At 73.7% G+C, this 57,293-nt stretch carries 41 protein-coding genes and 1 pseudogene; 17 read left to right on the top strand and 25 right to left on the bottom strand.

All coding sequences use genetic code 11. The annotated features are described in order from the left end of the window. The 3 genes from AB0C76_RS32085 to AB0C76_RS32075 all read left to right on the top strand — a co-directional run. The coding region (locus tag AB0C76_RS32085) for a hypothetical protein (protein ID WP_359972327.1) at nucleotides 1-226 on the top strand (226 nt) is incomplete at its 5' end. An 11-nt stretch (nucleotides 227-237) separates the two neighbouring features. Next, a complete protein-coding gene (locus tag AB0C76_RS32080) occupies nucleotides 238-843 on the top strand; it encodes a hypothetical protein (RefSeq protein WP_359972325.1) in 606 nt (201 codons plus the stop codon). A 50-nt stretch (nucleotides 844-893) separates the two neighbouring features. After that, complete coding sequence (locus AB0C76_RS32075; protein ID WP_359972323.1) at nucleotides 894-1,382, top strand: hypothetical protein; 489 nt, start codon at nucleotides 894-896, stop codon at nucleotides 1,380-1,382. Nucleotides 1,383-1,582: 200 nt separating this feature from the next. Here AB0C76_RS32075 and AB0C76_RS32070 read toward each other — a convergent pair whose 3' ends face one another. The 8 genes and pseudogenes from AB0C76_RS32070 to AB0C76_RS32035 all read right to left on the bottom strand — a co-directional run bounded on the left by AB0C76_RS32070 (nucleotide 1,583) and on the right by AB0C76_RS32035 (nucleotide 13,160). Beyond that, nucleotides 1,583-3,085, bottom strand: a complete 1,503-nt coding sequence (locus AB0C76_RS32070; protein ID WP_359972321.1) for a recombinase family protein — start codon at nucleotides 3,083-3,085, stop codon at nucleotides 1,583-1,585. Between the two features lie 21 nt (nucleotides 3,086-3,106). Beyond that, a pseudogene (locus AB0C76_RS32065) lies at nucleotides 3,107-3,751 on the bottom strand (ABC transporter permease); the annotation flags it as partial. After that, complete coding sequence (locus AB0C76_RS32060) at nucleotides 3,711-4,571, bottom strand: ATP-binding cassette domain-containing protein (protein ID WP_359972319.1); 861 nt, start codon at nucleotides 4,569-4,571, stop codon at nucleotides 3,711-3,713. The gene AB0C76_RS32060 and the pseudogene AB0C76_RS32065, both read right to left, overlap by 41 nt. Beyond that, the gene (locus AB0C76_RS32055; RefSeq protein ID WP_359972337.1) at nucleotides 4,568-4,972 is read right to left on the bottom strand and encodes a MarR family transcriptional regulator; all 405 of its coding nucleotides are present in this window, start codon (nucleotides 4,970-4,972) and stop codon (nucleotides 4,568-4,570) included. Before AB0C76_RS32055 ends, AB0C76_RS32060 begins: the two co-directional genes overlap by 4 nt. Nucleotides 4,973-5,325: 353 nt before the next feature. Then, a complete protein-coding gene (locus AB0C76_RS32050) occupies nucleotides 5,326-6,378 on the bottom strand; it encodes an NAD-dependent epimerase/dehydratase family protein (RefSeq protein WP_359972317.1) in 1,053 nt (350 codons plus the stop codon). Between the two features lie 10 nt (nucleotides 6,379-6,388). After that, nucleotides 6,389-6,841, bottom strand: coding sequence for a flavin reductase family protein (locus AB0C76_RS32045; protein ID WP_359972335.1), 453 nt, complete (start codon nucleotides 6,839-6,841; stop codon nucleotides 6,389-6,391). A gap of 29 nt (nucleotides 6,842-6,870) precedes the next feature. After that, the gene (locus AB0C76_RS32040) at nucleotides 6,871-7,356 is read right to left on the bottom strand and encodes an acyl-CoA thioesterase (protein WP_359972315.1); all 486 of its coding nucleotides are present in this window, start codon (nucleotides 7,354-7,356) and stop codon (nucleotides 6,871-6,873) included. Beyond that, complete coding sequence (locus AB0C76_RS32035) at nucleotides 7,356-13,160, bottom strand: type I polyketide synthase (RefSeq protein ID WP_359972313.1); 5,805 nt, start codon at nucleotides 13,158-13,160, stop codon at nucleotides 7,356-7,358. Before AB0C76_RS32035 ends, AB0C76_RS32040 begins: the two co-directional genes overlap by 1 nt. Before the next feature lie 369 nt (nucleotides 13,161-13,529). Here AB0C76_RS32035 and cyaB point away from each other — a divergent pair, with 369 nt between their 5' ends. Then, nucleotides 13,530-14,084, top strand: a complete 555-nt coding sequence (gene cyaB, locus AB0C76_RS32030) for a class IV adenylate cyclase (protein WP_359972311.1) — start codon at nucleotides 13,530-13,532, stop codon at nucleotides 14,082-14,084. Nucleotides 14,085-14,174: 90 nt separating this feature from the next. Here the strand turns inward: cyaB and AB0C76_RS32025 are convergent, their stop codons facing one another. From AB0C76_RS32025 to AB0C76_RS32015, 3 genes are read right to left on the bottom strand one after another with little or no spacing between them, the layout of a single operon-like run. Further along, nucleotides 14,175-15,131 carry a carboxymuconolactone decarboxylase family protein gene (locus AB0C76_RS32025; protein ID WP_359972309.1) on the bottom strand — a complete coding sequence of 319 codons (957 nt, stop codon included), beginning with the start codon at nucleotides 15,129-15,131 and terminating at the stop codon, nucleotides 14,175-14,177. Between the two features lie 17 nt (nucleotides 15,132-15,148). Then, nucleotides 15,149-16,807, bottom strand: coding sequence for a GMC family oxidoreductase (locus AB0C76_RS32020; protein WP_359972307.1), 1,659 nt, complete (start codon nucleotides 16,805-16,807; stop codon nucleotides 15,149-15,151). Further along, nucleotides 16,804-17,334, bottom strand: a complete 531-nt coding sequence (locus AB0C76_RS32015; protein WP_359972305.1) for a DUF5987 family protein — start codon at nucleotides 17,332-17,334, stop codon at nucleotides 16,804-16,806. Before AB0C76_RS32015 ends, AB0C76_RS32020 begins: the two co-directional genes overlap by 4 nt. Nucleotides 17,335-17,979: 645 nt before the next feature. Here AB0C76_RS32015 and AB0C76_RS32010 point away from each other — a divergent pair. Beyond that, nucleotides 17,980-18,702, top strand: coding sequence for a helix-turn-helix transcriptional regulator (locus tag AB0C76_RS32010; RefSeq protein WP_359972303.1), 723 nt, complete (start codon nucleotides 17,980-17,982; stop codon nucleotides 18,700-18,702). A gap of 150 nt (nucleotides 18,703-18,852) precedes the next feature. Here AB0C76_RS32010 and AB0C76_RS32005 read toward each other — a convergent pair whose 3' ends face one another. The 5 genes from AB0C76_RS32005 to AB0C76_RS31985 all read right to left on the bottom strand — a co-directional run bounded on the left by AB0C76_RS32005 (nucleotide 18,853) and on the right by AB0C76_RS31985 (nucleotide 25,310). Continuing rightward, complete coding sequence (locus tag AB0C76_RS32005; RefSeq protein ID WP_359972333.1) at nucleotides 18,853-20,139, bottom strand: cytochrome P450; 1,287 nt, start codon at nucleotides 20,137-20,139, stop codon at nucleotides 18,853-18,855. Nucleotides 20,140-20,231: 92 nt separating this feature from the next. Next, nucleotides 20,232-21,248: an enediyne biosynthesis protein gene (locus tag AB0C76_RS32000; RefSeq protein WP_359972301.1), complete on the bottom strand. Its 1,017-nt coding sequence runs from the start codon at nucleotides 21,246-21,248 to the stop codon at nucleotides 20,232-20,234. A gap of 5 nt (nucleotides 21,249-21,253) precedes the next feature. Beyond that, nucleotides 21,254-23,104: a CRTAC1 family protein gene (locus AB0C76_RS31995; RefSeq protein ID WP_359972331.1), complete on the bottom strand. Its 1,851-nt coding sequence runs from the start codon at nucleotides 23,102-23,104 to the stop codon at nucleotides 21,254-21,256. Between the two features lie 123 nt (nucleotides 23,105-23,227). After that, nucleotides 23,228-24,202 (bottom strand): DUF1702 family protein, encoded by a 975-nt coding sequence (locus AB0C76_RS31990; protein WP_359972299.1) that lies wholly within the window; start codon nucleotides 24,200-24,202, stop codon nucleotides 23,228-23,230. Nucleotides 24,203-24,311: 109 nt separating this feature from the next. After that, nucleotides 24,312-25,310: a DUF1702 family protein gene (locus AB0C76_RS31985; protein ID WP_359972297.1), complete on the bottom strand. Its 999-nt coding sequence runs from the start codon at nucleotides 25,308-25,310 to the stop codon at nucleotides 24,312-24,314. A 237-nt stretch (nucleotides 25,311-25,547) separates the two neighbouring features. On the opposite strand from AB0C76_RS31985, the gene AB0C76_RS31980 reads away from it, so the two are divergent. From AB0C76_RS31980 to AB0C76_RS31945, 8 genes are all read left to right on the top strand, one after another. After that, nucleotides 25,548-27,332: a hypothetical protein gene (locus AB0C76_RS31980; protein ID WP_359972295.1), complete on the top strand. Its 1,785-nt coding sequence runs from the start codon at nucleotides 25,548-25,550 to the stop codon at nucleotides 27,330-27,332. 23 nt (nucleotides 27,333-27,355) lie between these two features. After that, nucleotides 27,356-28,534: a hypothetical protein gene (locus AB0C76_RS31975; RefSeq protein ID WP_359972293.1), complete on the top strand. Its 1,179-nt coding sequence runs from the start codon at nucleotides 27,356-27,358 to the stop codon at nucleotides 28,532-28,534. Then, on the top strand, nucleotides 28,531-31,236 hold the full coding sequence (locus tag AB0C76_RS31970; RefSeq protein ID WP_359972292.1) for a hypothetical protein: 2,706 nt from the start codon (nucleotides 28,531-28,533) through the stop codon (nucleotides 31,234-31,236). The genes AB0C76_RS31975 and AB0C76_RS31970 overlap by 4 nt, the downstream gene beginning before the upstream one ends. A 43-nt stretch (nucleotides 31,237-31,279) precedes the next feature. Further along, complete coding sequence (locus AB0C76_RS31965; RefSeq protein ID WP_359972290.1) at nucleotides 31,280-32,572, top strand: hypothetical protein; 1,293 nt, start codon at nucleotides 31,280-31,282, stop codon at nucleotides 32,570-32,572. After that, nucleotides 32,569-34,125 carry a vWA domain-containing protein gene (locus AB0C76_RS31960; RefSeq protein WP_359972289.1) on the top strand — a complete coding sequence of 519 codons (1,557 nt, stop codon included), beginning with the start codon at nucleotides 32,569-32,571 and terminating at the stop codon, nucleotides 34,123-34,125. The genes AB0C76_RS31965 and AB0C76_RS31960 overlap by 4 nt, the downstream gene beginning before the upstream one ends. A gap of 73 nt (nucleotides 34,126-34,198) precedes the next feature. After that, nucleotides 34,199-34,843 carry a 4Fe-4S single cluster domain-containing protein gene (locus tag AB0C76_RS31955; RefSeq protein ID WP_359972287.1) on the top strand — a complete coding sequence of 215 codons (645 nt, stop codon included), beginning with the start codon at nucleotides 34,199-34,201 and terminating at the stop codon, nucleotides 34,841-34,843. Beyond that, on the top strand, nucleotides 34,840-36,219 hold the full coding sequence (locus tag AB0C76_RS31950) for a hypothetical protein (protein WP_359972285.1): 1,380 nt from the start codon (nucleotides 34,840-34,842) through the stop codon (nucleotides 36,217-36,219). Before AB0C76_RS31955 ends, AB0C76_RS31950 begins: the two co-directional genes overlap by 4 nt. Further along, nucleotides 36,216-38,726, top strand: coding sequence for an AAA family ATPase (locus AB0C76_RS31945; RefSeq protein ID WP_359972283.1), 2,511 nt, complete (start codon nucleotides 36,216-36,218; stop codon nucleotides 38,724-38,726). Before AB0C76_RS31950 ends, AB0C76_RS31945 begins: the two co-directional genes overlap by 4 nt. A gap of 1 nt (nucleotide 38,727) precedes the next feature. Here the strand turns inward: AB0C76_RS31945 and AB0C76_RS31940 are convergent, their stop codons facing one another. Further along, nucleotides 38,728-39,684, bottom strand: coding sequence for a hypothetical protein (locus tag AB0C76_RS31940; RefSeq protein ID WP_359972281.1), 957 nt, complete (start codon nucleotides 39,682-39,684; stop codon nucleotides 38,728-38,730). Between the two features lie 222 nt (nucleotides 39,685-39,906). Here AB0C76_RS31940 and AB0C76_RS31935 point away from each other — a divergent pair, with 222 nt between their 5' ends. After that, nucleotides 39,907-40,233 (top strand): CU044_2847 family protein, encoded by a 327-nt coding sequence (locus AB0C76_RS31935; protein ID WP_329927776.1) that lies wholly within the window; start codon nucleotides 39,907-39,909, stop codon nucleotides 40,231-40,233. A gap of 3 nt (nucleotides 40,234-40,236) precedes the next feature. Then, the gene (locus AB0C76_RS31930; protein WP_359972279.1) at nucleotides 40,237-44,565 is read left to right on the top strand and encodes a tetratricopeptide repeat protein; all 4,329 of its coding nucleotides are present in this window, start codon (nucleotides 40,237-40,239) and stop codon (nucleotides 44,563-44,565) included. 355 nt (nucleotides 44,566-44,920) lie between these two features. On the opposite strand, the gene AB0C76_RS31925 is transcribed toward AB0C76_RS31930, so the two are convergent. The 3 genes from AB0C76_RS31925 to AB0C76_RS31915 all read right to left on the bottom strand — a co-directional run bounded on the left by AB0C76_RS31925 (nucleotide 44,921) and on the right by AB0C76_RS31915 (nucleotide 48,169). Then, the gene (locus AB0C76_RS31925; RefSeq protein WP_359972277.1) at nucleotides 44,921-45,952 is read right to left on the bottom strand and encodes an SDR family NAD(P)-dependent oxidoreductase; all 1,032 of its coding nucleotides are present in this window, start codon (nucleotides 45,950-45,952) and stop codon (nucleotides 44,921-44,923) included. 211 nt (nucleotides 45,953-46,163) lie between these two features. Then, nucleotides 46,164-46,853: a response regulator transcription factor gene (locus tag AB0C76_RS31920; protein ID WP_359972329.1), complete on the bottom strand. Its 690-nt coding sequence runs from the start codon at nucleotides 46,851-46,853 to the stop codon at nucleotides 46,164-46,166. 62 nt (nucleotides 46,854-46,915) lie between these two features. Next, nucleotides 46,916-48,169 carry a sensor histidine kinase gene (locus AB0C76_RS31915; protein ID WP_359972275.1) on the bottom strand — a complete coding sequence of 418 codons (1,254 nt, stop codon included), beginning with the start codon at nucleotides 48,167-48,169 and terminating at the stop codon, nucleotides 46,916-46,918. Between the two features lie 257 nt (nucleotides 48,170-48,426). Here AB0C76_RS31915 and AB0C76_RS31910 point away from each other — a divergent pair, with 257 nt between their 5' ends. Beyond that, nucleotides 48,427-50,637 carry an MMPL family transporter gene (locus AB0C76_RS31910; protein WP_359972273.1) on the top strand — a complete coding sequence of 737 codons (2,211 nt, stop codon included), beginning with the start codon at nucleotides 48,427-48,429 and terminating at the stop codon, nucleotides 50,635-50,637. A 47-nt stretch (nucleotides 50,638-50,684) separates the two neighbouring features. Here AB0C76_RS31910 and AB0C76_RS31905 read toward each other — a convergent pair whose 3' ends face one another. From AB0C76_RS31905 to AB0C76_RS31885, 5 genes are all read right to left on the bottom strand, one after another. Continuing rightward, the gene (locus AB0C76_RS31905; protein WP_359972272.1) at nucleotides 50,685-51,458 is read right to left on the bottom strand and encodes a glycosyltransferase family 2 protein; all 774 of its coding nucleotides are present in this window, start codon (nucleotides 51,456-51,458) and stop codon (nucleotides 50,685-50,687) included. Between the two features lie 264 nt (nucleotides 51,459-51,722). After that, nucleotides 51,723-52,397 carry a hypothetical protein gene (locus AB0C76_RS31900; protein WP_359972270.1) on the bottom strand — a complete coding sequence of 225 codons (675 nt, stop codon included), beginning with the start codon at nucleotides 52,395-52,397 and terminating at the stop codon, nucleotides 51,723-51,725. A 206-nt stretch (nucleotides 52,398-52,603) separates the two neighbouring features. After that, a complete protein-coding gene (locus tag AB0C76_RS31895; RefSeq protein ID WP_359972268.1) occupies nucleotides 52,604-54,616 on the bottom strand; it encodes a fructose-specific PTS transporter subunit EIIC in 2,013 nt (670 codons plus the stop codon). A gap of 106 nt (nucleotides 54,617-54,722) precedes the next feature. Then, nucleotides 54,723-55,667: a 1-phosphofructokinase gene (pfkB, locus tag AB0C76_RS31890; RefSeq protein WP_359972267.1), complete on the bottom strand. Its 945-nt coding sequence runs from the start codon at nucleotides 55,665-55,667 to the stop codon at nucleotides 54,723-54,725. After that, entirely contained in the window at nucleotides 55,664-56,425 is a 762-nt protein-coding gene (locus AB0C76_RS31885) for a DeoR/GlpR family DNA-binding transcription regulator (RefSeq protein ID WP_359972265.1), read from the bottom strand. The genes pfkB and AB0C76_RS31885 overlap by 4 nt, the downstream gene beginning before the upstream one ends. 349 nt (nucleotides 56,426-56,774) lie before the next feature. Here AB0C76_RS31885 and AB0C76_RS31880 point away from each other — a divergent pair, with 349 nt between their 5' ends. After that, nucleotides 56,775-57,047, top strand: a complete 273-nt coding sequence (locus AB0C76_RS31880; RefSeq protein WP_359972263.1) for an HPr family phosphocarrier protein — start codon at nucleotides 56,775-56,777, stop codon at nucleotides 57,045-57,047. The last annotated feature ends 246 nt before the right edge of the window (nucleotides 57,048-57,293 follow it).

The following is a 57,293-nucleotide window of genomic DNA, read 5'->3' as shown; positions in this document are numbered from 1 at the left end:
CCTCGAAGCGGACGACTGCCTCCAGCCGGATCCGCTCGCGCGCGGCCCTCTCGGCGTCGGTCAAGCCGCCGCCCTGCGCGTATCTCACAAATCAGGCCTACCGAAGCCGTCCGGCGCCTGTCAGGCGAACGGCCCCGACATCACCCGATCAAGTTCAGTAGAAGTACAAGAAATCGAAAATTCCAGCACATCTAACATCAGGACTGTCAATCTACAGCTTCGCTAGGAGAGGTTTCGGTGGACTGGAGTGTTTTGCTTGGTGGGATATTCGGTCTCATGGCAGCCAGTCTTGGGGCATGGCTCGCCTATGCCTTTGGTGAACGCCGAACTGCAAGAGACCGCGCCGAAGCAGCCGAGAATCAGCGGAAGCAGGAGTGGGATCTTGGCCGACGCGAGGCTGCGATAGTTCTCGCCCAGGCCTCCGCACTTTTGGAAGAGAGTCAGCCAGCATTCTTTTACCTCTGGAGCCAAAAGAACGAGCGCGTGCGGGAACTTCGAGGAAGATGGGAGACCTTACGGGCCAACCTCTACCACCTGGCCTCACTTCCACTGTTTGGCGAACTTTCAATTGCCATCGATGGACTTGCGCAGGGAATAGCCGAATCGGTCAATTATGCCACCAGGGATTTTACGGGCTACGGACTTCAAGGCGAGGATTACCTGAAGGAACGATTCGACGAAGCACTGAAGCCATGGAAATCCATTCGATCCGAGTTGGACCTGGAGGATGTATTGCGCGATCCAGTATGGGGCCACGACGTGGAAACCGAGAAATACAGGCGTCGAAATCTGGAAAAAATCACGGCAGAATTTGGCGAGAACCTGTCAGTGGAGCGGAAATGAATCTGACTCACCATTCGGAGATTTCTACCGAACAGCGTCGGCTAGTACACTTGTATGACCTCGCCATTGAGCGAACCAGGGATTTACATGCAGATGTCTGGAATGGGGTCAGATTTTTCACTGGCCTACAGGTAGTAATTTTGACAGCCGTTGGCGCTCTTGCAGGAAGTAGATCCGGCGGGTCGACGCATACTGCGACCCAGCTGGCATTGCTGAGTATCGCAACAGGATTCAGCCTCCTCGGGCTATATGCACTCAGGGGGCACAGAAGGTACTATCTGGAGGCGCTTAGGGTAAAGACTGTACTGGAGGAAGAGCTGCAGCTATATAGCCACCAACACAAAAGGGTGCACCACAGCTTGGCACTGCCATGGTCCGTTACAGACAATCGCAATCAGCTACTGGAAGACCCTGAGGCCTGGAAATCCAGGATGGTTTTTCGATTCGGCACTATCACTGCCGCACTTTTTATAGCATATGTCGGATTCATTATCCTCGATATGGCCGTCCTGGCCATCACGGCGACAGGAACCGTTTAGGCTCTATCCAGCCTATATACGACCTCTCAACCGGAAGAATCCGGCTCACGCAAGGCTCAACGTTCGGAGCGCGTAGCTTAAGCACTGACTATGGCCGAAATAGTCGCCTCGATCGTCAACCGGCCATCTGGAGGCGGGAAATCCCTGCTCAACCATAGGTCGAACAGGGATACGGAAATCCGTCGGGCGACTGAGTATATTCAGAGAATGGGGTTCGGCTCGATCTCCACCCGCCCGTAGTCAAAAGTCCGACCACGAAGGCTCGAAGCATCGATGATCACTGCCGAGAACAGGAAGCGCATGACCGCGTTCATGCGCTGGTGATCCTTGGCAGCTTCAAGCGCCTTCCAACTCTGTTCGGCGTGAGGGCCGACCAGCCCTTCGAGCACTTCGACCGCCGGCCGAATGATCAATTTCTTCTGCACGGCTGCGATGCGGTCCTCAACGGTCTTGCGCATGGCTCGGTACTCGCGCGTTGACAGTTCCCGGGACTCCCACATCTCCTTGAGTTCGCTCAGCTCCTGGCGATCGGCCTCGATAGCCGCCGCGTCGGTCGCGGACAGGACCGCCGGCGCGGAGCTGCCCGTCACTTCCAACCGTTCGAGGATCTTGATGGCAGCATCCCTCACGAAGCTCTCCAAGGTGGGAGCAGACACAGTCCGGCCGCAAGAGGCGGAATCCGTGCGCTGGCTGCGCCCACAGAGATACCTCCCGTCGGAGCCTGCCATCCGGACCGCGCACCGCTTGCAGATCACCACGCCGCGCAGGAGATAGAACCGGTCCTCCGCATCCTCCTTCCCAGGCTCGACAGGAGCCCGGTAGGACCGCCGGTCCCGTACCTCCTCCCAGAGTCCTCGCGCGATGATCGCAGGCCACTCTCCGTCTCCGATCTCCTCGCCCCGGAACATTCGGATCCCCGCTACGTGCGGGTTGTCCAGCAACGCCCGAACGGTCTGCGGGTTCCACTCCTTGCCGAGTGCGGTTCGCTTCTCTCGCCTGTTCAGGTCGTTGGCGATCTTCTGGGGCGTGTCGCCTTCCAAGTACCTGGAGAACACCTCTCGAACGATGATCGCCTCATCGCGAACGATCTCCATGCCGTTGGGGGTGTAGCCGTACCGGCGCTTGCCGCCATGCGGCAGACCGTCGCGGGCGCGGTCAACCGTGGCGTCCAGCAGTCGACGTGAGGTGTCGTCACTGGACCGGCACGAGTGGGCTACTTCGATGCGCAGGAAGAACCGGTCGTCAGGGTCGGCGAGATTCCGCCGGTTCGCCTGCCCGTGCAACGTGATGTCGTGCTCGTCGGAGATGTGCAAGAGCTCTTCGAGATCATGCGGCTGCCGCATGAGTCGGTCGGGGTGGTACGTGATGATGTGTCGAACGCGCCCCGATCGGACGGCTTCGAGAAGACCGTCCCATCCGGGCCGCTTGCGGTTGCGCTTCCACGCCGACCGGTTGTTGTCCACGAACACGAGATCGCTGGAGACCAGGACGCCCAGGCGTTCCGCGATGTCCCGGCAGATGCGCTCCTGGCGGTCTACGCCGGTCTGGTCGTCGTCGCTCGCATGCGAGATCCGGCAGTACAGCGCGGCTGGCTCTCCAGTCCAGTCGACGCGGGAATGCCCTCGCTGGCGAGGCACGACGAACTTCGCCAGTCGGCGCGCTCGTTCGGGCTGACGGCCTGTCTGCTGCTCCCCTTCATCCATGTAAATAGGTTACGGGCACGGCATGGCCTGGCCGATGCCCATCAGACGGTCGCGGGTCAGGACGATGCCCGCGATGGCCATCGACAGGCACGAGAAGAACGCGGAACCGAGCAGCACCGCGACCACGACCCCGAGCAGGCGCAGCGGGTTCCACGTCATCGCGACGCCGAGCGCGGCCGCGATCAGGACGACCACGACGGCCTGGAGCACCGCCTTCACCCCGGCGGCGAAGGCCTTTCCGGTGACCAGGGCGGCCCGCGGGGTCGGGGTGACCAGGAGCTTGGTGAGGACTCCGGAGTCCCGCTCCCAGATGATCATGATGCCGTAGAAGATCGCGATGAACATCGCGGACTGGGCGATGATGCCCGGCGCGAGGTAGTCCAGGTAAGGGATCCCGCCGGTCGGGATGGCCTTCAGGCGGGTGAAGGTCTCGCCGAAGATCAGGAGCCAGAGCGCGGGCTGGATCGCCCGGGTGTAGAGCTCGGTGCGGTCGTGGCGCAGCTTCTGCAGCTCGACCGTGCACATCGCGACCACCCGGGCCGGCACCAGCCGCCAGCCGGTGCGGGCGCGCGGGGGAACGAGCAGCAGGCCGAGGTCGGCGCCGGCGGGGGCCGGCCCTGCGGGTTCAGCCGACGCGGCCGGCTGTGCGGCGGGTACGACGGACATCGCTGAAGTCTCCTTCCGCGTTGTCGGAGCGGGTGAGGTCGCGGCCCGCGAAGTGGCGGAACACGTCGTCGAGGGTGGGGGCGGGCTGCGCCGGGTCCTGCTCGCGGACCTGGGCCTTGAGCTCCTCAGGGGTGCCGAGGGCGCGGATGCGGCCGCGGTCCATGAGGGCGATGCGGTCGCAGTGGCGCTCCGCCTCGTCCATGTAGTGGGTGGTGACCAGGACGGTCATGCCGGTGGCGCGGCGGACGGCGTCCACCCGCTCCCAGACGCCGGTGCGGGCGATCGGGTCCAGGCCGATCGTCGGCTCGTCCAGGACCAGCAGGCGCGGGGCGCTGACCAGGGCCTGGGCGAGTTCCAGGCGGCGCACCATGCCGCCGGAGTAGGTGCCGGCCATGCGGTCGGCGGCGTCGGTGAGGTCGACGGCGGCCAGCGCCTGGGCGACCCGCGCGGCGCGCTCGGAGCGCGGCACGTCGAAGACGCGGGCGAACAGGGCGACGTTCTCCCGCCCGGTCAGCCCCGACTCGGCGGACAGCTGCTGCGGCACGTAGCCGAGCGTGCGGCGCACCTCCATGCGCCGCTTGGCCGCGTCGTTGCCGAAGACCCGCACCATGCCGGAGCTCACCGGGAGCAGTGTGGTGATCGCGCGGATCGTCGTGGTCTTGCCCGCGCCGTTGGGGCCGAGCAGGCCGAACACCTCGCCGGTGTGCACGGTGAGGTCGATGCCGTCGACGGCCTTGGTCGCGTGGGCCTTTCGTCGACCGTGGTGGAACGTGTACTCCAGGCCACGGCACACGACCGCGTCGTCCTGTGCAGTGGTCATCGCCCGTCCTCCCCCGGCAGGGTGCGCAGGCCCTCGGCGACGCCGCGCAGGGCAGGCAGCGCGGCGGCCAGCGCCGCCCGGTCCGTGGCGGGCAGGCCCGTCACGAGGTGCTCCATGAGCTCCGTGCGACGGGCCCGCCAGGCGGCAAGGCGTTCGACGGCTTCGTCGGTCACGTACAGCAGGGCGGCGCGGCGGTCGGCCGGGTCCACCTCGCGGCGCAGGAGGCCCAGGCCGACGAGCTGGTTGACCAGCGTCGAGACCGAGTTGCCGGCCAGGCTGAGCTCCTTGGCCGCGTCGGACACCCGCATCCCGGGGGCGTGGGTGACCAGGCGGAGGAGTTCGACCTGGGCGCCGCGCAGGCGCGGTTCGGTGAGGCCGTCGCGCAGGCGGCGGCGGACCATGCGCTGGATGCCGACGAGGAGGGTGGAGAACTCGTCGGCCAGCGCGGCGTCGAGGGGGTCGAGGGGCCCGGCCTCCAGTGGTTCCACGGCTTCCGCACTCACGCCCCCATTTTAGCTCTCAGTGAGAGCTATCTGTCGAGTGCGCGTCTCGGCTTCAGCTCCCGCAGGTGCTGGCCGTGGCAGGCAGGGCACCGGTCAGGAGGTGGGCCCGAGCACGCGCTTCGGCAGCGGCGGTCTGGTGTCCACGGTCATCCGATCGTCCCCCTCGGCTTCGATGCCGAAGGTCCTCGGCACGCTTCCTCGCCCTCCGCCCGGGCGGGCGGATGCTTTCGGTGGATCCTGCCACGGAGGACCTAACCGGGCTCGGTCCGGTGGACGTCGAGTGCCCGGCCCGCCTGGTGCGCCGTCAGCAGGCCGCGGTCGTGGAGCCAGCGGATGGTGTCCGTCATCGTCTCGGTCATCGGGCGTGGGGCCAGGCCCCCGGTGCTCGCGGTGGCGGCCACCGGGCGGGCGTGGGCGCAGGTGTAGATGGCGCCGTACTCGGCCGGGATGTGCCAGGGCCACAGGCGCTGGGCGGCCGTCGCGAGGGCGCCGACGGGGAGCATCGGGGCGGCAGGGAGGTGGAGGGCGGGGAGGGAACGACCGGTGACCTCGCGGAGGGTGCGCAGGTAGGTGCGGGTCGGGAGGTGGCGGCCGGGGGCGAAGTGGCGGTTGTCGACGGGGGTTTCGGCGATCGGGTGGGTGGTGAGCAGGTCGGCGTGCAGGCGGGCGGTGTCCCGGACGTCGCCGACCGGGAAGCCGCCGAGCGGCCACAGGGGCATCAGGCCGCGCAGGGTGTTGCGCAGCCGGGTGTTCTGGTCGCCGGGCCCGGGGTCGTGCGGGCCGAGGAGCGCGGGCGGGTAGGCGATGAGGACCGGGGCGCCGTCGGTCTGGTGGCGGCGGGCGATGCGCTCGGCGGCGGCCTTGCTCGCCATGTAGGCCTCACGCGGCCGCCCGACGGGTGTGTCCGCGTGCAGCGGGCCGGCCCCGGCGGGCAGGAGGGCGACGACGCTGGAGACGTGGACGATGCGGGCGGCGCCGGCCCTGCGCGCGGCACCGAGGACGAGCTCGGTGCCGCGCGCGTTGGTGGCGCGCATCGCCGCGTGGTGGCGGCTGTCGAAGGAGTAGACGGATGCGGCGTGCAGGACCGCGTCCGCGCCCGCCACCGCCCGGCGGACGTCGCGCTCGACGGTGACGTCGCCCGCCACCACGCCGACGGCGGACGGGTCGACGGCGAGCGAGGCCAGGCCGCGCTCGGCCGCGCCCGGGTCGCGGGCGAGGATCCGCACCCGGTGGCCGCGGCGGACGAGCTCCGCGACGGAGTGGACGCCGACGAACCCGGTGCCGCCGGTCACGCACACCAACATCCCTGTCTCCTCAGCTCGTCCGGTGGAAGCCGCCGCCGTAGAACAGCAGCGCCCGCTCGTCGGGGGTCCGGTCGGTCGCGAGCACCTCGCCGAGGAAGATGGAGTGGTCGCCGCCCTCGTAGACCTCGGCGAGCTTGCACTCCAGCCAGGCGAGCGAACCGGCCAGCAGCGGCGCGCCCGTGAACGGGCCCGGCCGCCAGTCGACCTCGCGGAACTGGGCGGCCCCCAGCGGGCGGCCCCGGTCGGCGAAGTAGCGGGCCAGGCCCTCCTGTTCGGCGCTCAGCACGGAGACCGCGAAGGAGCGGACGGCGGTGATGGCCTCGTGCATGACCGCCGTGCGGGACACGCAGCACAGGACCATCGGCGGCTCCAGCGACACCGAGGTGAAGGAGTTCGCGGTCATCCCGTGCACGCTGCCGCCGCCCGTGGTGAGGACGGTGACGCCGGTCGCGAAGCCGGCCATGGTGGCGCGCAGGTCCGCGCCGGCCCCGATCACCGCGGCCGTCCCGCACCGGCCGAGCCGACCGGGCCCACCGGTGCGGCCGGCCGCAGCGGGTCGGCGTACGGGGCGAGAGCGAGGCGCAGCTCCGGCGGCACCAGGGCGGGGACGGTGTGCGTGTTGGGGCCGCGCATGCAGGCGATCCGCTGGCGGCCGCGGGCGACGAGGATCTCCTCGACGCCGGCCAGGCGCACGTAGTCGAAGCTGAACTGGAGCTGGGTCTGGGTGACCTCCTCCAGCCGCATGCGGACGGAGAGTTCGTCGAAGGCGGTGATCTCGGCGAAGAACTCGCAGTCGACCCTGAGCGTGAACAGCTTGAGGTCGTCCTGGAGTTCGGCGAGCACCCCGGGGGCCTTCTCCTTGAGGAACATCTCCCGGCAACGCCCTTGCCAGCGCAGATAGTTGACGTAGTAGACGTTGCCGACGAGGTTGGTCTCCTCGAAGCCGACGGTGTGCCTGATCTCGTAGTAGGCGGACATCACTCCCCCTTCCCGGTGAGGACGGCGAGGACGACGGGTTCGTCGCGGTCGGTGACGGTGGTCGCCCAGGTGGCGACGGACGCGTCGCCGGCCGACAGCACCACCCAGCCGGAGCCCTCGATCCGGTCGAGCGTGAGGGCCTGGCCGGTGGCGGCGGACTTGCGCAGGCACTCCAGGGCGCACCACACCCGGGTGGCGGCGAGGTCCGGCGGGCAGCCGGCCTCGGCCACCAGGAGGTCGCGCAGCGGGAGTTGAGCCTCGCCGAGCAGTCCGGACCAGTCCTCCTCGGTGCGCGGCAGGACCGTCTCGACGTCGCACGCCAGCCGCGCGCCGTCGGCGCCGACCACCGCGAGGGTCAGCCCGCCACTGTGCGAGGCGGACACCGCGTGACCGTCCAACTCCGGTTTGCCGTCGGGCCGGTGGCGCAGCTCGGCGATCGCGCCGAGCGCCCGGGAGACGGCGGCGGCGGTGCGGGTGCGCCGGTCGGGTTCGTCCCCGGCGGCCTCGACGACGACGGCGCGGCTGCCGCCGAGCACGGCCTCCAGCCTGCGTTCGAGGTAGGAGCCGAGCATCGCGGGCACCCAGGGTCCGGCGCCGTCGCGCTTGCGGACGGCGACGAGGGTCAGGCCCTCCCAGCGTTCGACCACCCGGCCGTCCGGGGCGCGGACGTCGAGGTCGTAGACGTAGGTGTCGCCGTCCTGGCTGCGTTCGCGGGCGTCGAGCACGACGAACTCGGTGTCCTGGTCGGCGGGTTCGGCGAGCCAGAGGCGTTCGATGCCGCGCGGCAGGAGGGTGGCGTCGGGGACGCAGCACTGGAGGGCGTGCATCATCGTGTCGCGGGTGCCGGGGTCGGCGAGGACGTGGTCCTGCGGGAGGTAGGCCGCGAACCAGGGGGCCGGCGTGGTGGTGGAGACCTCGGCGACGGCGTGCCGGGCGCTCGCGCGGCGGTAGTCCAGGAGGCGCTGGAAGCGCTTGCCCTGGAACAGGACGCTGCCGTAGAGCTCGGTGACCGGGTCGACGGGGACGGTGGGCAGGTCGAAGGCGGCGGAGCGGGGGCCGCCCGGCACGGCGGGCCGGGGGTAGCGCAGGCGGGCGCGGAAGTGGTCGGCGGCGAAGCCGGTGTCCGCGGTGCGCAGGACGACGTCGACGGTGCCGGCGTCCTGGACGAGGGCGGCGACGCGCAGCGTGGTGGAGCCGCCGGGGCGCACGGCGATGGGCCGCAGGAACTCGACGTCCTCCAGCACCGGCGGCCCTGTGTGTCCGCCGACGGCACCCGCGACCTGGGCCATCGCCTCCATGCCGAGGACGGCGGGGAAGAGGAGGTCTCCGTCGAGCTGGTGGTCGAGGAGGTACGGGTCGCTGCCCTCGGTGAGTTCGGCCTCGGTGACGAGCTCGACGCCCGGGTAGTGCGCGAGGACGCGCTCGACGAAGCGGCCGAGCGGCAGTTCTGGCCGGTCGAGGGCGAGGGTGGGCAGGCCGGCGGCACGTCCGCTGACGACGACGGCGGGCCCGGCGGCCGGGTCCGCGAGCAGTTCGCGCAGGACGCGGATGCCCTCGTCGGTGGAGATCGGGGTGATGCCCTCGCGCATCAGCGACTCGACGACGCCGAGGCGTTCGCCCATGCCGGCGCCGGACCACACGGACCACTCGACGGCGAGGGCGCGGGCCCGGGGGTGCCGTTCGCCGAAGCGCAGGGTGAGTTCGGTCATCCAGTCGTTGGCGGTGGCGTAGTGCGCCTCTCCGCGCAGGCCGGCGCGGCCGATGATGGAACCGAAGGTGATCAGGAGCTTGAGGCGCTCGGGCGTGACGGCGGCGAGGACGGCGGCCAGGCCGCCGGTCTTCGGGGCGAGGGTGCGGCGGAAGTCGTCGGCGGTCAGGGCGGTGAGGGCGGCGGGCTCGTTGCGGCCGGCGCCGTGCAGGACGGCGGTGACCGGGCCGAGGGCGCGTTCCAGGCGTTCGACGGCGGCGGCGACCTGCGCGGCGTCGGTGACGTCGGCGCGCTCGTAGTGCGGGCGCAGGCCGGCGGCGGTCATCCGGGCGAGGTTGGCGGCGAGTTCGGGGTCGGTCGCCGGGTCCGCGCGGCCGACGAGGGCGAGGGCGGCGCCGGAGTCCCGGGCCATGGCCAGGGCGCACTCGGCGGTGATGCCCTTGCCGCCGCCGGTGACGAGCAGGACGTCGCCGCCGTCGAGCGGGGACGTCAGGGGCCCGTCCGGTGGTGTCAGCGGGCGCAGCACGGGCACCGTCCGGGTGCCGTCGGGCCGGTAGCGGACCTCGGTGAAGCCGGTGGTGGCGGCGGCCTCCGCGACGACCAGGGCGACGGCACCGGGCGCGAGGGGGTCGGGGAGTTCCACGACGGTGGTGGGGACGGACGGGTGCTCCAGGTGGAGCGTCTTGGCGAGGCCGGTCGCGCCGAGGCGGCGCTGGACGACGACCAGGCGGGTACCGGGCGGGGCGGTGGCGGCGGCGCGGCCCGCGGCGAGGAACAGGTCGGCGTCGTCGGGGCCGGCGTCCTCGGGCAGGCACAGGAGCACGCCGTCGCCGATGCCGGCCCCGGCGAGGGCGGCGCGCAGCGGCTCGGCCGCTTCCTGCACCCCGACCCCGCCGAAGACCGTCCAGCGGCCGGTCGCCCCCGTGGCGGCGGTCGCGGGCAGCGGCGCCTCGACGTGTTCGACTGCGAACGGGCGGACCCACGGCGCCACGCCCGGGACCTCGGCCGTCGGCGCGGCGCCGTCCTCGGCGGTGCGCGCCAGTCCGTCGATGAGGTCGGCGAGTTCGCCGAGGCGCACGGTCGCGTAGCCGGTGGTGGCCTCCAGGGCGGGCAGGCCGAGCGCGCGGGTGACGTCGTTGACGATCTGGCCGACGGTGATCGAGCTGAGGTGCAGGTCGTCCATCGGGTGGGTCGAGGAGGTGACGGACTCCAGCGGCAGCTCGACCCGGTCGGCGGCGAGGCGGCGCAGGAGGTCCAGCGTGGACTCCCCGGCGGCCTCGACCGGGTTGGCCTCGGCGGGCGTCCTCGCCGGGGCGAGCAGGGCGGCGTCGATAGCAGGGGCGGATTCGCAGGGGCTGGCGAGGAACGTCATGGCGCCGTCCGCGGGCAGCGGGCGGATGAGCCGCCCGGCGAACAGCGCCTCGGCCCGGACGGGCGCGCCGAGCACGTGGGCGGCGGCGACGACGCGCAGCAGCGGCCCGAGGGACGGACTGTCGGTGTCGACGGCGAGGACCGGGCGGTCCGGCGCGATCTCGGCGAGCAGGCCGGACAGCACCCGGCCGGGGCCGACCTCGACGACCAGGTCGGCGCCGGCCGCGGCGACGGCGGCGGCCTCGTGGAAGCGCACGGGCAGGGACACCTGGTCGCACAGCAGCGCCCGCAGGTCGGCGTCCGGGTCGAGCAGGGCGCCGGTGACGGTCGAGACGTGCGGGCGGACCGGCCGGGCGAAGTCGACCTCGCGCAGCCGCTCGGCCATCGCGCGGGCGGCGGGGGCGACCAGCGGGGAGTGGAAGGCGTGCGACACGTTGAGCCGGGTCGCGGTGACGCCGTCGGCCGCGGCCCGCCGGCAGGCCTCCTCGACAGCGGCAGCGGGGCCGGAGACGACCGTCTGCCGGGGGCCGTTGTAGCCGGCGACGACGACGTCGAGGCCCGCGCACAAGCGCGCCACGTCCTCCGGCGTCGCGGCCAGGCCGGCCATCGCACCGCCGCCCCGGCTCGCCTCGGCCATCACCTGTCCGCGCACGGTGGCCAGGCGCAGCACCTGCTCCTCGGTGAGCGCGCCGGCCCAGTGCAGCGCGGTCAGTTCGCCGAGGCTGTGACCGACGGCGGTGGCGGCGCAGATGCCGAGCCCGTCGAGGACGCGCAGCGCGCCGAGCGAGCCGGCGACGATGCGGGGCTGGGCGACGCGGGTGTCGACGTGGTCGGCGCCCCGCGGCAGGCCGGCCAGGCGGTGGACCTCCTCGGCGGCGGCGAAGCGGCGGCGCACCGCGCCGACGGCGCCGCGGCCCGAGCCCTGGCCGGGGAAGAGGAAGGCGATCCGCGGCGGGGTGCCGGTGGAGGCGCCGAGGAAGACGCCTTCACCGGGCAGGAACCCTGCTTCAGCGCCCGCGTCCGCGGCGTTCGCATCCGCGGCTGCCGCGTCGAGCAGGGACACCAGCCGCTCCAGCGCGCGGACGGCGTCGTCCGGCGAGGTCACGACGAGCGCCGCCCGGACCCGCGCCCCGGTCAGCCGCCCCGCCGATCCGGCGGCCAGGTCCGCGAGTTCGGCCTGGGCCAGCTTGGGGACGATGCCGAGCAGGCGCTGCGCCTCCTCGCGCAGGCCGTCGCGGTCGCGGGCGTCCAGGAGCAGCAGCTCGGCGTCCTGACGGCCGGCCACCAGCCGCCCGGTGTCGGCGTCGACGGCGGTGCGGCGGCGGACGCCGGGGACGGCGGCCACCGCGATGTGGGTGTTGATGCCGCCGAAGCCCATCGCGGAGACGCCCGCCCGGACCGGCTGGTCCTCGGGCCACAGCTCGGCGGCGCCCGGCACGTAGAGCGCGGCGCCGTCGCCGAGCAGGCCCGGGTGCGGGTCGTGGTGGCCGGTGCCCGGCGGGATCACCTGGTGGTGCACCGCGAGCGCGGCCTTGATCAGGCCCGCGACGCCGGCGGCGGCCTTGGTGTGCCCGAAGTTGCCCTTGACGGTGCCGAGCGCGGCCGGGCGGGCCCCGGGGGCGGCGGCGCGGCGGGCGGAGGACAGCGCCTCGATCTCGGTGGCGTCGCCGAGGGCCGTGCCGGTGCCGTGCCCCTCGAAGTAGGAGACGGTCTCGACGCCGTACCCCGCCTGCTCGTAGGCGCGGGCGATCGCGAGCCGGTGGCCGCCCGCCTCGGGGCGGGTGATGCCGCCCTTGCCGTCCGAGGAGACGCCCCAGCCGGCGATCGTCGCGTAGATCCGGCGGCCGGCCGCGAGGGCGTCGTCCTCGCGCATGAGCACGAGCATGCCGGAGCCCTCGCCGGGCCAGAAGCCGTTGGAGTCCCGGTCGTAGACCTTCATCTCGCCGGTGGCGAGTGCGCCCGTCTTGGCGAAGCCGATCACCTCGAACGGGTCGATGGACAGGTCGACGCCCCCCGCGAGCGCCACGTCGAGATCGCCGTCGGCGAGCGACCGGGCGGCGGTGATGACGGACAGCAGCGACGAGGAGCAGGCGCCGTCGACGGTGTACCCGCCGCCGCGCAGGTCGAAGTGGTTGCAGATCCGGCCCGCGATGGTGTTCGCCAGGCCGCCTGCGAGGGAATCCTCGTCGATCGGTGGGAAAGGCGCCTTGTACGCCGGTTCCAATTCCGCCAGGAACTCGGCGGCGGCCTCCTCGGACCAGCCTTTTCCGGTGAGCGCCGCGGCGACCGTCCGGCGCACGTAGGGCCAGCGCAGGCGCATGATGTTGGCCCGCGAGAATTCCCCGGTGAGGCTGTTCCCGACGACGACCCCGGTGGACTCGGCGGGAAGTCCCTCCCCTCCTGGGAATCCCGCGTCGGCCAGTGCCCGGGCGGCCGTGTCGAGGGCCAGCCAGTGCGTCAGGTCCGTCGAGCGGTACGTGCTCCCGGCGACGCTGTAGGCCACCCGGTCGAACGTGAAATCGCGGAGCACCGCGGCCTTGCTCGCGTAGAACCGGTCCGGCGCGGTCCGGTCGGCCGACCAGTAGTCGGCGTGGTTCATCCGCTCGTCCGGCAGTCGCCGAAATGCCCGGCGCCCGCCCAGGACGTTCTCCCAGAGTTCGTTCGGGGAATTCGCGTCCGGGTACCTGAGCCCGATTCCCACGATGGCGACCCGCTGGCTGCTCACGTATTCACCGCCCCTTGGATCCGAATTGACGACCCGCCACCCCCACCGGGAACGGCACGCCGTATCCGAATCAAGGCTGCCCGGCCGGGGCCCGGGTGTCTACTTCGAGCGTGCTTTGCGGCTGCTCCGGGAGGGGTTTATTGCATAACAGCGTCATCCATGCTTTGCATAACGGCGTCATCCATTGTTTCCATAACGGCGTCATCAGATTCGGTGGTCGACGGGGCTTTTCGGCCAACTTCGCGACGCCCCCTGAAGTAGTCCGTTCGGGTGAACTGCGCGCTCCCGCTGACATGCCCGCGGCCCGGCCGTGATGATCTCGGTCCGGCACACCGCCGGCACCCGCACCCACGGACAGGGGACGCGCACGTGAAGTACATCGAGGTCGAGCAGAAGTACCGGCTCCTCAGCCCGCCCGACGACCTGCGGGCCACCCTCGCCGGGCGCGGCGGCAAGCCCGGCGAGCCGTCCCGGCAGGTCGACACCTACTACAACTCCCCCCACCGGGACTTCCTGGCCGGCGAGGTGGTGTCCGAGTGGCTGCGGATCCGCGAGGGGCAGGACGGGGCCTCGGTCAACTTCAAGCTGTTCCACCCGGTCGAGGCGCCGGTGAAGACCCACTGCGACGAGTACGAGAGCGCCGTCGAGGACGCCGAGGCCGTCCGCCGGATCCTGGCCGCGCTCGGCTTCACCCGGCTCACCGTGGTCGACAAGGTCCGCGAGGAGTGGACCGCCGAGGAGATCGCCGTCGCCTTCGACACCGTGGCCGGGCTCGGCGACTTCGTCGAGTTCGAGTTCAAGGGAGAGACGGGCGGCGTGGCGGAGGCCACCGCGCGCATCGAGGAGTTCATCGCGGACCTCGGCGTCCGCCTCGGCGACCGCATCCACCTCGGGTACCCGCACATGACCCTCGGCCTGGGCTGAGCAGCGGCGGCGCGGCCCCGGACACGGCGAAGCCCCCGTCCGTCCGGGCGGGGGAGCGCCGGACGGGCGGGGGCTTCGGTCGGCAGCGGATCAGCGGGACGGGGCGACCATCCGGGCCGCCAGCCGGCGGGCGGCGGCCAGGGACGTCCAGGCGCTCAGTTCGATCAACCGGGCGTCGTTCGGGGCGGTTCGGCGGGCAGCGGCCACGACGGCGTCGTCCACCTGATAGGCGGCCTTCGCCGTCAGGAGGGCCAGCCGACCGGCCGACCGGTGCTCCGGGGGCAGGGACGAGAGCGCCGGTTCGAGCCAGGCCCGGCTCAGGCCGGGCGGGGTGCCGTCCCAGGCGGCCAGTTCGGCGGTGACGAGTGCGCGGACGGGGGCCGGGACCGCCCGCTCCCCGCCCTCGTCGATGGCCGCCGCCGCCCGCGCGAGGGCACCCGCGATGCTCGGGGTGCCGGCCGCCCACAGCAGGTCCTCGGGCAGCCGGGCCGCGGGGAGCAGGTCGAGCGAACCCCCCGGCGAGGGCGCCGCGTTCGCGCTCCGGCGGGCCAGCCGGCCGAGCAGCGTCCGCGCCGCCCGGCGGGCGGCCGGCGGGGCCTTGGGCGGCATCGGACTGTCCCCCAGGAACAGGCTCACCATCCGGTTGAGGTAGTGGAAGGTGACGGCCACCCCGACCAACTCCGGTACCAGCGCCGGGGGAAACGGCTCCGGTGCGCCTTCCCCCACGGACCCGCCGAGCGCCTCGATCGCCGTCGTGTGCACCTCGACGCAGTACGGGCACGCGTTGGCAAGGGAGACGGCCGCGGCCACCGCCTCCTTCCGCGCCCGATCCGCCCGGCCCGCGGCGACGAGCGTCTCGCGCAGCATCATCCACGCCGCCGCCAGTACCGGCGGGGCCGGTGCGTGCAGGGCGACGGGCGGTGCGAGCATCCCGAACTCCCGCTCCACCTCGGCGTAGACGCGCGCCACCGGGGCCCCCGCCCGCGCGGGGCGGACGGGGGCGACGTGGCGGATCTGCGCGAGGGAGCTCCTCAGTGCGACACGCACGAGTGACCCTGCCATGGCTACGTACCCAGCAGGCCGGGCAGCTGGGGTTTCACCCCGCGCCGTCCGGCGGTCTCGCCGCCGGGGCCGGGCGCGCCGTACTCGACGTCCACGCCGCGTTCCCGGGCGGCCCGCACGATGCCCGGGATCGCGCGCTCGGCGAGGGCCGAGATCGTGAGCGCCGGGTTCACCGTCAGGGCGGCCGGGACGGCGGAGCCGTCGGTGACGAAGATGCCCGGGTGGCCGCGGAGTTCGTGCCCGTCGTCGAGGGCGGAGGTCTCCGGGTCGTCGCCGATGCGGCAGGAGGCGAGCGGGTGCACGGTGTAGGCGCCGACGACGTCGTTGGTCCAGGGCATCACGCGGGCCAGGCCGTCGCGTTCGAGGATGTCCTTCACGGCGGCGTCCGACTCGGCCCAGCCGCGCAGGGTGCTCTCGGTGGGCACGTAGCCGATCGGCCCGCGTCCGAGCATCTGCTGGGAGATGCGCACGGCGTTGCCGGTGGGCGGAGGCGGGCCGAAGACGCCCTCGTTGTCGTCCTCGACCATCGTGAAGATGGTCAGCCAGGACTGCCACTGCCGGACGAGCTCCTTCTTCTCGCGGCCGAACCAGCTGGGACCGGTGGCGTCCGGCACCTGGGCGAGGATGGTGCCGAAGCCGGGCGGGAAGTAGAGCTGTTCGAGCGAGTAGCGGGAGCCGACCGGCCGGGACCCGTCGAGGGTGTCCCAGCTGGCGACGACCGGGCCCTTGCCGATCTGGTTGGCGCCGTAGGGGGCGAGTCCCTCGCCGCGGCCGAGGCCGAGCAGGTCGCGGGCCTTGTCCTCGTCGACGACGGCGGTGTTGAGGCGTTCGCCGTTGCCGGAGAAGTAGCGGCCCACGGCGTGCGGCATCCGGCCGAGGTCCGCCTCGGAGCGCTGGAGGATGACGGGGGTGGCGCCGGCGCCCGCCGCGAGGACGACGATCTTCGCGTCGATGACGCCGCTCTCGTGGTGGACGCGGTAGTCGACGTCGTCGACGACGTTGTAGTGGACGCGGTAGCCGCCGCCCTCGGTGCGGGTGAGCTTCTGGACCTCGTGCAGCGGCCGGATCTCGGCGCCGTGGGCGAGCGCGGCGGGCAGGTAGTTGAGCAGCAGGGAACGCTTCGCGTCGAAGCGGCAGCCGGCCATCATCCAGTTGCAGTTGGTGCACTTCGCGCGGTCGACGGCGGCGGGCACCGGGTTGGCGGTGCGGCCGGCGTGCGCGCAGGCGGCGGCGAACAGGCCGCCCGCGTAGGTGACGTCGTTCCAGTCCTGCTGGGTGATCGGCAGCGCCTCGGCGACGCGGTCGTACCACGGGTCGAGGACCTCGCGGCTGACGGCCTTCGGCCACAGCCGCGCACCGGTGGCGTTGACGCGGTCGAAGACGAAGCGCGGCGCGCGCGGCATCGCGGCGAAGTAGACGACGCTGCCGCCGCCGACGCAGTTGCCGCCGAGCAGGCTCATCCCGTCGCCGACGACGAAGTCGAAGATCCGGGTGTAGGACGAGCCGAGCAGGAAGTCGTGCTCGAAGTCGCCGGCCGTCAGCCAGGGGCCGCGTTCCAGGACGGTGACCTTCGCGCCGCCCGCGGCCAGGTGGTACGCCGCGATCGCGCCGCCGAAACCACTGCCGACCACGAGGACGTCGGTCTTCTCCGTGGAGGTCATGCGGGGCTCCCTGTCGCCGTCGTGTCCGGGTGGATCTCGGCCAGCGGGCGGCCGTAGGAGAAGTCGGGGAACCGCCACAGGGCGTCCTCGCCCGGGTCGAAGAAGCCCATCGCGAGGAGGCCGGGGTGGCCGGCCGCCATGGCGTCGGTGGTGTGCAGGTGGGCCGCGGTGTCGAAGGCCATGTTGCTGAAGAGGGTCAGCAGCACCCACAGCTCCTTCTCCGGGTGCCGGGGCGACGTCAGCTCCTGGGCCAGCGCCGTGCGTTCGTCGAAGGGGAGCGCGACGAACGGCGGGACGTCGTCGTCGAGCGCGAGCCCCCGCCCGGCCGCGAAGGCGCGGGCGTGGCGGTTGAGCGCCTCGGCGTAGTCGTCCAGGGCGGTGGAGATCCCGGTGGCGGGCGTCTCCAGGAGCTCGATCGCCCCGGCCGCCACGGCGCCGCCGCCGGCCGATGCCCCGGCCACCGCCCGGTCGTCGGGTGACCGCTTCTCGCCGGGGACGATGGTGTCCGCGAATGCCTCCAGGGTCATCGTTCGAGCCCGGTACTCATCCGATATGTCGGAGCGCACTGGCGTCTCCTCGGGTTCGTGGGTGGGAAAGCCGGGGGGCCGACACCGGTGCGCCCCGTTCGGAAACCGGGAGCGCGGGCACCGCCACCCCCGTTTCGCAGGCGCGACGGCAGTATCGTGCATGCGAACCACGCGCCCGCGCATCTTCGGCGTTGCTGCTCCCGACGCCCCGTCAGTTGCGCCGACTTGCCGCGTACTTGCCATGTCCGCTTCTTCCGTGTTGCTGCCTCGGATGGCAATACGCAGGAGTAGGTATTCCGCCACTGGCTGAGGGCATGCCATGAATATGACGGGCTCTTGTTGCGCCTGACATGCACTGCTACGGTCTTCATTCATCACGGACGCGCAACTTCCGATCATGGCGGTCCCTGGGCGACCGAGACCGCCCGCCAACCCGCGGTGAAGAACCGCTGAACGTTCCCTGGCGGAGGGGGGTGGGTTGAACATGGGCACTGACGCTGCCGAGGGGGGGACCAGACGACCGCGGTTATTGCTGGTCAGGTCGGCGCCAGGGCATCACAACTGTCGAACCGAAAGCGGCTCCTAGAATCTGGGGTAGCAATGAAGCCGGCTATCGAACAGGCCGTGACTCGCGCCATCGAGACGATGCAGGAAAACATTGGTGAGATACTCACCATAGACGACATGGCGCGCGCAGCGATGTACAGCAAATTCCACTTCTCGCGAGAATTCCAGCGCGTCACGGGGGTGTCGCCCCGGCGGTTCCTCTCCGCGATCCGGATACAGGAGGCCAAACGTCTCCTGTTGGAAACGACGTTCACCGTCACCGAGATCAGCCACCACGTCGGGTACAACAGCGTCGGGACGTTCAGCTCCCGCTTCGCGGCCAGTGTCGGCATCTCCCCCACCATGTTCCGCCAACTCGGCGGCTACACCCCGGGGATCGGCGTCGAGGGCCACGCGGCCGACGAGACGTCCTCCGTGCGGGGCGAAGTGCGCAGCGCCGTCGCCGGGTTGCTCGGACAGGTGTTCCTCGGCCTCTTCCCCACCCGCATTCCCCAGGGCCGGCCGGCCGGCTGCGTCGTCCTGCCCGGCCCCGGGCGGTACCTGATCGACGGTGTACCCCCCGGGACGTGGTACCTGCTGGCGCACTCGGTGCCCGCGGCCTTCGACGAGGTCCTGCTGGGTGAGCAGGAGGTGTTCGTCGGCTCGGTCGGGCCGATCGAGGTGCGCGCGGACGTCCCGGTGATCCCGGCCGACCTGGTGATGCGGCCCAAGCACACGGTCGACCCGCCGGTGCTGCTGGCCCTGATGGACGTCCGGACGGCCGCCGTGCGCGCCGGCCTGGCGCGAGCGGGCACCGGCTGACGGGCCTGCACGCGCCGTCGCCGGGCAGCGGACGGCGGGTGGAGCCGGCGGCCGACGGGACAGCCGCGCACGACAGAGGGGCCCACCGAGCACGATGGGCCCCTCGTCCGTTCCCCGGGACTCCCCGGGGGCGCCTACCCGGCGGGCCGTTCAGCCCCCGGCACGGTGCACCGTCATCGGCAGGCCGCCGCGCACGCGCAGCGACAGCATCGGCTCGGGCACCACGCGGTGCCCCGGCACCTTCGCGAGCCGCAGCTCGCGCACCAGGACGGCGATCGTGAACGTCGCCTCCAGCAGCCCGAGGTGGCTGCCCACGCAGAACCGCGGGCCCGCACCGAACGGCAGGTAGGCGTAGCGCGGGCGCTCCGGGCCCGCGCCCTCCGGGCGGGGCCGGTCGGGGTCGAAGCGGTCCGGGTCGAACTGCTCGGGGGCGTCCCAGAACGCCGGGTGGCGGTGCAGGGTGTACGGGCAGATCAGGACGTCCGATCCGGCGGGCACGTGGTACCCGCCGATCTCGTCGTCGGCCTGGGCCTGCCGGGGCAGGATCCAGACCGGCGGGTAGAGGCGCATGACCTCCTCCACCACGCGGGAGGTGTACCGCAGCCGGTGCAGGTCCTCGTACTCCGGCGGGCGGTCGCCGAGGACCTCGACGGCCTCGGCGTGGAGCCGGTCGAACACCTCGGGGTGGCGGTCCACCAGGTAGAACGTCCAGCCGAGGGTGCTCGCGGTGGTCTCGTGCCCGGCGAGGAGCAGGGTGACGATCTCGTCGCGCAGCCGCTGCCGCCCGACCGCGGGGTCCGGCTCGCCGCGGGCCGAGTCGATGATCAGCGACAGCGCGTCGTCGCCGGCGCCGCCCCCGTCCCGGGCGTTCCGCTCGGCGACCAGCGCGTCGACGACGCGCTGGAGTTCGGCGCGCGCCCGGCGGAAGCGCCGCTGCGTGGGCAGCGGGATCCAGCCGGGCACGGCGCCGAGCGTCACCATGTCGAACATGGCCTGGTCCTGCACGGCCTCGAACTCGTGGCCGATCGACTCGAAGGCGCCGAGGTCGGTGTCGAGCAGGGTGCGGCCGAGCACGCCGAGGGTGAGCCCGGTGAGCTCCTGGACGAGGTCGACCGGCCGGCCGTCCTCGAACGCCCGCAGGCGGGCGACGAGTTTGGCGGCCTCCTCGGCGACGGCGGCGGCCTGCCGGCTGATCCGCTTGTGCTGGAAGACCGGCTGGATCGCGCGGCGCTGCTTGCGCCACAGCTCGCCCTCACTGGTGAGCAGTCCGTCGCCGAGGGCCCGGCGGGCCTGGATCAGCCCGATGCCCTTGTGGTAGTTGGCCGCGTTGTCGGCCAGGACGTGCTTGGCGTGGTCGGGGTGGTTGAAGAAGTAGAGGGTCTTCGGGCCGATGGAGATCCGGACCGCGTCCCCGTACTCGGTGGCGGCCGCCCGCATCAGGGCGAGGCGGTCGCCGGCGAGGCGGCGCAGCAGGGTGGGGGCCGCCCGGCGCGGAGGGCCGGGCGGCACCCGCCGGGAGGCCGTCGCGGTCACGCCGCGACCTTTCCGGCCATCGTCGTCTTGCCGGTCGTGCCCGCCCGCAGGAGGGTCGCCCGCGCCTCCTCCTGTCCGCGGTCGCGGAAGTGGACGTACCAGAGGTAGAGGCCGCGGATCAGGCAGGTGAGGGCGGTGGCGAAGAAGATGCCGTACGCGATGTGGGCGATCATGAACAGGGCGTAGATCAGCGCGACGCCGGCACCGAAGGCCATCTGGTTGGCGGGCTTCGACGGGGTGGTGCCGGGGTCGGTGATCATGTAGTTGGTGAAGAGGACGAAGGCGACGCCCGTCATCATCGCGAGTGCGCCCTGGATCGACGTGCCGAAGATCAGCCCGCGGAGCACGGCCTGGAGGGCGAAGGCGGACAGCCACCCGAGGATCAGCCAGGTGCGGCCGGTGAGCTTGGCGTTGAGGATGGTGCCGGACATCAGGATGCCGAGCACGATCAGCCAGCTGAACGGGGTGTTGGTGTGCTCGGTGAAGTGGTAGGGCGGCGCGATGCTGGCCCACGGGAAGAGCACGAGGATCGCGGCGATGCCGAAGTTCGACGGGTTCATGTAGTGCCGCAGCCGGCCGCGCACCGGCACCCGCAGCACCCACTTGGCGCTGACGGCGAAGACGACGCCGAACATCATCACGTAGACCCGGTCGTTGACGTAGGTCAGCATGTTCAGCGCGAGGCCGGTGATGTGCGAGGGGTAGAGGAACTCCAGTACCCCGGGCAGGCCGTTGCCGAGGAAGCGCGGGCGCCGGCCCTCGACCTTGGCGCCGACCAGCTCCAGCGCGATCTCGGTGGTGTACGCGGTGGCGAGGGCGATCAGCGGCCACGTCCAGGGCTGTTCGAAGCCGAGCACGGTGTAGCCGAGGATGTTGAAGATCGTGATCGAGATCGCGAAGCGGCGCAGCGCGATGACGACCTTGGGCTCGTGCCGGGAGGCGGTGGCCGCCTTGCCGCCGGCAGCGGGCGCCGGAGGTGCCGGCTGTGTGGTCGTAGGGGCCTTGTCTGCCATGTCCGTCACTTCTCCTTGGCCTGGCTGCCGAGTTGGAGCGAGTGCCACCCCGGGGTGAGCGTCACGGTCTGCCGGTGCACCTGGCCGTCGCGGTCGCGCCACTGGAGGCAGACCGGCAGCGGGCCGGTGACGCCCTTGCCGAGGCCGATGTGCACGTAGTGGCTGCGCTTGCCGGAGTGGCCGCTGCCGCCGTCGACGCGGTCGATGAGCTTGCGCCCGTCGAGGGTGGTGACCTCGACCTCGGCGCCGATCGCCGGGGATCCCGGGGCGGGCATCGGCCCGGCGGCGCTGGGGGTGTCGTAGGTGAGCCGCAGGCCGAGGTAGGAGCCCGTGTCGGGGCTGTCGTTGCGGTAGAAGACCGGGGCGTCCCACTGGCGGGCCACCGCGAAGTCGAGCTTGCCGTCGCCGTAGGCGTCGCCGGTGGCGATGCCGCGGGTGGGCACGGGGACGGCGAGGCCGAGCCGGTCGGAGAGGTTGCTGTAGTGGCCGTCGGCGCCCTTGACGAAGAAGCGCAGGGTCTGGTCGCCGCCGAGGTCGTCGCCGGCCTTGACGTTGGGCCACCACCACGGGTTGTCGAGCAGCGCGTCGTTGGCGGTCGCGAGCTCCTGGAGCTGTGGCCAGCGGTTGGTCTTGCCCTTGACGAAGCCGGTGGCCTGGACGATCGCGAGCTGGCCGCTGTTGTCGAAGTCGCCCATCTTGACGTCCCAGCCCCAGCCGGACCACGCGGTGCCGTCCTCGGCGCTGTGGTCGGCGAACGGGGCGGTGCCGTTGGAGAGCTGGGCGCGCAGGTCGGCCTGGTCCCGCGCGGTGTTCATGAACTGGAAGTTGCTCTCCTCGATGCCGAAGGAGGTGGTGATGTTGCTGACGAACAGGTCGTAGAGGCCCTTCCTGCCGGAGAGGTCCCCGAAGTCGACGCCCATGCCCTTGAAGGAGTCGTTGCCGAGGATCTTGGACTTCGGCGTGGAGCCGTCGCGCGCCCCGGTGACGAGGTCGAACTTCGGGTGGCCGGGGGTGGAGACGTTGTGCAGCAGGCGGTCGTTGCCGAAGTCGTTGGCGACGTACAGCTCGGGCAGCTGGTCGCCGTCGAGGTCGATCGAGCTGGAGGCGAGCGACCAGCCGTGCTTGGCCTCCGCGGGGAAGGCGTCGTCGGAGCACTGGAAACCGGCGGAGGGCCGGTCGGCCGTGTTCCCGCCGGTCCAGCGGCAGACGTACTTGCCGCCGCTGTTCTGGGCGTGGGACATCGAGTGGTTCATGACCACGCCGCCGCTGACCCGGTCGTCCAGGACGGGCCCGTCGGGGAAGTAGTTGCCGATGAAGAGGTCCTGGTGGCCGTCCCCGTCGAAGTCCGCGACGGTCGCGGTGTTGGTGTTCCACTGCGCGCCGGTGTACTTGCCGTCCATCGCGTTGGGCCCGGGCACGAGCTCGACCGGCTCGAAGGCGTGCGCGTCGATCGTGGTGGCGTCGGGCTTGGCGAGGAACAGGACCGGGGTGCGGCCCCAGTAGTAGACCAGCAGGTCGGTGCGGCCGTCCTCGTTGAAGTCGCCCGCCGCGCAGCCCATCGGCGCGATGTAGTCGTTCATCGGCAGCGGGGACGGGTCGAGCGCGAACGGCGCGTAGTGCGGGCCGTCGGAGCCGGGCACGGGTGTGACGTCGACCTGGTCGGTGCGGGTGTCGACCAGGCACAGGTCGCCGGACTTGCCGGTGCCGCGCAGGTCCGTCATGGTGATGGCCGCGCCGACCGAGGAGATCCAGGCGCGGATGTGCTCGTAGTCCTTGTTGACGGTGCGGATCGTCTGCTGCTTCGCCGCGGGCGGCAGCTCGATCGGCAGCGGCGTGAAGTGGAAGCGGCTCGCCATGGTGTCCTGCTCGGCGGCCGACGGCGTCGACGGCAGGACCAGGAAGTAGCCGGCGACGATCGCCAGCACGGCGATGATGCCGGGCAGTTGCAGGCGGACCCGGCCAAGGAGGGTGGGCACCGGTCAGTTCCTTCCCGTGGTGGCGAACGCGTCGGCGATGGCCTGGCGCCAGGTCTCGAAGGACGGCACCGGGCCGTTCGAGCGCCCGGTGGGGCGCAGGTCCTGGGTGACCTTGGCGGCCGCGGCGGCGGAGGTGCCGCAGAGCACCTCGGCGGCGAGCTCGGTGTGCGGGCCGAGCAGCCCCGCGTGGATGCGGGCCTCGCACGCGAACGCGGCGCCCTGGGCGACGATCGCCCGGTGCGCGCCGGCCCGCTCCCGGAAGTCCCGCAGCTCCGCCTCGTCCACGCCGCCCGCGTAGGCCGCGGCCAGACCGGCGCCGCCGTACAGGTCGGAGTGCCGGGACTCGTGGAACCGCTCGATCAGCCCGGCGACGACGCCCGGGTCGGTGCCGCCGACGAACCACAGCGCCCGGCCGATCCCCTGGTCGATCGCCCGGTTCACGTACCCGGGCGAGTCGTCGGCCGGCCACGGGAACGCCCGCTCCCGGAACCGGCCGTGGACGTACCGGTCGGTCGCGAAGTACGCCTGGTGGAATCCGTAGCCGTCGAGCACGAGCCAGCGCAGCAGGGGGTCGAGGGCGGTGATGTCGGGCCAGCAGAAACGCGGCAGCCGCGCCATCGCCCAGCCGATTCCGACGTACACCATGTAGTGGTGGTCGGCCCCCCGCCCGGCGAGGAATCCCCCCACCCAGCCGCGGCCCTGGAGCGGCAGCCCGTCCAGCATGGCGAATCCCATGCCGGCCCCCTCGTAGGCGAAACCGCGGAATCGGTCCGGGACGGTTTCCAGCCGGTGCTCGGCCTCGGCGGGCGCACCGGACTCCACCGCGTACGCATAGCCTTCGAGGAAACGGGCCCCGACGGTTTCGAGGAGGTCCCGGGCCTCCGGCGACTTCTCGTGGAAACCCCGCTTGGCCAGCTTGGTCTCGGCGGTGTTCGGCGTCAGCACGCGCCGCCGTAATGTCCGCAACGGGCTTGGCACTCTGCTCTCCTTTCCGTGGTACGGAGATTGACGAGCCTTACCCTGGATAATTCCCGTTCCGGCGGACGGACGCTTCTTCGCGAATGCTCTCGTCTTTCTTCTGAAATGCTCAGCCGGTGCCGTGGCGGGGATCCGACCCCGCGAACCGCTTGCGCACGTTCGTCCGCCACGCCTCGTACGCCGGCGGGTCCGCGGGCGAGGCCGCGTCGGCGAACACCGCGCACTCGTCGCCGAGCGCCGCCGCGTCCGCGACCGACAGACCGGTGAGCGCCAGCGAGGCCTCCTCGCCGTGCCCGGGGACGAAGCCCGCGTACACCCGCGCCTTCGAGGCGAACACCGACCCCTGCGCCAGCTCCGCCCGGTGCTCGCCCGCGTCGTCGGCCAGTTCCTCCAGCTGGGCGGCGTCGCACCCGCCGGCGAACGTCGCCGCGAGGCCCACCCCGCTCCACAGGTCGGCTCGCCGGTGCGGGGCGAACCTGCCCACGGCCTGCGACACTTGACGGTGCTGAGCGCCGTGGATGAACCACAGCGCCCGCCCGATCCCCTGGTCCACCGCACGCGGGAAGTAGCCCGGCGCGCCCTGCCAGGGGTAGGGGCTCGGCACCCGCTGCTCGTCCACCCAGCGCCGGGTGTGGAAGTACGCGAGGTCGAAGCCGTACCCGTCGACAGCCAGCCAGCTCATCGTCGGGTGGTACGGCGTGCCGGACAGGTCCGGCAGCACCTTGGGCCACAACTGCCGCGGCAGGCGGGCCATCGCGAACCCGATCCCGATGTACGCGAGGAAGATGTGCGGCTGCCCGGCCCCGGTCAGGAGGTCGCGGGTGCGGTGTCCCCGGCCCATCGCGTCCAGGACGGTGAAGGCCATCGTCGCGCCCTCGAAGGCGAACCCGCGCTGCTCCGCGTCCACCAGGCGCAGCCGGTCCTCGACCTCGCGCGGCCCCCGCGCCTCGATTCCCCACTCGAACCCGCACACGACCGCCTGCGGCACCGCCTCCAGACGGCGCGTCACCGGTGAGGCCGCCGCCGGGAACCCGCGCCGGGCGAACGTCACCTCCGCCGGTGAGGGCGCCAGTACCAGTCGGCGCAAGGTTCCCAGGACCGTCGGCATGCTTCTCCTCCGCTCCCCGCCGTCCGATACGGCGGCACGGTTACATGCTCGGCGGCCGATCCGGCCTGCGGCATCTTCCGCGTTGCGCTGCGGCGTGGTAACCGGTCCGCACCTTTTGCACGAACGCCCCTTTCCGGCAGGGACGTTGTGCCACCATGAGTGCCCCGACGGGGAGGCGGCGGTTTTCGGCCGTTCTCTGCGACGGTCCGTGCGCGCTTGTCGAGCTGGAGGCCAAAAGTGATCGGGGGCTCGAACGATGGGGCGTGTCCGGTCTGTCGCGGTCCGCAGGGCGGACGCGAGTTCTGCACCAGCTGCCGCTGGCGCCTGGAGGGCGAGGTCTTCCTCGGCGGGCCCACCCCGGACGACCTCCGCCGCGAGGAGGAGGCGCTCGCCGCGGCCCGCGCCGAGTGGGACGAACGCGCGGCCGCCCTCGCCGCCGGCGACCCCGGACCGGCCGGCGAGCCGGGACCGGCGTGGGACCGGCTCCTGGAGGAACTCGTCGAACACCCGGACGCCGTCCTCTGGTTCGTCGAACTCACCGACGAACGCGTCGGGCTGATCCGCGCCGAGGCCGACCGCAACGGCATCCCGCACACCGTCGATGTCGGCGGAGCGCCCTGGACCGCCCTCGTCCCCGGCTTCGCCGAGGACCCCGCCGACCGCGCCTTCCAGCTCGCCGGCGGCATCGGCACCCACCCGCCCGTCGACCGCGCCGCCCTCGACGACGCCGTCCGCCGCCTGCTCGGCACGCTCCTGCCCCACGGGCGGCGCCACCGCACCGTCCTGCTCACCCAGCGCCCCGACTGGCCGCTCCTCGCACGCGCCGCCGAGGCCGCCCGTACACTGCGCTCGCCCGACGCCCAACTCGGCCCCGTCAGCGGCGGAACGGCCGGCGTCCGCCTCCTCCTGCGCGGCGCACCCCTGCACCGCGACCACTCCCTCGTGCTCGCCGACGTCGACGCGCTCAGCGGCGCCGTCCGCCCCGAGGCCAAGCTGCTCTTCCCGGCCGGCGCCCGGCTGCGCCCCGGCGAGACCGTCACCGTGCCGGTCACCGTCCACGGCGGCGTCGACGCGGACACCCTCGTCACCCTCCCGGTCGTCGCCGCCGGCAGCGGTACCCCCCACGACGCCGTCTCCACCCACGGCGTGCGCCTGCCCGCGCTGCGCTCCGCCGACCTCACCTTCGTGCTGCACGGCCCCGGCGAGGTCGAGGTGCTGCTGCCCGACGGCTCCGCCGCCGAGCCCGTCCGCGACGACCTCGGCACGATCATCGCCGCACTCCCCCGGCGCCTCGCCCGACCGCCCCGCCTCCACCTCCTCCTCGCCGTCGAACTCGGCTACGGCGCCTCGCCCGACGAGGTCACCGCCCGCCTGGACCACGCGCGCGGCCTCGTCACCGCCCTCAGCGGCCCCGAGGGTGCCGCCACGGGCGTCGACGTCGGCCTCGTCGGCTACTACGACCACCACGTCCGCGAGAGCCCGTACGCGCCCCGGGGAACGCTGCTCGACACCCTGCCGCTCGGTCCGCCCGCCGCCGCACTCGCGGCGCTCGCCCGCTGGCGCCCGCAGCGCCGCCGCCGGGACACCGCCTCGGCGCTGGAGGACGCGCTGCAGGCGCTGCGCCGGCTGGCGACCGCGCCGCCCTGGGCGCCGCCCGGTCGCGCGCGCCCGCAGCGCACCGTGCTGGTCCTCGGCGCCCGCCCGCCCTGCGAGTGGGCCGAGCACGGCCAGGGCCCGGTGCCCGCCTGCCCGCTCGGCGTGGACTGGCGCGCCGAGCTGGCCGGGCTGCGCGAGGCCGGGGTCCGCGTGCTCGCCCGGCGGGACGGCCCGGCGGACGGACGGCCGGCCGAACTCGCCCTCCAACCCCTCTGGGACCACACCGAACTGGCCTGGCGCACGATCGGCACCGACGGCACCCTCCCGCCCGGTCAGGCGCCCGCCGCGACCGCCCTCGACCTGCTCCCGCCCTGGCACGTTGACGGGCCGCCCTGTCGGCTGGCCCTGGCCCGCTCCCTGCTCTGACCGCCGCACCGAGGAGACCCCCGATGTCCAACCTGCCCGACCCCTCGTCCGACCACGGCGCCGCGGCCAAGGACGGCCTGCCGCCGGAGCCGGACGCCGGTCCGGCCTGGGAGGGCCCGCACACCCAGGCCGGACCGGGCCTGCGCCCCTTCGGCCCGCCCAGCGGCCCACCCCAGCCCACGATCCCCGACAGCTACGGCGCCGTCCCCGGCATGGCGCAGGACGGCAACCTTCCCCCGCTGCCGCTGCCCTCGCCGCCGGGTGCGATCGGCCCCGACGGGCCGGGTTCCGTCCGCATCGGCCTGTGGGGGGCGCCGCGCTCGGGCAAGACCACCTTCCTCTCCTCCCTGCCGATCGCCGCCATCCAGCACAACCGGCACGGAAAGGGGAACTGGGTCATCAGCGGCATGACCAAGGAGGCCATCGAGTTCCTCAACCGCGGCATGCGCCTGCTGGCCGTCGACCGCGGCTTCCCCGGGGCCACCGCCGCCACGGCGGGCATGAGCTGGGCCTTCCAGGGCGAGGAACCGCGCAAGCTGGCCGGCACCCGGCAGGTCGGCTTCGTGCTCGACATCCACGACGTCAGCGGCGAGGTCTTCCGCCCCGAGCACCCCAGCCACGAGGCCATCGTCGACCAGCTCGCCTCGGCCAACGGCCTCGTCTACCTCTTCGACCCGCTCCTGGACCGCGAACACGCCACCCAGAGCCTGGACTTCTTCTACGCGACCCTCAACGCGATCACCAGCCGCGTCCGCGACAGCCGCGGAATGATCAACGGGCGGCTGCCGCACCACGTCGCCGTGTGCGTCGCCAAGTTCGACGACCCGCTGCTCTTCCGGCCCTCCGTCGAGGCGCGCTGGGTCACCCAGGACGGGGTCGGCGCCCGCATCCCGCGCGTGCCCGCCGAAGCGGCCGCCGGCTACTTCACCTGGATCTGCGACACCTTCCGCGGCTCCAGCGCCTCCCTCGTCCGCGACGCCCTGAACGCCTACTTCGTGCCGGACCGCATCAGCTACTACGCGACCTCCGCGATCGGCTTCCGGCTCAACGCCGACGGCATCTTCGACTACCGCCTCTACGCCAACGTCGAGCAGGTCGGCGGGAAGCCCCGCATCGCCACCTCCCCGCAGCCCATCAACGTCCTGGAGCCGCTGATCGACCTCGAACGCCGGATCCGCTCGCGCAAGATCAAGCTGCGGTGACCGCCGTGCAGCCACCCGACCCGCAGCTGCCCGGCCCCCACCGGCCGGGGCCCCACCCGCCCGGTCCCCAGCTTCCCAGTCCGCAGCGGCAGCACGAGCAGCGGCAGCGCCCCACCGCCACCGAACCCGTCACCGCGCACTGGGCCGTCCTCGGCAAGCACCCCGGCCGGGCCATGGGCTACGAGCTCCTCGCCGCCAGCCTCGACGAGGACCGCGCCCGCCGCTACCTGTGGGGCGCCCAGACCGGCACCCCCGAGGTGCGCCACCCCGACGAGACCGGCGGCCTGCCCTGGCGGGTGTTCCTGAGCGGCGTCGAGGGCGAACGCACCGCGGCCTGCGCCCTGATCGAGCAGAGCTGGGACGGCACCAGCGACGGCACCGGCGCACCGATCATCACCTCCCGCCTGCTGCTCGTCGAATGGGCCCAGGGCGCGGCGCGCAGTGTCACCTGGTCCGCGCTCGCCGACCTGGCCGCCGACATGCGCTGGCCGGGCCCGGAGGAGGGGCCGGCCCGGCCACTGCGCCTCGACCTCGGGGGCCTTTCCGTCCCCTCCTCGGCCGCCGAACTCGCCACCGTCATCGACGAGGTGGGCTTCGAGTGGACGGCCTGCGTCGCCGCCCTGCTCACCGCCGGGCACCGGATCACCATCACCGCCGACGGCCGCGCCCTGCCCACGCCCGAGCGGCGGGTGCGGATCGTCGACGCGATCGCCGCGCTGCTGCCCTACGGCTGCCGGCACTGGCTCAGCGGTGCCAGCTGGACCGGCGACTCCGACCACAAGGTGCTGCTGACCTTCGCCGAGAGCGCCCGCACCGGCCGCACCGCCGTCCGCTTCGGCACGGCCACCGCCCAGCCCGCCGATCCCGGCGCCGCGGCCTACCTGGCCGAGCTGACGCGCCTGCGGGCCAAGGGCTGGACCAGCCGGGAGCTCGTCGCCCACCTGCTGGCCGCCACCGCGCCGATCCACTGGACCGACGGCCCGGCCATGCTCCGTGTCCTGCGCGAGGTCGACCTCGTCGACGCCGTGCTCGCCGCGGTCCGCGAGGGCACCGCCCGGATCGACGACGTCGCCCGGGTGTTCGAACGCCAGGGCCTCGGGCGACTCGACGCCGACGGCCGCCGAGAGCTCTACCTCTTCGTCGCCCGCACCGCCCGCCCCGGCGGCGCGGACCGGCGCGACGACCACGCCGTCCGGCTGCTGCGCGACCACTGGTCCCCCGGGCTGCCGGAGTGGATGGCCGGGTCGGTGCTCGACGACCCCGACCCCGACCGCGGCTTCGACCGGGCCTTCGCCTGGCTCGACCTGCTCCGGGAGCTGCACGGCCCCGGGTCGGGCCCGTTCGACGAGCTGCTCGCGGCGCTGATCGACCAGCGCCGGCCCGGGCCGGTCGCCGGGTCGCGCCAGCGGTGGATCGGCGCCGTCGTCCTGGCCGCCCAGCAGGCCTTCGGCGCCGAGGCCGCACCGGCGGACGGCGTCCTGATCGCCCAGCCCGAGATCGGGCGCGCGTGGGCGCTCGCCGCGCTCGCCAAGGGCGGCCCCGGCGCCGCGGTGCTCGACCGGCTGCTGCGGGCCGCGGCGAAGGAGCGCCTTCCCGGCCCGACCGGCTGGCTGCGCTTCACCGCCTACGTGTGCGGCGCCGTCGACGACCGCGACCTGCGCCGCCCCGGCGACGCGGCGGACTTCGGGCCGGCCATCCCCGCGGCGCTCTGGAAGGAGCTCCTCGAACTCGCCGTCCACCACCGGCGGCCGCTCGTCGTCTCGCACCTGTGGCCGTCCTACTGGGAGGTCGCGTGCGGGCAGCACGGCCCCGAACTCGCGGCGGCGCTCGCCGCGGCGGCCGCCCACCTGGAGGCCGCGGCCGGGCCCGTGCTCGCCGAGTACGCGGCCGACCTGGACCTGCTGCGGCTCCGCGCCGCGCACGGCCAGGACGTCCCGCTGGCCGGCCTCGACCGGCTGCTCGCCCACGAGGCCCCGCCGGCGCTCGGCCGGGTGCTCCCGCGCCGGGGCTCGGGCCCGGCCGACGCCTACGCCGCGCGGATGTCGGAACGGCTGTCAGCCGCCGCCTCCGACAACCTCTGGCAGCGGACCGTGGACGCCCTGCTCGGCTCCCGGCCCGACCCCGGACGCTGGCCGGTCTCGCGCCTGCTGGCGGAACGCAACGTGCGGGGGCAGGAGGCGCTGGTACGGGCCCTGGACAAGCGGCTGCTCGCCGGCGAGGCCGCCTGGCTCGAACTCGGCCTGCCGCCCGCGGTGACCGAAGCGCTCAACAAGCTGCCGGGGATGCACTCGCTCAACGCCCGCAACAAGGTCCGCCACCTCCTCCAGGGGCCGCCCGCCCCCGTCCAGCTCGGCATCGCCCTGTCCGACGTGCACGCCGGCGGCTACCCGATCGACCCGACGAGCGAACTGCTGCCCGGCCTGCTCCGCTGGCGGACCGAGGAGGTGGACCTGCTCCTCGCCGAACTCTGGTACCGGGCCCGCCCGTTGGCGCAGCACCTGTACCACGTCATCCTGCAGACCCAGGGCGCCACCCGGCTGCGCCTGTCCCTGCTCAACATGGCCCACCAGGAGGCGCAACGCCAGGAGTACGCCCGGGAGTTGCTCCGCTACGACGGGTGGTACGGCACGGCCGAGTCCGCCGAATCGGCGGCCCAGCCGCAGGACCGCCGCGGCATCTTCGGCAGGAGGCGCCGCAAGTGAGGCCGGGAAGAACAGGCCGCGCAGCCGCAGGGGAGCGTGCCGGATGACCCTCGCCGTCGACGTCGGCACCCGCTTCGTACGGCTCGCCCACGTCCGCCCCGACGGCCTGCCCGCCCTCGCCGAACTGCCCGGCGCCGTGGCCGGCGAGGGCGTGCCCGTCCCGTCCGGGCAGGATCCGGCGCGCACGCTGGCCGCCGCCTGCACCGCGTTCCGGGAGCGCTGCGGCAAGCCCTCCCAGGTGGTCCTGGTCGCCCCCGAGGCCATGCCGCCGGTCTACCGGGACCGGGTCGCCGAGGCCTTCGGCCGCGCCACTCCGGTCGTCGAACTGCGGCCTGCCACAGCCGTCCTGGCACTCCTGCGACACAACGGCGAGGCGTTGGACGGCACGTGGGCCGTCTGCGCGCTCGGCACGACGACCGTAGAGGTGAGCGTGTGCGTCGCCGCGCGGCGCAGCGTCGGCGTCCGGCGGTTCGTCCGCCACACCCCGGAGGGCGGCCTCGGCGCGGCCTTCGACGCCGCGCTGCTCGGTGGCGCCCTCGCCGACGGCGGCCCGGCCGACGACGCGGCCCTCGCGGCGCTGCGCGGGGCCCGCGACGCGCCCGGCTCCGCCGCCCGCTGGGAGCGCGTCATCGCGCGGGCCGAGCGGCACCCGGCGCGCTACGACGACATGGCCGTCCTGTGGGTCGACGGGCGGGAGGTGCCCGCCGGGACGGCCCGGCACGCCCTGGCCGTGCTGCGCGAGCAGGTCGGCCACGCGGCGGCCGAGGCCGGTCTCGAGGGCCTGCCGGTCGTCGCCGTGGGCGGTCCGGCCCGGCTCGCCGCCGTCCGGCGGGCCGCCGCCGGGGCCGGTCGGCCGGTCGGGCTGCCCGCCGCGGCTGACCCGGGGCTGGCCGCCGTCCTGGGCGCCGCCCTGGTGGCGGCGGGGCTCGTCGACCCGGCCGACCGGTACCCGTACGAAGTGCTGATCGGCGCCCGGCACGTCCACCACGGACGGCTCGCCGAGACCGAGCTGACGCTGTGCGGGCCGGGCCGCCTGGTGCCGGGCGGCGCCACCGTCTTCGCCGAGCGGGCCGGGCGCCGGGTCGCCGTCGGCGGCGCGGGCGAGCGGCCGCGCGAGGCGGAGGTGCGGGTCCGGGACGGGGCCGGCGGCCCCGCCGTCCGGGTCGGGGCGGTGACCCTGCCGGCGAGCCGGGAGGGCCAACGCTTCCACATCGGGATCGCGATGGCGGCGGCCGGCCCGACCCGGCTCGTGCTGCGGCCCGCGGGCGGCTCCGGCGAGCCGCACGAGTACCCGCTCGGCGAACTGCCGGGCGTCCTTGAGGGAGACCACCGATGAATCCGACGCGCACGGCCCGGCCGACGGCCGCACTCCTGCTGCCGTTCCTCCTGCTGGCCATCCTCCTGTCGGCGCTGCTCCGGCCCGCCGTCGCGCACGCCGCGGACCCGAACCGGCCCACGCGCGCCGAGGTCTACCAGGCCCTCGGCCTCGAACACCAGCCCGCCGACTACGTCGTCCTCGTCGACACGTCCCCCTCGATGACGCAGCAGGGCCGCTACGGGACGGTCCGCCAGACGCTCCAGACCTTCCTCTCGGGGCTCACCGGCGCGGACCACGTCGCCCTGTACACCTTCGACACCACCGTCGTCGCCCGCTACATCGGCGCCGCCACCGATCCGGCGGGCATCCTGTCCCGCCTGCCCGCCGCCCCGAGTGCCAACGGCGACACCGACATCGGCGCGGCCCTCGACGCCGCGCTCGGCGAGCTGGAGCGCAGCGACGCCCTGCCGATCGCCTCCGTGGTGCTGATGACGGACGGTGAGAACGCCCCGGCGGCCGGCAGCGCCTACCCCGTCGCCACCACCTCCAGCTGGACGGCCGCCCTGCACACGCGCGCCGCCAAGCTCGCCGGGCACACCGACCTCGTCGGCTACGCCCTGCCCCTGGCGACGGGCGCGACCGGCGCGGAGCTGCTGCGCCAGGTCGTCACCGACACCCGTGAGCTCGTGCCCGGCAGCATCCAGGACCTCGGCTCCTACCTCCAGCGCGCGGGCGACGACACCCGTCTGCGGCAGGCCCGCGCGATGCTCGCGCCGGACCTCGGACAGGGCGTCACCGTGTCCTGGTCGGGGCCGGAGACGCTCGACCTGGGCAAGGGTGAGGCGACGGGCACGATCTCGTTCACGTCGCACGCCACCCGCCTGCCGCTCTCGGTCGACGGCATCGCCGTGTCCGTCGCCGGCCACCCGTTCGAAGTGTCGGGGCTGCCGTCCTCGCTGATCCTCTCCCCCCGGTCCACCCAGGACATCCCGGTGCGGATCACCGGCCGGTTCGACGGCGGGCTGCTGACCCCGCAGCACGTGGAGCACGCGAGCGCCACCGTGAAGGTCACGGGGACGGTCGGTTCGCCGTGGCAGCCCGCCCTCGCGCCGGACCTGCAGCTCGACGTCCCGCCCGCGCTCCGGCCGGCCGAGCTCCCGGTGGGTGTCTCCGGGCAGGTCGGCTCGGCGGCGACCCTGCCGCTCATGATCGGCCTGCCGCTGCTGGTCCTGCTGGTGCTCGCCCTCGCGTGGCTGCGGGTGTACCGGCCCGCACTGAACGGCGTGCTGCTCATCGAGCCGGCCTTCGGCGAGCAGATCCCCGAGCACGTCCCGCTCACCGGCCGCCGGGTGCAGCTGCGCCCGGCGCTGGGCGGGGCCGGGCGGGTGCGCGGCCGACGCCGGGTGTCGGAGCGCGGCGCCCGGATCGACCTGCGGATCCGCTACAGCCCGGACGGCTCGCAGGCCCGCGCGAGTTCCGTCACGTGCGCGCCCGGCAGCCGGGTGGTGGCCGCGGGCACGGCGTTCGTCTACCAGCCGGTGCCCGCCGATCCGCCGGGGCGGCCCTCGTGAGCGGGCGCAGCGAGCTCGTCATCAAGGGGTGCGCACGGGCGAATGCCGCTGCCGAGCGCAGGACGGTGGGCGCATGAGCCTCGTGAACGTCGCCGCGACGCACGTCGGCACCCGGGCGCTCGGCCCGGGGCTGCGCTCGGTCGTGTGGGTGCAGGGCTGCCCGTTCACGTGCCGCGGCTGCATGTCCCCGGACTGGATCCCGGACCGGCCCGCCCGGCTCGTCGCCCCCGGCGACCTCGCCACCGAGCTGCTCGCGGACGAGCGGGTCACCGGTCTGACGCTCTCCGGCGGCGAGCCGATGGCCCAGGCCGCCGCCCTGGCCGAGACCGTCGAACTGGCCCGCGCCCGGCGGGACGTCTCCGTCCTCTGCTTCACCGGCCACCGCCTCGAACGCCTGCGCGACCACCCGCCGCACCCGGACGTCCCCCGCCTGCTCGCCCTCGTCGACGTGCTCGTGGACGGCCTCTACGTGGCCGCCCACAACACCGGACGCGGCCTGCGCGGCAGCACCAACCAGCGGGTGCACCGTCTCAGCAGCCGTTCCCAGACCGATGACCACGACTACGAGAACGGCCCGCGCCGCGCCGAGATCGCCCTCGACGGGCCCGAGGCCCTGCTCGTCGGCGTGCCGCCCGAAGGCCTCCTGGAGGCCTTCGACACGGCCGTCACCACCGTACGGAACAGGATCGCGCAAGCAGACCCCGGGAGGGCACGATGAGCGGCCGCAAGCAGATCCAGGTGGACGAGTCCCAGTGGTACCGCCTGCTGAAGAGCGCCGACGAGCTGAAGACGGTCCGCCGGGACCTCCCCAAGCTCATCCAGGGCGTGCGCGAGCAGGCCCGCGCCGACATGGCCGGCGAGTTCGAGGCCGTGCGGCGCCGCCAGCAGCAGAGCGAGGAGGCCGTCCGCCGGCTCAGCGACCAGAACCGCGCGCTGGAGGAGGAGACCAACCGGCGGCTCCACCAGCAGGCCGCCGACCTGCACCAGCGGCTGACGCGGACCGCCGGGGAACTCCGCGCCGAGACGCGCGCACAACTCGACGAACAACGGCGGAGGTTCGAGACCGACCTCGCCGAGGAACGCCGCGAGCGCCGCGCCGAGATCGCCGGACTCGCCGCCGACGTCAAGGAGCTCCAGCACGACCGCACCAGGGCCGAACAGCTCTCCGCCGCCTGGCTCGCCGACGCCGGGTCCATGGCCGATCTCATCGCCGACGCGCTCCCCCACGAGCGCTACGCCCCGGGCGAATTGGAAGCCGTCCGGCTGCGCCTCGGCCAGGCGCGCGGCAACCACGACCTCGGTCGCTACGACGCCGCGCTCGCGGTGGCCCAGGAGGGCTACTACACCCTCAGCGAGCTACGCGTCCGGATCGAACAGGCCGAACTGCTGCGCCGGTCCTGGCAGTCCGCGGCCGTCCAGGCGGTGCTGCTGGTCGAGCAGCAGGTGCGGCGCAGCGCACAGCTGCCGGTCGTCGGACCGGATCGGCAGGAGATCCCGGGCTACTCGCTGGACGTCGACTTCTGGTCCGCCGGCGCCCTGGGCGAACTCGGCGACCGCCTCGACGAGTTGCTGGCGCGCTCGCGCGACGAGACCACCACCGCCGAGGAGCTGGAGCGCATCTGCCGGGAGGAGGCGCCGGCCCTGGAGGCGCAACTGGCCGACACCGTGCGGCAGGCGCGCCTGTGCCAGCTCGCCTCGCAGATCCGCGTCAACCTCGCCGACGAGGTGGTCCAGGCGCTGGCCGAGACCGCGTTCTACGCCTACGTCGAGGACGACTTCGTCGGCTCCGACCAGCGCGGCGCCCACATCACCCGGCTCCGGCACGAGACCGGCAGCGAGATCGTCATCGACGTCGACACCGCCGACCCGGCCTCGGGCCACAGCGTGATCCGGGTGATCTCCTCCGACCGCGACACCGAGGCGGAGGCCGACCAGCGCGCCCGCGCCGAAGCGGTGCGGCGGATGCTGGAGGCGGGCGGCCACCAGGCGCACGCCCCCGTCCCGATGCCGCGCCTCGAACCCGGCACCCCCGACCTCAGGACCGACGATCCCCGCTACGACCTGCGCCCCAGGCCCCGGGGCGAGGGCGCGTGAGCGCACCCGCGCGCGGCGAGCGCTTCCGCGACCTGCGCCTGAGCACCGACGAGCCCTTCACCGTCCTGTACGGCCCCGGCGTGGACGACGTCTTCGTCGACCCGGACTACCGGGTGCGCACCCTGGAGGAGACCCTCTGGGAGCTGCTCCACGCCGAGGGCTACCAGCGCATCGTCTACTCCTCGCTCAGCCGCCCGCTGTACTTCCGCGACCCGGAGTCGCGGCGGCTGAGCCGACCGGGCGGGGAGCCCACGCCCGCGCGGCCGGCCGGCGCGATGCGGCGGCTGCGCGGGCCCCTCGGCGCCCTCCGGCTCGCGCCCGACGCGCCGCCGGCCCCGGCCGCGGCGCCGGCCCCCGTCACCGGCGTCGCCGACCCCTTCGCGGTCATGACGCACCTCGGCCAGCTGCGCCAGCGCGAGGTGCGCACCGCCGTCGTCTACATCCAGGCCGAGGAGACCCTCGTCCACAACGAGGCCTCCCGGCAGCTGGCCGGCGCCCTCGCCGACCGGGCGCAGGACCGACTCGGCCGCAACCGGTGGATCTTCGTCTTCCGCCGCTCCACGCTGGAGGAGGTCGAGCGGGTCGTCGCCGACCGGCGCGTCTACCCGGCCCTCGCCGCCTTCCTGCGCACCGAGATCGACCAGCCCGCCCGGGGCGGCGCGTTCCGGGTCGGCTACCCGGAAGAGTCCGAACTCGGCCGCATGGTCCAGCAGTTGCGCCTGCGCGAACACCTGCGCATCAGCGACTGGCGGGAACTCGCGCCGCTCGTTCGCTCCTTCGCGAGCACCCCGCGCCGCGCCTCCGCCTGGCGCGAGGACCTGCGCCTGCTGATCGCCGACGGCGCCCCGCTCGACCGGCGCACCGTCCTCGAACGGCGCCTGGTCACCACCGTCACCCCGCACGACGAGAGCCCCTGGGCGCGCCTGGAGGCCATGCCGGGCCTGGCGCCCGTCAAACGCCACCTCCACCGCCTGCGCAACCGCATCGAGGCCGAACGCGCCCTGCCCGCCCGGCGCGACGCCGCCACCCAGCACCTCCTGTTCACCGGCAACCCCGGCACCGGCAAGACCACCGTCGCCCGGCTGATCGGCGAGATCTACCGCGACCTCGGGCTGCTGCGCCGCGGCCACCTGATCGAGGCGGACGCCTCCGACCTCGTGGCGGGCTACGTCGGCCAGACCGCCGAGCGGACCAACGCCCTGATCGACCGCGCCCTCGACGGCGTCCTCTTCCTCGACGAGGCCTACGCGCTCAGCGACCAGCGGGACGGCTTCGGCGGGCAGGCGATCACCGCACTGCTGGCCCGCATGGAGAACGACCGCCACCGGCTGGTCGTGGTGCTCGCCGGATACCCCGACAAGATGCGCGAGTTCCTCGCGGCCGACCCGGGCCTCGACCGCCGGATCCGGGCACACATCGAGTTCCCCGACTACGACCCGTCGACCCTCCTCACCATCCTTCTCGGCATGCTGAGCGAACGTCAGCTCACGCCCACGAAGGAGGCCCGCGAACTGCTGGAACGGGTCGTCACCGGCATGCACCGCGTCGCCCGCGAGGGCTTCGGCAACGCCGGGGCGATGCGCCTGCTCGCCGACGACCTGTTCGACACGTGGGCGGGCCGCGTCCAGCGGCAGGTGCACCTCCCGCTGCTGCCGGCCGACCTGCCCGAGCGGTACCGCTCCTACCCGCCGAAGCCCGTCCCGGCCGCGGCCGACCTGCTCACCGAACTCGACCACCTGGTCGGCCTGCGCGAGGTCCGCGAGTTCCTCACCGGCCTCACCGAACGCCTCGCCCTGCGCCAGGCCCGCGGCCTGCCCGGCACCGCCGTCCCGCACATGCTCTTCCTCGGCCCGCCCGGCACCGGCAAGACCACCGTCGCCCGCCTGGTCGGCCGCATCTGCCACGCCCTCGGGCTCCTGCACACCGACGAGGTCGTCGAGGTGACGCGCGCCGACCTGGTCGGCCAGTACGTCGGCCAGACCGCGCCGCGCACGCGCGAGGTGGTCCGCTCCGCGCTCGACAAGGTCCTGTTCGTCGACGAGGCCTACAGCCTCGCGTCCGGCGACGGCCGCAACGACTTCGGCAAGGAGGCCGTCGACACCCTCCTGCGCGAGATGACGGAGAACCCGGGCCGGCTCGTCGTCATCGCGGCCGGCTACCCGCGCGAGATGCAGCGCTTCCTCGACGCCAACAGCGGCCTGCGCTCCCGCTTCGGCGAGACCCTGCACTTCGCCCACTACCCGACCGCCGACCTCGTGCAGATCCTGCGCAACCAGGCGGCGGCCCAGCGCTACCGGCTCTCCGACGACGCCGCGCGCCGAGCCGCCGCCTGGTTCGACGCCCAACGCGCGGCGCGCCCGCACGACTTCGGCAACGCCCGGGCGGTGAGCGGGCTGCTCCGGACGATGGAGACCAGGCTGGCCCGCCGCCTCGGACCGGGCGGCTGGGACGGACCCGCCGAGGAGCCGATCACCTTCGCGGGGGAGGACGTGCCGCCGTCGGGGTGAGCTACTGGTCAGCCCAGGACAGGGCGGTGTGCGCCCCGTCGTCCGCCTGCTCGCGGCGTTCCAGCAGGCCGGCGAGGATCTCGTCGACCCGGGTGAGCCTCGCCTCCAGCGAGGCCGCCAGCGCCTCGGCCTCGACCAGCGCCGAGCGTGCCTCGCCGTCCGCCTCCACGCTCTCCGGCGCGAGCACCCGGGCCAGTTCGGCGTCCGCGTGAGCGTGCAGGCGCAGCGAGGCGAGCTGCTCGACGCGCCGGGTGCGCACGCTGTCCAAGCGGTCCCGCACCTCGGCGAGGCGCGCGCTGCTCTCATCGAACCGCCGCTGCTCGACCGCGAGTTGGTCGTCCACGTCCTGGGCGCGGGCGAGCCGGTCGCGGGTCTGCGGCAAGAGCGCGGCGAGCTGCTCCTCCGAGAGCCGCACGAGCCGGTCGGCGCTCGTGCGCAGGACGTCCTCGACGCCGGAGTCCTTGCCGCGCAGCGCCAGCAGGCGGGCGGTGATGACCTCCTGCTGGTGGGCGAGCCCGTCGAGCGCCGAGACGATCCGCTCCAGGCGCCGCAAGTCGTCGACCTGGCGCCGCAGTTCGGTGAGCTCGGCGAGCCTGCGGCGCAACTCGTGCTCGCGCTGTTCCAGTTCGTCGAGCGCCTCCCGTTCGGCCTGCACGGCCCGCTTGGCCGCGCGCAGCCGGTCCGCGAGGTCGCCGACGTCGCGCCGGACGGCGGCCCCGGCGAGCACCGCGTCGAACAGCACGTCGACCGCGTCGCGCAGGCCCTCCCCGGCCGTCAGCGCGTCGTCGAGCTCGTACAGCGCTTCAAGCGCGGACGCGCCACCGGGCCCGCCGTCGATCCCGCGCAGTTCGGCGCACACCCACTGCAGCGCGGCCCCCAGCACCCGCAGCGACGCGACGACCTCGCCGTCGCCCACCGCTTCCAGCGCCGCCGCGATCTCCCGCCTGGCCCGCTCCACGCCGCCACCCCCAGCCGTGCCCCCAGCCGTACCCGCGTCCGGGCCCCGATGGTAGCGGCGGAACGCCCGCCCGACACCCGCAACCGCCGATCTCCCGGGGCCCGTTCGCACAACCTCGCACCCCTGCCGGCCCGACTCCGCCAAACGCCCCCTCCGCACCCCCGCCGACCGCTATCCTGCGACCGTCGCACCACCGCACGACATCACCAAGTGGGGGTCACCATGCCGGAGTTGCTGCGCTTCCAGGGACCGGACGACTCCTCCCTCGTGGTCGAGGTCGACGACGACTCCCCCGGCATCCAGCTCGTCTCCCGCGGCGACGAGGGCATCGCCGAGGCCGCGCACCGCCTCGACGCCGCGCTCACCGCGTGCCGTCCCACGCTCGAATCCGTCCTCGCGGTCCTGCGGCACCTCAAACCCGAGGAGATCGAGGTGTCCTTCGGCATCAAGCTCAACGCCGAGGCCGGCGTCGTCATCGCCAAGACCGCCACCGAGGGCCACTTCGACGTCACCCTCAGCTGGAAGTCCGGTCCGGCCGCCGCGAGCTGACCGGTGGCGCCCAACCCGGCCCGCGCGCCCTGGGTCGTCAGTGTCCAGCCGCACGGGCGGCCACTGCCCGAGGGCGGTGGCACGCTCATCTCCGAGCGCCTCGTCCTCACCTGCGCCCATGTCGTCGACCCGGGCACCCCCGCCGAGCCGCCGGAGGGCCCGGTGCTCGTGCGCTTCCCGTTCCTGCCCGCGCACGAGCCCGTCCCCGCCCGCGTCCTGCCCGGCGGCTGGCACCCGCCCAAGGAGTGGGCCGGCGACGTGGCGGTCCTGGAGCTCGACGCCCCGGCCCCGCCCGGGGCCGAGCCCGCGCCGCTGCGCCGCACCGACGCCGACGTGTTCGGCCACACCTTCCGCGCCCACGGTTTCCCCGCCGAGCACAAGACCGGCGGCGTGCCGATCCGCGGCGAGATCGTCGGCTACGCCGAGGGCGACTGGCTCCAGCTGGAGTCGACCGCGCAGACCGGTTGGGCCACCGAACCCGGCTTCTCCGGCGCGCCGGTGTGGAACAACACGCTGCACGCGGTGATCGGCGTCCTCGGGCGGCGGCAGAAGCCGGGCCGCGCCGACCGCCGGGTGGGCTTCGCGCTGTCGCTCGACCCGATCGCCCGGCTCTGGCCGCCGCTCGCCGCGCTCGTCCACGACATCACCGAGCAGGAGCGCCGCGAGCGCCTGGCCCGTCTGCTCGCCGTGCCCCTCGCGCCGTCCGGCGAGCTGCCCAGGCTCGACCAGGTCGACCCGCACGACCTGGGCGTCAGCGAGTCCACGTACACCGCGGGCGGATACGAGCCCTACGTCGACCGTCCGGTCGCCGACCGCGGGCTGGACACGGCCCTCGCCGCCGGTGGCTTCGTCCTGGTGGTCGGCCGGTCCAAGGCCGGCAAGTCCCGCACCCTGCACGAACGCCTGAGCGCCGCCCACGGCGCCGCCCGGCTGGTCGTCCCCCGGCGGGGCCGGCGCGACCTGGCGGAACTCGCCCGGGCCGGCCTGCCGCACTCCCCCGGCCAGGTCGTCGTCTGGCTCGACGACCTGCACCACTACCTGCTCTCCGGTGCGATCGACGCCCACGTGCTGGACCTCCTGCTCCAGCACGACCCGCCCTGCCTGGTCGTCGGCACCCTGACCCACCGCCACCGCGAGGAACTCGCCGGCCTGGAGAACGAGGTCGGCCGCGCCACCCGCGAGGTGCTGCGCCGGGCCACCGTCGTGCACCTGCCGCACACCCTCACCGACGAGGAGCGCGAAGCCGCCGCCGACCTCTACCCGCAGGAGGACTTCTCGCTGCGCGGCCTCGGCGAGATGCTCGTCGCCGCGCCCGCCCTGGAGACCCGTCTGGAGGCCGGCCTGGAGAGCTGCCCCGAGGGCCGGCTGCTGGTCCGCGCCGCCGCCGACTGGGCCCGCGTCGGCTCCCCCGTCCTGCTCGACGAGCCGACCCTGCGCGAGCTGTTCGACCGGTACCGGCTGCGCTTCGTCGAACTCGACCTGGACCCCGGCGACGAGCCGTACCGCACCGCGCTCGCCTGGGCCCGCGACCGCGCCCAGGCGGGCATCGCCCTGCTCGTCCGCGCGCGCGACGACGCCGGGCGACCCGGCTACGAGGTCTTCCCCTACGTCGCCGAGTACCTCGACTCCGCCGTCGACGCCGAGGCGGTCGACGACGCGGCCTGGGAGCTCGCCGCCCAACTGCTGGACGGCGCCGACCTGCTCACCCTCGGCATGGTGGCCGTCGTCCACGACCGCGCCGACATCGCCGAAGAACAGCTGCGCCGGGTCGTCGCCGAGGACGCGGACGACGACCTGACGGCCGCCGCCGCCCTGTTCCTCAGCACCGTCCTCATCTACCGCCGCGAGTTCGCCGAGGCCGAGCTCCTGCTCCAGCGCGCCGCCGACTCCGGCCTTGAGGACGTCGCCGAGCTGGCCCAGAGCGAACTCGGCGGCCTGCTCTCCGCCCGCGGCGAACACGAGGCCGCCCGCACCCTCCTGGAGCGCGCGGTCCGCTCCCAGGACCCGGACATCTCGCTGATCGCCCAGGTCGCACTCGCCGGCGTGCTGTGGCAGCTGGACGAGACCGAGCAGGCCGAGCGACTGCTGACCGCGGTGCTCGCGCACGGCGTCGAGGAGATGCCGCCACAGGCCACCGCCCGGCTCGGCCGGGTCCTCAGCGGCCGGGGCACCGCCGCCGTGCTCGCCGAGGCGCCGGGCATCGGCCCGCCGGACCACGCCAAGCGGGTGCCGGCGCTGCGCTCGGCGCCGTCCTCCGCCGAACCGCCGGCCGACCAGCCGTGGAGCCTGTCGCGGGCGGTCGGCTCGTCCGTCGGCTCGTCGATCAGCGGCATGGCGCGGGCCAGCCTGGGCGGGCTGCTGGTCGGCCGGGGCGAACTCGACCGGGCGGAGGAGCTGCTGCGCTCGGTGCTGGCCGACGGCAACCCCGAAGCGCGCCCGATCGCCCAGAGCGCCCTCGGCGAGCTGCTGATCGTGCGCGGCCGCTACGCCGAGTCGGCGGAGCTGCTGGAACTCGCCCTCGCCAACGGCGGCCCGTGGGTCGAGGTCGGCGCTCGGCTCTGCCTCGGTGTGGCCCGGCTCTTCCTGGGCGACACCGAGGAGGGCGTCGCGCACCTGCGCCAGGTCGTCGACCTCGACCAGGCCGACCGCAGCCCGGAGGCCATGTCCGTCCTCGGCCACTTCCACCTGGGCGAGGACGACTACCCCGAGGCCGAGCAGTGGCTCCGGCGGGCGATCGCCACCGGCCACCGCGACTGGGCCCTGATGGGCCGCACCGGCCTCGCCTGCCTCCTCTACGGCCGCGACCAGGACGACGCGGGCGCCTGCGCACTGCTCGCCGAGGTCGCCGCCTCGGGCCACCGCGACGAGGCGGCCCGCGCGGCCGACCTGCTCGGCGACGTCCACGAGGCGCAGGGCCGCCCGGACGAGGCCGCCGCCGCCTACCGGCGGGCCATCGCGTTCGGGCACCACACCTGGTCCTGGCAGGCCCGCATCGACCTGGCCCTCCTCATCGTCGGCGAGGTCCAGGACCCGCACTCCGCCGGCGGCTCGGACGCCGTCGAGGAGGCGACGGCCCTCCTGACTGCGACCGCCCGCTCCCCGCACCCCCACCTCGGCCCGCACGCCACCTACCTCCTCGGCGGCCTGCTGGACGCCCTGGAGCGCCCGGAGGAGGCCGTCGACGCCTACCGGCTGGCCGTGGCCACCGAGCACCCCGCGTGGTCCCCCGCCGCCCGGATCGACCTCGCCACCCTGCTGGTGGACCTCGACCGCCCCGAGGAAGCCGAGGCGCTCCTGCGCGAGCTCATGGCCTCCGGTCACACGGTGGCGGCGGGCACCGGCGTCGCCCTCCTGGGCGTGCTCCTCGTCCTCACCCCCGGCCGCGAGGCGGAGGGCCTCACCCACCTGCGCACCGCCGTCGACACCGCCGACGGCCCGGCCCTCCAGCTCGCCCGCTTCCACCTGGCCACCCGGCTCCTGGACACCGAAGAGGCCGCCCACGCCGAGGAGTTGCTGCGCGCGGTGCTCGCCGACGAGCCCTCCGACGTCACCGAGGTCGCCCGCGCCCGGCTCGCCGCCCTCCTGCTGGACCGCGACGACACCCAGGGCGTCGCCGACCTCCTGGCCACCGAGGACGACCCCGTCCCCGCGTACGTGGCGGCCGGCGGGGACCTCCTGGAGGTCGGCGAACTCGACGCCGCCGTACGCCTCATGGAGGCCGCACGCGAGCTGCCGGCAAGCCCCGACACCCCGCGCGCCACGACCCTCCTCGGCATCGCCCTGCGCGCCCGCAACGACTTCCCCCGCGCCCGCGACGTCCTGACCGAGGCCCTGGCGACCACCGAACCCGATCTGCACCACCTCGTCCGCCGCTACCTCGGCAGCACCCTGTTCCGCCTGCGCGAGTTCGCCCGCGCGGAGGAGGTGCTGCGCCCGGTCGCCGAGGACGAGCAGAGCCCGCACCACCCGGAGGCCGTCCTCCTGCTCGCCCTGGTCGTCGACAGCGTGCCCGACCGCGAACGGGACGCCGCCACCTGGTTCGAGGCCGCCATCCGCGCCGCCGACCCCGACGTAGCCGGCCGCGCCCGCGTCCACTACACCTCGCTCCTCCAGCGCCTGGGCGACGAGACCCGCGCCCGCGAGGTCCTGGCCATGAGCAGCGAGGATCCCACCCCGACGCCTCGCACCCCCCTGCCCGCAGCGTCCCCACCGCCCGAACCCGACGGCCTCCCGGCCGCCGTGCTCCTCCTCCTGGCCGAACTGGCCGACGCCGAGGACGAACCCGTCGAAGCCACCTACTGGCGCACCCGCGCCGCCGCGGCCGACCGGTGACCGGTGACCGGTGACCGCCGATTCCCGCAGACGGAAGCGGACGCAGCAGATCCCACCGGCTCCCGATGTCGTTGCCGTGCACGGTGGGTTTCGCCCGGGCTCCGGGCTCCGGGCTCCTACGGGCGGACGGCTGCCTGCAGGGACCGTCACACGGGACCACGGACCGGTGAGCGGAGACGCGAAGTGAGCCGGTCTCGTTGGTGCCGGTTCCGGCGACCGGTACAGCGGCCACACCGTGCAGCGCCGGGCCGGTGAACCGTCGGCGTCGAGCAGGGGATCGGACCGGCGCCCCCGCCACCGAGCACGGCGGCGGACGGGAGCGGGCGAGGCGCGCGGGCCGACCGGCCCCGAGTCCTCAGCGGGACCTGTTCACCTCGTTCGGGAGACGCTCCTGAGCGCCCGTCGGCCCACCCGGGTCCAGGGAGACAGCGGCGGTGTCCGCCCCGGTGAATGTCGGGTCGGTGCCGGTCAGGTCGCGGCTGGCCGCCCAGAGGCGTGCCGCGGTCACCGTGTCGGTCAGGTGTTTCCAGAGGGGTTCGGTCCTGGGCGTGCCGCGCAGTCCGAACGCCCGGGGGCTGAGCATCCGGCCGCCGTGCACGTCCGGGTCGAGTACGGCCCGGACGGCGGGCCATGCGGCGGCGTCCTTGCCCTGGACGACGAGGCCGAGCGGCAGTCGGCTCAGCCGCTCTCCGGTGGTCCGGACGTGGACCGGCGGGCGCGAGGGGGTGAGGGAGTCGAGCGCGCCGCCGGGGTGGACGAGCACGCTCAGCGTCGTGCTGCCGGCGACGCGCAGGCGGCGGTCGAGTTCGAGGGCGAAGAGCATCTGGGCGAGCTTGGAGCGCGCGTAGGCGCGCTTGGGCCGGTAGTCGTGCGTGCTCTGGAGGTCGTCGAGGTCCAGGCGTTCGGACTTGGCGGCGAAGCTGCCGGTGGTGACGATCCGGCTCCCCGGGGTCGCCGCGAGCAGGGGTGCCAGGTGGTGGGTCAGCGCGAAGTGCCCCAGGTGGTTGGTCGCGAACATCAGCTCGTGACCGTCCTCGGTTTCGCGGCGCGGTGGGTGGTCGAGCGCCACACCGGCGTTGAGGACGACCGCGTCGAGGCGGTCCGACCCGAGCGCGTCCGCCGACGCCTTGAGCGAGGCGAGGTCGGCGAGGTCCAGGGGCACGTGCTTCACATCGGCGCCGGGCACGCGCGAGCCGATGGAGCCGATGGCGGCGTCGGCCTTCGCCCGGTCGCGGCTGCCGAGCACGACCGTGGCCCCGGTGCCGGCCAGTTGCTCGGCGACGAAGTACCCGATACCCGCGTTGCCGCCGGTGACCAGGAAGCGCTTTCCCTCGGCGCGGGGCAGCCGGTGGACGTCCCAGAACGGGACGTGACGTACGGAGGGCATGACGGGCTCCCGGAGCTCGAAAGTGATCGGAGGCGGGGACGTCCGCGCCTTCACAGCCGGCCGCACCCGCTCCCCTACGGTCCCGGAGGCCACTCACATCCCACTGACAGGACACTGTCCCCGCTGACGGCCGACCCACATGGCGCGGGCCCGGCGCGGCAGCAACCTCCGGTTGGCGGGTCAATCCTCCAGGACGGCCGCGATGTGGGCCCTAGCCGCCTCCGGGCCGGTCGCCGCTGCCCGTGCGGGCGGTGACCAGGCCGGATTCGTAGGCCGCGATGACCGCCTGGGCGCGGTCCCGGACGTCGAGCTTGCCGAAGAGGCTGGTGATGTAGTTCTTCACCGTGGACTGGCTGATGTCCAGGGCCAGCGAGATCGAGGCGTTGTCCAGACCGGTGGCCATCAGCCGCCAGACCTCGACCTCCCGGGGCGTGAGCCCGCCGGTGCCGGGGGCGGTCGGCGGGACGGCGGTCGGCGGGACGGGCGCCCGGACGTAGGTCGAGATCAGCCGGGTGAGCAGACGCGGGGCGACCACCGCCTCCCCGGCGTGCACGGTGCGGATCGCCGCGCCCAGGTCCTCCGGGGAGACGTCCTTGGGCAGGAACCCGTGGGCACCGGCCCGCAGGGCGGCCACCACGTACTCGTCCATGTCGAAGGTGCTGAGGGCCAGCACCCGGCAGCCGGGCAGGACCCGGGCCAGCCGCTCCGTCGCGCCGACGCCGTCCAGGACGGGCATCCGGATGTCCATCACCACGACGTCGGGACGCAGCCGGAGGGCCGCGGCGACGGCCTGCTCCCCGTCCTCGGCCTCGCCGACCACCTCAAGGGCCGGGTCGGGCGAGAGGATCAGCGACAGTCCGCGCCGGACCAGCGGCTGGTCGTCCACGATGAGCACCGTGATCGCGGGATCGGTGCCGGTGCCGGCGGTCGCGCTGGTGTCGACGGTCGGGTCGGTGCTGTCGATCACCGGACCGCCTGCCCGTGCTGGACGGCCGCCTCGGCCGATTCGGCGCAGGACAGCGGGAGTTCGGCCCGCACGGCGAAGCCGCCGTCCGGCCGGGGCCCGGTCGTGAGGGTGCCGCCGTGCAGGGCGACGCGCTCGCGCATGCCGATCAGGCCGTACCCGGCCGGGCCCGCGCCCGGCACGCGCTCCGGTGGGGGCGCGCCGCCGCCGTCGTCCCGCACCTCGACGGTCACCCTGTCCGGGTGGTAGGCCAGGCGGACGGATGCCCGGGCGGGGCCGGCGTACTTGCGGGCGTTGGTCAGGCTCTCCTGGACGATGCGGAACACGGTCAGGCCGACGGTCGGCGGCAGCGGGCGCCGGTCCCCGTCGACGGTGAGTTCGGTCGGCAGCCCGGCCAGGCAGGACTCGTCCACCAGCCGGATCACCTCGTCCGCCCCGGGCTGGGGCAGCGGGGGTGCGGAGTCCGGTTCCTCGCCGGCCCGCAGGACGTTCAGCAGCTGGCGCATCTCGCGCAGGGCCAGCCGCCCCGAGGACTCCAGGGTGACCAGGGCGTCCCGGACCACCTCCGGTTGGCCGAGGTTGGCGCGGGCGCCGCCGGCCATCAACTGCATGGTGCTGATGTGGTGGGCCACGATGTCGTGCAACTCCCGTGCGATGCGCCGACGTTCCTCGGCCACCGCGCGGTCGGCCAGCAGTCGGCGGTTGGCGTCCACCTCACGCTGCCAGCGCGCGATCGCGAGGCCGGCGAGACCCACCAGGGTCGCGGAGAGCGGGGCGGCGATGAGGTCCTGCCAGAACGGGGCGTGGAAGCGGCTCTGGCTCAGCGTGGTGGCGACGGCCGTCACCACGACGGCGGCCGCCGTGACCGGGACGCTGCGGCTGCGGCCCACCGAGAAGAGGGCGACCATCAGGACGGCGCCGAAGTGCGGACCGGCCGGGGCGGCCAGGTCGACCGCCGCCTGGAGCACCAGGACGGCGGCGAGCGCCGGCAGCGGACGGCTGCGCCGGGCGAGCAGCGGCAGGCCCGACAGGACGACGAGGGCGAAGCCCGGAACGGTCATGCCACGGGCGCCGGACACCTGATCGAGGAACAGGTAGCCGAGCAGGTCCAGGGCGGCGGCACCGATGGCCACCAGCGCATCGGTGCGGCTCCACGGCAGGCCGACGAGGGGGCCCTCCGTACGGCCGCCCCGACCGCCCCCCGTACGGCCGTCCGTACCCGCGGCCGCCTCGGGGCGCTGACGCCCGCTCATCTGGTCCTCCCGGCTGATCAGCACTGACCCTCCCCATTCTGGCACCGGCCCGCCGGCCCGGACGTGGTCCCCGAGGCCGAGGCGGCGGGGCGCGACCAGGACCACGGTCCCGGTCTCGCCGCAGGTGGAGGAGCGTGGGCCCCGGTTCGGATCGTCCGCTGCTCGGACGCTCCGGCCCCCTTCTCCTGATGGTCTGGAGACGGGCCGGGAACTCCCGGCGCCGAAGCCGACGTTCGCGTCCATCAGCCGGAGGAATCGTGATCCGCGCACTGACCGGATTCTCCACCAGACACGCGTGGAAGGTCATCGCCCTCTGGGCGGTGCTGGGCATGGGGCTGGGGGTCCTGGGCCCGATGCTGATGTCCCGGGTGACCGAGTCCCAGAGCGGGGACTTCCTCCCCCGGAGCTACGACTCGGCCGCCGCGCTGAGGATCGCCGAGGAGCACTTCGGCGTGCGGTCGGACGCCACCACGGTCACGGTGCTGGTGGCCCGGACCGACGGCAAGCCGCTCGGCGCCGCCGACCAGCGGCAGATCGAGGCCGAGGCCGCGAAGCTCGCCGAGCGCCGGGTCGTCATGCCCCGGAAGGAGGACGAGCCGGAGTTCCTCGTCCCCGACCGCTCCCAGACTCCCCGGATCGCTCCTGCGATGACGGCACCCGACCGCACCTTCGAACTGCTGTCGGTCGGGCTCACCGGCAACGCGTCCGACGAGGGCGTCCAGGGCGTCTTCCGGGCCTTCCGGGACGACGCCCGGGCACGGTTCGCCGACCTCGGGATGCGCACCGGCTTCACCGGCGACCTGGCCGAGCGCTCCGACAGCGCCGACGCCAACCGGACCGCCGTGACGATCGGCGGCGCCCTCGTCACGGCGCTGATCGTCCTGCTCAACGTGCTGGTGTTCCGCAGCGTGCTCGCCGCCGTGCTGCCGCTGCTCGCGACCGCCGTGATCGGCGCCGCGGCCACCGGCACCGTGGCCGGCGCGGCCTCGCTCACCGGCCTCAGGCTGGACGCCGGCACCCCGGGCCTGATCTCCGTGGTGCTGCTCGGCATCGGCGTCGACTACCTGCTGTTCCTGCTCTTCCGGTTCCGCGAGCAGCTGCGGGCGCGGCCCGACCGGCCCGCCCGGGAGGCGGCCGCCGAGGTGGCCGGCCGGGTGGGCACCGCGATCACCTCGGCCGCGCTCACCATCGTCGCCGCCTTCGCCACCCTGGGCGTCGCCAGCTTCGGACAGTTCCGCTCGCTCGGCCCGGCCGTCGCCGTCGCGGTGCTGGTCATGCTGCTGGGCAGCCTCACCCTGATGCCCGCGCTGCTCGCCGCCTGCGGCCGCAGGATGTTCTGGCCCTCCCGCAGCCTGCAGCGGGTGCCGCGCGCGGGCGTCGCCGCCCGCTACGGCGACCTCGTCGCCCGTCGGCCGCTGGCGCTGCTGCTCGCCTCCGTCGCCCTGCTCGGTGCCCTGGCCGCCGGCACGATCGGGCTCCGGATGGACTACAGCCAGCCCGAGGGCTCCGCGACGCCGGCCTCGACCACCGCCGCGGAGATCGCCCGCGCCCTGCCGGCCGGCGTGTCCGACCCGACGAGCGTCTACCTCGTCGCCGAGGACGGCGGCACCCTCGACGCCGGCCGGTTCGACGGCCTCGCGCACGCCCTCACCGGCGTCGAGGGCGTCGGCCAGGTCGGCCGGACCGTCCTCGCCGACGACCGCCGCGCCGCCCGGATCGACGTCTACCTGAACGCCGACCCGCAGAGCCAGCGGGCCCGCGACCTGGCCGCCGGCCCGGTCCGCGCCGCGGTCGCCGCACACGCCCCGAAGGGCACCGGCGCCCACGTCGGCGGTACGGCGGCGATCTTCGCCGACATCTCCACCGCCGTCGAACACGACCTGACCGTGGTCTTCCCGGTCGCGGCCGCCCTGATCGCCCTGATCCTGCTGCTGCTCCTGCGCAGCCTGCTCGCCCCGGTGGTCCTGCTGCTCGCCGTCGGCCTCGGGTTCACCGCCACCCTCGGCGCCGCCACGCTGCTGTTCCAGCACGGCCTGGACCGGCCCGGCATCGCCTTCTCGCTGCCCCTGGTGCTGTTCCTGTTCGTCGTCGCCCTCGGCACCGACTACAACATCCTCATCACCGACCGCATCCGCGAGGAGATGCACCGCCCCGGCCCGCCCCGCGCCGTCGTGGCCCGCGCCGTCCGGCACACCGCCCCCGCCATCGCCACGGCGGGCCTGGTCCTGGCCGGCTCCTTCGCCACCCTGGCCACCACGCCGGGCAGCGAGCAGATCGCCTTCTCGCTGACCCTCGGGATCCTGCTCTCGGCCCTGGTCCTCTCGCTCGCCACGGTCCCGGCCGCCGCGGCCCTCCTCGGCCGCTCCCTCTGGTGGCCGCTGCGTCCCACGCCGGGCGCGGGTCCCGTCCCGGCTCCCCACCCCGTCGCCGAGCCGGGACCGGCCCCGGACCGCATCGGCATCCGCTGACCGTCCGCGGCGCCGGCCCCGTGGTCCGCTCCGGCGCCCGGGCCGCGCTAGATCCGCGACTTCCGCACGGAGTGCCACGTCGCCCCGGCCAGCGCCCCGACCGACCGGAGGACCGACAGCCGCTCGTGTTCGCGGTACAGCGCCCAGTTGTGCTCGACCAGCGCCAGCTTGTTCGAGGACAGCGACCCCGCCCGGCCGGCCCGGTAGACCGCCAGCGGTTCCCGCAGGCCCCGGGCGGGGTGCCCGTCCCTCATGATCGCCAGCCACAGCGCGTAGTCCTGCCGCTTCGGCATGTCCGGCATCAGCCTCGTGCCCAGCACCGTCCGGTCGTACATGGCGGTCAGGGCTCCGATGTGGTCCTGCACCAGCATGTCCCGGTACGTCACGCGCTCCCGCGCCGCGATCACCCGCCCGTTCGGCGTGAAGTCGCAGGCCTCGCCCGTGAAGTCGCCGGCGACCTTGTAGTACGAGGTGAACGTCAGTGGGGCATCGCCCTCGGCGGCGAACGCGAGCTGCCGCTCCAGCTTCTCCGGGAGCCACATGTCGTCGCTGTCCAGGAACGCCACGTACTCCCCCCGGGCTCGCGCCATGGCGAGGTTCCGGGCCCTGGCCGCGCCGCCCTGCTCGGGTGCCGCCTGCGGGCGCACACGCTCGTCCCGGCGGGCCAGGTCCTGCAGCAGGTCCATGGATCCGTCGGTGGATGCGTCGTCGGTGATCAGCAGCTCGACGTCGGCGTGCGTCTGCGCAAGCACGGAGCGTACCGACGCGCCGAGAGTGGCAGCCGAATTGTGTACCGGCATCACCACGGAGACCAGTGGCACGGGGTGCTCCTTACCGAGTTCGGAGTCGTCACGGATGTCGTTGTCGCCGGTCAAGGCTACGCGGGTCCGCCGCAGGTCTTGAACGGTCCACCGGTGTGACGCGACACCGTCCGCTGCAGCCTGCCGGCCAGACGCTGACGAACACCCGGTCAGCCGGCATGGCCACCGGCGTCGCCGGGGTGGGGCCGGCCTGATCGAGAGTGCCCGCGATGCCGGCGCCACCTGGACCGACCTCGCCGAACCCCTGGGCGTCCAGAGCCCCCGTCAGGGCGTGACGGTCGCCGCGAACTCCCCCGTCAGACCCGCTCGCGCCAGCGCCCGGACGATGGCCGGCCGGTCCAACGGGTCGTCGTACTGGTTGGTCCGGCCCAGCCGTTCCAGCAGCCCGAGCGGTTCCAGTCGGTACGCTTCCGCGTCGGCCAGGAGGCTGTCCGCGCTCGGCCCGTCGACCGTGTCGTCCAGGTGGTCCGTCAGCTCGCCCAGCACCTCGTCGCGGTCGATGAAGTGGCTCATTCCGCAGTCCAGGCCGTCGTCGTCGAGGCCGTCCGGGTACGGTGCCCGGGCCCAGGCGCCGTTCTCGTACCAGTAGACGCAGCCGATCTCGTGCCCTTCGAGCCGGTTCCGCAGTTCCTCGTGGGGCAGCCAGTCCGGGCCGCCCGCCAGCACGTCGATCGCCGGCTCGTGCCACTTGACGCCGCTCGCCTCGTCCTCGCCGTAGAGCACGAACCGGCCGTCGCCCTCCTTCGACATGACCCACCAGGTGCAGCCGCAGTCGTCCCAGTGGAGGCCGTCGTCATCGATCCACCGGCCCGTCCGGTGGCGCGGCGGGCGCTCCTCGTACTCGGTGGTCGCCTCGAGCGCGGCGAGAAGTGCCCAGCGCGCCCACAGTTCCTCGGCCGGCGGAAGGTCCTCCGGCAGTCCTGGCCGGTGAACGGTCATGTGTGCCCCCCGTGTGTGTTCTCCGATGGTGACCGCCCCAACGATATGTCCCGCTGCTGACGGGTGAGGGCCGGTCCACGGAGAGCACGGCCCGCCCTCACCGTGCGCGAGCACGACAGTGGCGCCCGCTCGTTCGAGCGGGCGCCACTGACCGGCTCGGAAGCCGGCCTGACGGATCGGCCCGGCCACACCTCGCCGGCCTTGTGTCAGGCGCCGACGAGCTCCTGCTCGGCGCCTGACGGCACGGCGTCCGGGCCCGCCGGGACGGCGGGCTTGCGCATCCCCTTGAGCACGACGACCACCCCCGTGGTGACCACCGTGCCGGCCGCGACCGCGACCAGGTACAGGAAGGGGCTGCCGATCAGCGGGAGCACCCAGATTCCGCCGTGCGGGGCCCGCAGGGTGGAACCGAAGGCCATCACCAGGCCGCCGGCGGTCATGCTGCCGACCATGTTCGCCGGGATGACCCGCAGCGGATCGGCCGCCGCGAAGGGGATGGCGCCTTCGGTGATGAACGACGCTCCGAGCACCCAGGCGGCCTTGCCGTTCTCGCGCTCCTCGGGGGTGAACAGCCGGCGCCGGACGACGGTCGCCAGCGCCATGCCCAGCGGCGGGGTCATGCCCGCGGCCATCACGGCGGCCATCACCTTCAGGCTGCCGGCGTCCGGGGTGGTGCCCGCGGAGGTGAGCGCACCGGCCGCGAAGGTGTAGGCGACCTTGTTGAGCGGGCCGCCCATGTCGAAGGCCATCATCGCGCCGAGCAGCACGCCGAGGAGGATCGCGTTGGAGCCGGAGAGGCCGTTCAGCCAGTCGGTCAGGCCGCTCATCGCCGAGGCGATGGGCGAGCCGACCACCACGAACATCAGGAAGCCGACCGCCGCCACCGACAGCAGCGGGATCACCACCACCGGCATGATGCCCCGGATCGCCCGCGGCACGTTCCAGCGGATCATCCACAGCACCAGGAAGCCCGCGGCCAGGCCCGACACGATGCCGCCGAGGAAGCCGGCGCCGACCGCCACCGAGACGGCACCGCCGGCGATGCCGGCGGCCAGCGCCGCCCGGTCCGCGATCGCCCAGGCGATGTATCCGGAGAGGACGGGGACCAGGAAGCCGAAGGAGGTCTTGCCGGTCTGGAACAGCATCGCCGCCCAGCTGTGCGAGGAGGTCCAGTCGAAATGACCCAGCACGGACGGGGCGGAGGCGATCTGGTAGCCGCCGATCGCGAAGGCGAGGGCGATCAGCAGGCCGCCGGCCGCGACGAACGGGATCATGTAACTGACGCCCGTCATCAGGTACTTGCGCAGCCGCTGGGCCCAGTGCTCGCCCGTCGGCGCGCTGGGTGCGGCGACCGGGGCGGCGGCGCGGGCACCGCTGCCGGTCTCGGTGACCAGGCCGGCGGCCCGGGCGATCAGGTCGTCGGCGCGGTTGACGGCGGCCTTCACGCCCACGTCCACGGTCGGCTTGCCGGCGAAGCGGGCGCGGTCCCGGACCTCGACGTCATGGGCGAAGATCACCGCGTCGGCCGCCGCGATCACCTCGGGGGCCAGCGGCGTCGTCCCGGCGGAGCCCTGGGTCTCGACCTGGATCCGCACACCCGCTCGGACGGCGGCCAGTTCGAGCGCCTTGGCGGCCATGTAGGTGTGCGCGATGCCGGTCGGGCACGAGGTCACCGCGACCAGCAGCAGCCCGGCGTCGGCGTCGGCCGCTTCCGGAGCGGCGGGCGTCTGCGCGACGGCGGCGGGCTCCGGAGCAGCGGCCGGCGTCTCCTCGCCGTTGACCAGGGCCGCGACGGCGCCCGGGCTCTCGGCATCGCGCAGGGCGCCGGTGAACGCGGGATCCATCAGTCGGCGGGCCAGCGCGGCGAGGATCTGCAGGTGGGCGTCGTCCGCACCCGCGGGTGCCGCGATCATGAAGATCAGGTCGGCGGGCCGCCCGTCCGGGGCGTCGAAGTCCACGCCCCCGGCGCTGCGGCCGAAGGCCAGGCTCGGCCGCGTGACGTGGGGCGATCTGCAGTGCGGTATGCCGATCCCGTCGCCCATCCCGGTCGGGGCCTGGGCCTCGCGGGCGGCGACGTCGGCGAGGAAGCCGTCGAGGTCGGTGACCCGGCCCTCGGCGACCAGCCGCTGGGCGAGGGCGCGGAGGGCCTCGCTCTTGTCCCGGGGGGCGAGGTGGAGATCAACGAGTGCGGGTGTGATCAGTCCGCTGGTGTCGCTCATCGTGTCGGTCCTTCGACTGGTGCCTGACAGTGTTCCCTTGCCCCCGGGAATGGTCGCCGTTCCGTCCCACACGGTCGGGCGCGGTGCCTCAAGGCAGAGGCCGTTCTCAACCGCTGAGCGGTCGTTCGAGCGGGATGTCCGCCGTCACGACCACCGCGGCCGGGTCCAGATCGGCCGGGGCCGGCATGACGCTCCCCGGCAGTTGTACGGCGGCGGCGCCGTGCGCCAGGGCCGCCGCGAGTGCCTCGGGGCCGCTGCCACCGGCTCCGAGGAAGCCGGCGAGCGAGGCGTCGCCCGCTCCCACGTCGCTGCGGACGGCGGCGACCGGTGCGCTGCCGTACCAGTTGCCCTCCTCGGCGATCAGCAGCATCCCGTCCGCGCCGAGGCTGGCGAGGACCTGCTGGGCGCCACGCTTGCGCAGTTCCCCGGCCGCGTCCACGGCGTCGCCGACGGTGGCGACCGGGCGGCCGACGGCCTCCGCGAGTTCTTCCCGGTTGGGCTTGACCACGTCGGGGCGGGCCGAGAGTGCGGCGAGCAGCGCCGGGCCGGAGGTGTCCAGGGCGATCCGGGCGCCACCCGAGTGCACCTGGGCGACCAGCTCGGCGTACCACTCCGGAGCCAGTCCGCGCGGCAGGCTGCCGCAGCAGGCCAGCCAGTCGACGCCGTGCCCCAGGTGGTCCTCGCGGACGAGCGCCAGCAACGCGGCCGACTCGGCGGCGCTGAGCTCGGGGCCGACCGCGTTGATCTTCGTGAGACTGCCGCTGTCCTCGGCGATCGAGACGTTGATCCGGGTGTCGCCCGAGATCGCGACCGCCGCGACGTCGATCCCCTGGCTGCGCAGCAGGTCGGCGAGCAGTTGCCCGGAGAGGCCGCCCAGCGGGAGGACGGCGGTGGTGCGGTGGCCGGCGGCCGTGAGCGCACGGGAGACGTTGACGCCCTTGCCGCCGGGGTCGAGCCGGTCGTGCGCGGCTCGGTTGACCTCGCCCGGGGTGAGCGTGCCCAGCTCGTAGGTGCGGTCGAGGCTGGGGTTCGGGGTGATGGTGACGATCATGCGCGGATGACTTCCGGTCCGAGGTTCTCGATCTCTGCGGTCTGCTCGTCGGTCAGTCCGGTGTCCGTGACCAGCACGTCGACCTGGTCCAGCGAGCCGAACCGGGCGAAGTGGCGGACCCCGTACTTGGAGGAGTCGGCGACCAGCACCACCCGGCGGGCGCCGGTGAGCATGGCGCGTTTGACGGCCGCCTCGGCGAGGTCGGGCGTCGACAGGCCACCCTCCGGGGAGAAGCCGTTGGTGGCGACCACCGCGACGTCCGCGTGGACGTCGGCCAGATCGCGCAGTGCCCAGGCGTCGACGGCGGCCTGGGTGCGGTGGCGCAGCCGCCCGCCGACCAGGTGGAGGGCGAGCGCCGGGTGGTCGGCGAGCCTGGCGGCGACGGGGAGGGCGTTGGTGACGACGGTGAGGGCGCAGTCGGCGGGCAGGAGGCCGGCCAGCCGGGAGACCGTCGTCCCGGCGTCCAGGATCACGCTGCCCTCGCCGGGCAGCAGGGCCAGGGCCGCCTTGGCGATGCGCTCCTTCTCGGCGGCGGCGGTGGAGTCCCGCTCGGCCAGACCGGGCTCCAGGTGCAGTGCGCCGGCGGGCAGTGCGCCGCCGTGCACCCGGTGCAGCAGGCCGGCCCGGTCCAGGGCGCTCAGGTCGCGCCGGATGGTCTCCTGCGTGACGCCGAAGCCCTCGGCCAGCGTCGGCACGTCCACCCTGCCCTGCTCCTGCGCGAGGCGGAGGATCTGTTGCTGCCGCTCGGGTGCATACATGTGGGATCGGGTCCGTTTCATGTCCGTTTACGCCTGATGAGGCCCGACCATACGCGCTCCGGCCGAAAAAGCAAGCGATCGCGCCGCCTCTGCGTCCACAGGCCCGGGACTGCCCGAATGTGTTGACATCCCCCGACATCCGGGCGTAGAACCAATCGAAACAACGCGCTAACGGGCGTGAAACCACTGAGCGCCCGGTCTCCGCCACTGCCCCCGTACCGCGAGGACCAGGCGCGAACACGGTGGCCCGCGCTTCACCCCCGTGCGCGGGCCACCGTGCCCACCCCCCTGCCGGCCCGACTCCCACCCGGGTCGGCGATCGTCTCCTCCACCTCCTCCAAGGACTCCCATGCACTCGATCCAGGTCACCGTCGGCTCCCGGAGCGGCCTGCACGCCCGGCCCGCGTCACTGCTCGTCCAGGCCGCGGCCCGCCAGCCCGCCAAGGTCACCGTCGGCCGCCCGGGCCAGACGCCGGTCGACGCCCGCAGTCTGCTGTCCGTCCTCGCCCTGGCCGCCGGCTGCGGCGAGGTCCTGGAGCTCGTGGCCGTCGGCGACGGCGCCCGGGACTCGCTCAAGGAGCTCGCGGACCTGCTCGCCTCCGACCTCGACGCAGCGGCATGACGGAACCGATCCGCGGGATCGGCGTCGGCACCGGCAGCGCGGCGGGCCCGGTCGCCCGGATGGCGCCCGCGCCCCCGCTGCCCGCAGCGAGGGCCGTCGCCGACCCGGCGGCCGAGGCCGCCGCCGTCCGCCCCGCCCAGATCGGAAGAGCACACGACAGAACACCAGTCACGCCGAGAACAATAGCAAAAGACTTAAAAACATTCAAACCACCTGGTAGCGGGGTTGGGGTGGTGGGGGTGGTGT

Origin of the sequence: Kitasatospora sp. NPDC048722 (assembly GCF_040650235.1) — a bacterium.
In the GTDB taxonomy this organism is placed as follows: domain Bacteria; phylum Actinomycetota; class Actinomycetes; order Streptomycetales; family Streptomycetaceae; genus Kitasatospora.
The sequence above is the reverse complement of the archived record's forward strand: the minus strand, read 5'-3'. Positions and strand labels throughout refer to the sequence as shown.

Coding starts and splice junctions, on each gene's coding strand:
- AB0C76_RS31995 (WP_359972331.1), bottom strand. CDS start 23,104: ATGGCGAGCCGCTTCCACTTCACGCCGCTGCCGATCGAGCTGCCGCCC.
- AB0C76_RS32015 (WP_359972305.1), bottom strand. CDS start 17,334: ATGACCCTGGAGGCATTCGCGGACACCATCGTCCCCGGCGAGAAGCGG.
- AB0C76_RS31900 (WP_359972270.1), bottom strand. CDS start 52,397: ATGACCGTTCACCGGCCAGGACTGCCGGAGGACCTTCCGCCGGCCGAG.
- AB0C76_RS31965 (WP_359972290.1), top strand. CDS start 31,280: ATGACCCTCGCCGTCGACGTCGGCACCCGCTTCGTACGGCTCGCCCAC.
- AB0C76_RS32070 (WP_359972321.1), bottom strand. CDS start 3,085: ATGGATGAAGGGGAGCAGCAGACAGGCCGTCAGCCCGAACGAGCGCGC.
- AB0C76_RS31895 (WP_359972268.1), bottom strand. CDS start 54,616: ATGAGCGACACCAGCGGACTGATCACACCCGCACTCGTTGATCTCCAC.
- AB0C76_RS31935 (WP_329927776.1), top strand. CDS start 39,907: ATGCCGGAGTTGCTGCGCTTCCAGGGACCGGACGACTCCTCCCTCGTG.
- AB0C76_RS32020 (WP_359972307.1), bottom strand. CDS start 16,807: ATGACCTCCACGGAGAAGACCGACGTCCTCGTGGTCGGCAGTGGTTTC.
- AB0C76_RS32010 (WP_359972303.1), top strand. CDS start 17,980: ATGCAGGAAAACATTGGTGAGATACTCACCATAGACGACATGGCGCGC.
- AB0C76_RS32000 (WP_359972301.1), bottom strand. CDS start 21,248: ATGGCAGACAAGGCCCCTACGACCACACAGCCGGCACCTCCGGCGCCC.
- AB0C76_RS31960 (WP_359972289.1), top strand. CDS start 32,569: ATGAATCCGACGCGCACGGCCCGGCCGACGGCCGCACTCCTGCTGCCG.
- AB0C76_RS31950 (WP_359972285.1), top strand. CDS start 34,840: ATGAGCGGCCGCAAGCAGATCCAGGTGGACGAGTCCCAGTGGTACCGC.
- AB0C76_RS32040 (WP_359972315.1), bottom strand. CDS start 7,356: ATGTCCGCCTACTACGAGATCAGGCACACCGTCGGCTTCGAGGAGACC.
- AB0C76_RS31885 (WP_359972265.1), bottom strand. CDS start 56,425: ATGTATGCACCCGAGCGGCAGCAACAGATCCTCCGCCTCGCGCAGGAG.
- AB0C76_RS32055 (WP_359972337.1), bottom strand. CDS start 4,972: ATGGTCCGCCGCCGCCTGCGCGACGGCCTCACCGAACCGCGCCTGCGC.
- AB0C76_RS31985 (WP_359972297.1), bottom strand. CDS start 25,310: ATGCCGACGGTCCTGGGAACCTTGCGCCGACTGGTACTGGCGCCCTCA.
- AB0C76_RS31880 (WP_359972263.1), top strand. CDS start 56,775: ATGCACTCGATCCAGGTCACCGTCGGCTCCCGGAGCGGCCTGCACGCC.
- AB0C76_RS32045 (WP_359972335.1), bottom strand. CDS start 6,841: ATGGCCGGCTTCGCGACCGGCGTCACCGTCCTCACCACGGGCGGCGGC.
- AB0C76_RS32060 (WP_359972319.1), bottom strand. CDS start 4,571: ATGACCACTGCACAGGACGACGCGGTCGTGTGCCGTGGCCTGGAGTAC.
- AB0C76_RS31925 (WP_359972277.1), bottom strand. CDS start 45,952: ATGCCCTCCGTACGTCACGTCCCGTTCTGGGACGTCCACCGGCTGCCC.
- AB0C76_RS31955 (WP_359972287.1), top strand. CDS start 34,199: ATGAGCCTCGTGAACGTCGCCGCGACGCACGTCGGCACCCGGGCGCTC.
- AB0C76_RS32050 (WP_359972317.1), bottom strand. CDS start 6,378: ATGTTGGTGTGCGTGACCGGCGGCACCGGGTTCGTCGGCGTCCACTCC.
- AB0C76_RS32005 (WP_359972333.1), bottom strand. CDS start 20,139: ATGCGGGCGGCCGCCACCGAGTACGGGGACGCGGTCCGGATCTCCATC.
- AB0C76_RS31975 (WP_359972293.1), top strand. CDS start 27,356: ATGTCCAACCTGCCCGACCCCTCGTCCGACCACGGCGCCGCGGCCAAG.
- pfkB (WP_359972267.1), bottom strand. CDS start 55,667: ATGATCGTCACCATCACCCCGAACCCCAGCCTCGACCGCACCTACGAG.
- AB0C76_RS31915 (WP_359972275.1), bottom strand. CDS start 48,169: ATGAGCGGGCGTCAGCGCCCCGAGGCGGCCGCGGGTACGGACGGCCGT.